At 45.4% G+C, this 57671-nt stretch carries 55 protein-coding genes, 1 tRNA gene, 1 other RNA gene and 2 pseudogenes (1 of these 59 only partly in view); 49 read left to right on the top strand and 10 right to left on the bottom strand.

The window, feature by feature from the left end; translation table 11 throughout:
• Positions 1-33 precede the first annotated feature (33 nt).
• The 4 genes and pseudogenes from GC102_RS01175 to GC102_RS40250 all read right to left on the bottom strand — a co-directional run bounded on the left by GC102_RS01175 (position 34) and on the right by GC102_RS40250 (position 2706).
• Positions 34-336 carry an MTH1187 family thiamine-binding protein gene (locus GC102_RS01175; protein WP_171687861.1) on the bottom strand — a complete coding sequence of 101 codons (303 nt, stop codon included), beginning with the start codon at positions 334-336 and terminating at the stop codon, positions 34-36.
• A 94-nt stretch (positions 337-430) separates the two neighbouring features.
• Positions 431-1848 (bottom strand): annotated as a pseudogene (locus tag GC102_RS01170) (GMC oxidoreductase).
• Positions 1845-2441: a gluconate 2-dehydrogenase subunit 3 family protein gene (locus GC102_RS01165; protein WP_171687860.1), complete on the bottom strand. Its 597-nt coding sequence runs from the start codon at positions 2439-2441 to the stop codon at positions 1845-1847. Before GC102_RS01165 ends, GC102_RS01170 begins: the two are co-directional and overlap by 4 nt.
• A gap of 139 nt (positions 2442-2580) precedes the next feature.
• The gene (locus GC102_RS40250) at positions 2581-2706 is read right to left on the bottom strand and encodes a hypothetical protein (protein ID WP_312883137.1); all 126 of its coding nucleotides are present in this window, start codon (positions 2704-2706) and stop codon (positions 2581-2583) included.
• Between the two features lie 63 nt (positions 2707-2769).
• On the opposite strand from GC102_RS40250, the gene GC102_RS01155 reads away from it, so the two are divergent.
• From GC102_RS01155 to GC102_RS01040, 24 genes are all read left to right on the top strand, one after another.
• On the top strand, positions 2770-2958 hold the full coding sequence (locus GC102_RS01155) for an NlpC/P60 family protein (protein WP_171687859.1): 189 nt from the start codon (positions 2770-2772) through the stop codon (positions 2956-2958).
• 130 nt (positions 2959-3088) lie between these two features.
• Positions 3089-4204 carry a PucR family transcriptional regulator gene (locus GC102_RS01150; protein ID WP_171687858.1) on the top strand — a complete coding sequence of 372 codons (1116 nt, stop codon included), beginning with the start codon at positions 3089-3091 and terminating at the stop codon, positions 4202-4204.
• Between the two features lie 111 nt (positions 4205-4315).
• Positions 4316-5446 carry an ABC transporter ATP-binding protein gene (locus tag GC102_RS01145; RefSeq protein ID WP_171641331.1) on the top strand — a complete coding sequence of 377 codons (1131 nt, stop codon included), beginning with the start codon at positions 4316-4318 and terminating at the stop codon, positions 5444-5446.
• 174 nt (positions 5447-5620) lie between these two features.
• Entirely contained in the window at positions 5621-6562 is a 942-nt protein-coding gene (gene hprK, locus GC102_RS01140) for an HPr(Ser) kinase/phosphatase (RefSeq protein ID WP_171687857.1), read from the top strand.
• A gap of 41 nt (positions 6563-6603) precedes the next feature.
• A complete protein-coding gene (lgt, locus tag GC102_RS01135; RefSeq protein WP_171687856.1) occupies positions 6604-7578 on the top strand; it encodes a prolipoprotein diacylglyceryl transferase in 975 nt (324 codons plus the stop codon).
• Positions 7556-8215, top strand: a complete 660-nt coding sequence (ppaX, locus tag GC102_RS01130) for a pyrophosphatase PpaX (RefSeq protein WP_171687855.1) — start codon at positions 7556-7558, stop codon at positions 8213-8215. The genes lgt and ppaX overlap by 23 nt, the downstream gene beginning before the upstream one ends.
• Positions 8212-8706 (top strand): acyltransferase, encoded by a 495-nt coding sequence (locus tag GC102_RS01125; protein WP_171687854.1) that lies wholly within the window; start codon positions 8212-8214, stop codon positions 8704-8706. The genes ppaX and GC102_RS01125 overlap by 4 nt, the downstream gene beginning before the upstream one ends.
• A 208-nt stretch (positions 8707-8914) precedes the next feature.
• Positions 8915-10135 (top strand): ATP phosphoribosyltransferase regulatory subunit, encoded by a 1221-nt coding sequence (locus tag GC102_RS01120; RefSeq protein ID WP_171687853.1) that lies wholly within the window; start codon positions 8915-8917, stop codon positions 10133-10135.
• A gap of 312 nt (positions 10136-10447) precedes the next feature.
• Positions 10448-11083, top strand: a complete 636-nt coding sequence (gene hisG, locus GC102_RS01115) for an ATP phosphoribosyltransferase (RefSeq protein WP_057302649.1) — start codon at positions 10448-10450, stop codon at positions 11081-11083.
• 291 nt (positions 11084-11374) lie between these two features.
• On the top strand, positions 11375-12661 hold the full coding sequence (gene hisD, locus GC102_RS01110) for a histidinol dehydrogenase (protein WP_057302630.1): 1287 nt from the start codon (positions 11375-11377) through the stop codon (positions 12659-12661).
• Positions 12661-13269, top strand: coding sequence for an imidazoleglycerol-phosphate dehydratase HisB (gene hisB / locus GC102_RS01105; RefSeq protein ID WP_171687852.1), 609 nt, complete (start codon positions 12661-12663; stop codon positions 13267-13269). The genes hisD and hisB overlap by 1 nt, the downstream gene beginning before the upstream one ends.
• A 2-nt stretch (positions 13270-13271) precedes the next feature.
• Entirely contained in the window at positions 13272-13877 is a 606-nt protein-coding gene (gene hisH, locus GC102_RS01100; protein ID WP_171687851.1) for an imidazole glycerol phosphate synthase subunit HisH, read from the top strand.
• 287 nt (positions 13878-14164) lie between these two features.
• The gene (gene hisF / locus GC102_RS01095; RefSeq protein ID WP_171687850.1) at positions 14165-14923 is read left to right on the top strand and encodes an imidazole glycerol phosphate synthase subunit HisF; all 759 of its coding nucleotides are present in this window, start codon (positions 14165-14167) and stop codon (positions 14921-14923) included.
• Positions 14920-15582 (top strand): bifunctional phosphoribosyl-AMP cyclohydrolase/phosphoribosyl-ATP diphosphatase HisIE, encoded by a 663-nt coding sequence (gene hisIE, locus GC102_RS01090; RefSeq protein WP_171687849.1) that lies wholly within the window; start codon positions 14920-14922, stop codon positions 15580-15582. The genes hisF and hisIE overlap by 4 nt, the downstream gene beginning before the upstream one ends.
• 26 nt (positions 15583-15608) lie before the next feature.
• Positions 15609-16415, top strand: coding sequence for a histidinol-phosphatase HisJ (hisJ, locus tag GC102_RS01085; protein ID WP_171687848.1), 807 nt, complete (start codon positions 15609-15611; stop codon positions 16413-16415).
• 75 nt (positions 16416-16490) lie between these two features.
• A complete protein-coding gene (locus GC102_RS01080; protein WP_057302624.1) occupies positions 16491-17441 on the top strand; it encodes a ribose-phosphate diphosphokinase in 951 nt (316 codons plus the stop codon).
• Positions 17442-17738: 297 nt separating this feature from the next.
• The gene (locus GC102_RS01075) at positions 17739-19475 is read left to right on the top strand and encodes a tetratricopeptide repeat protein (protein ID WP_171687847.1); all 1737 of its coding nucleotides are present in this window, start codon (positions 17739-17741) and stop codon (positions 19473-19475) included.
• A 180-nt stretch (positions 19476-19655) separates the two neighbouring features.
• Complete coding sequence (gene trxB, locus GC102_RS01070; RefSeq protein WP_029195990.1) at positions 19656-20603, top strand: thioredoxin-disulfide reductase; 948 nt, start codon at positions 19656-19658, stop codon at positions 20601-20603.
• Between the two features lie 316 nt (positions 20604-20919).
• Complete coding sequence (locus tag GC102_RS01065; RefSeq protein WP_171687846.1) at positions 20920-21867, top strand: ROK family glucokinase; 948 nt, start codon at positions 20920-20922, stop codon at positions 21865-21867.
• 76 nt (positions 21868-21943) lie between these two features.
• Positions 21944-22831 carry an RNase adapter RapZ gene (gene rapZ, locus GC102_RS01060; RefSeq protein WP_171641358.1) on the top strand — a complete coding sequence of 296 codons (888 nt, stop codon included), beginning with the start codon at positions 21944-21946 and terminating at the stop codon, positions 22829-22831.
• A gap of 31 nt (positions 22832-22862) precedes the next feature.
• A complete protein-coding gene (gene mgfK / locus GC102_RS01055) occupies positions 22863-23846 on the top strand; it encodes a gluconeogenesis morphogenetic factor MgfK (protein ID WP_057302620.1) in 984 nt (327 codons plus the stop codon).
• 5 nt (positions 23847-23851) lie between these two features.
• The gene (gene whiA, locus GC102_RS01050) at positions 23852-24784 is read left to right on the top strand and encodes a DNA-binding protein WhiA (RefSeq protein WP_029195994.1); all 933 of its coding nucleotides are present in this window, start codon (positions 23852-23854) and stop codon (positions 24782-24784) included.
• Positions 24785-24932: 148 nt separating this feature from the next.
• Positions 24933-25202: an HPr family phosphocarrier protein gene (locus GC102_RS01045; RefSeq protein WP_028555561.1), complete on the top strand. Its 270-nt coding sequence runs from the start codon at positions 24933-24935 to the stop codon at positions 25200-25202.
• Between the two features lie 212 nt (positions 25203-25414).
• Complete coding sequence (locus tag GC102_RS01040; RefSeq protein ID WP_246320676.1) at positions 25415-27184, top strand: stalk domain-containing protein; 1770 nt, start codon at positions 25415-25417, stop codon at positions 27182-27184.
• A gap of 964 nt (positions 27185-28148) precedes the next feature.
• Here GC102_RS01040 and clpP read toward each other — a convergent pair.
• Together clpP and GC102_RS01030 are read right to left on the bottom strand one after the other, a co-directional pair.
• Positions 28149-28730: an ATP-dependent Clp endopeptidase proteolytic subunit ClpP gene (clpP, locus tag GC102_RS01035; RefSeq protein WP_171687845.1), complete on the bottom strand. Its 582-nt coding sequence runs from the start codon at positions 28728-28730 to the stop codon at positions 28149-28151.
• A gap of 231 nt (positions 28731-28961) precedes the next feature.
• A tRNA-Arg gene (locus GC102_RS01030) sits at positions 28962-29033 on the bottom strand.
• Between the two features lie 304 nt (positions 29034-29337).
• On the opposite strand from GC102_RS01030, the gene GC102_RS01025 reads away from it, so the two are divergent.
• The 17 genes from GC102_RS01025 (at position 29338) to GC102_RS00945 (ending at position 46089) form a co-directional block, all read left to right on the top strand.
• Positions 29338-30360, top strand: a complete 1023-nt coding sequence (locus GC102_RS01025; protein ID WP_171687844.1) for a sugar-binding transcriptional regulator — start codon at positions 29338-29340, stop codon at positions 30358-30360.
• A gap of 87 nt (positions 30361-30447) precedes the next feature.
• The gene (gene gap, locus GC102_RS01020) at positions 30448-31455 is read left to right on the top strand and encodes a type I glyceraldehyde-3-phosphate dehydrogenase (protein ID WP_171687843.1); all 1008 of its coding nucleotides are present in this window, start codon (positions 30448-30450) and stop codon (positions 31453-31455) included.
• 121 nt (positions 31456-31576) lie between these two features.
• A complete protein-coding gene (locus GC102_RS01015; protein WP_171687842.1) occupies positions 31577-32758 on the top strand; it encodes a phosphoglycerate kinase in 1182 nt (393 codons plus the stop codon).
• Between the two features lie 69 nt (positions 32759-32827).
• Complete coding sequence (gene tpiA / locus GC102_RS01010; protein ID WP_171687841.1) at positions 32828-33580, top strand: triose-phosphate isomerase; 753 nt, start codon at positions 32828-32830, stop codon at positions 33578-33580.
• Between the two features lies 1 nt (position 33581).
• Complete coding sequence (gpmI, locus tag GC102_RS01005) at positions 33582-35120, top strand: 2,3-bisphosphoglycerate-independent phosphoglycerate mutase (RefSeq protein WP_171687840.1); 1539 nt, start codon at positions 33582-33584, stop codon at positions 35118-35120.
• 34 nt (positions 35121-35154) lie between these two features.
• Positions 35155-36447 (top strand): phosphopyruvate hydratase, encoded by a 1293-nt coding sequence (eno, locus tag GC102_RS01000; RefSeq protein WP_171641369.1) that lies wholly within the window; start codon positions 35155-35157, stop codon positions 36445-36447.
• A 24-nt stretch (positions 36448-36471) separates the two neighbouring features.
• Positions 36472-37182, top strand: a complete 711-nt coding sequence (locus GC102_RS00995; protein ID WP_171687839.1) for a M50 family metallopeptidase — start codon at positions 36472-36474, stop codon at positions 37180-37182.
• 107 nt (positions 37183-37289) lie between these two features.
• A complete protein-coding gene (gene secG, locus GC102_RS00990) occupies positions 37290-37526 on the top strand; it encodes a preprotein translocase subunit SecG (protein WP_171687838.1) in 237 nt (78 codons plus the stop codon).
• Between the two features lie 76 nt (positions 37527-37602).
• Entirely contained in the window at positions 37603-38406 is an 804-nt protein-coding gene (locus GC102_RS00985) for an alpha/beta hydrolase (RefSeq protein ID WP_171687837.1), read from the top strand.
• A gap of 36 nt (positions 38407-38442) precedes the next feature.
• The gene (gene rnr / locus GC102_RS00980) at positions 38443-41346 is read left to right on the top strand and encodes a ribonuclease R (RefSeq protein WP_171687836.1); all 2904 of its coding nucleotides are present in this window, start codon (positions 38443-38445) and stop codon (positions 41344-41346) included.
• A gap of 95 nt (positions 41347-41441) precedes the next feature.
• Positions 41442-41924 carry an SsrA-binding protein SmpB gene (gene smpB, locus GC102_RS00975; RefSeq protein ID WP_047679001.1) on the top strand — a complete coding sequence of 161 codons (483 nt, stop codon included), beginning with the start codon at positions 41442-41444 and terminating at the stop codon, positions 41922-41924.
• A 173-nt stretch (positions 41925-42097) separates the two neighbouring features.
• Positions 42098-42462: a transfer-messenger RNA gene (gene ssrA, locus GC102_RS00970) on the top strand.
• 404 nt (positions 42463-42866) lie between these two features.
• Complete coding sequence (locus tag GC102_RS00965; RefSeq protein ID WP_171687835.1) at positions 42867-43124, top strand: hypothetical protein; 258 nt, start codon at positions 42867-42869, stop codon at positions 43122-43124.
• Positions 43121-43516: a retropepsin-like aspartic protease gene (locus GC102_RS00960; protein ID WP_171687834.1), complete on the top strand. Its 396-nt coding sequence runs from the start codon at positions 43121-43123 to the stop codon at positions 43514-43516. Before GC102_RS00965 ends, GC102_RS00960 begins: the two co-directional genes overlap by 4 nt.
• Before the next feature lie 292 nt (positions 43517-43808).
• Positions 43809-44588, top strand: coding sequence for an amino acid ABC transporter substrate-binding protein (locus GC102_RS00955; protein WP_171687833.1), 780 nt, complete (start codon positions 43809-43811; stop codon positions 44586-44588).
• Between the two features lie 74 nt (positions 44589-44662).
• Positions 44663-45322 carry an amino acid ABC transporter permease gene (locus tag GC102_RS00950; RefSeq protein ID WP_171687832.1) on the top strand — a complete coding sequence of 220 codons (660 nt, stop codon included), beginning with the start codon at positions 44663-44665 and terminating at the stop codon, positions 45320-45322.
• Positions 45323-45336: 14 nt separating this feature from the next.
• Positions 45337-46089 carry an amino acid ABC transporter ATP-binding protein gene (locus tag GC102_RS00945; RefSeq protein WP_312883135.1) on the top strand — a complete coding sequence of 251 codons (753 nt, stop codon included), beginning with the start codon at positions 45337-45339 and terminating at the stop codon, positions 46087-46089.
• A gap of 157 nt (positions 46090-46246) precedes the next feature.
• Here GC102_RS00945 and GC102_RS00940 read toward each other — a convergent pair whose 3' ends face one another.
• Entirely contained in the window at positions 46247-47398 is a 1152-nt protein-coding gene (locus GC102_RS00940; RefSeq protein WP_171687831.1) for a glycosyltransferase family 2 protein, read from the bottom strand.
• Positions 47399-47666: 268 nt separating this feature from the next.
• Here GC102_RS00940 and GC102_RS00935 point away from each other — a divergent pair, with 268 nt between their 5' ends.
• The 6 genes and pseudogenes from GC102_RS00935 (at position 47667) to GC102_RS00910 (ending at position 53571) form a co-directional block, all read left to right on the top strand.
• Positions 47667-49373 (top strand): SWIM zinc finger family protein, encoded by a 1707-nt coding sequence (locus GC102_RS00935; RefSeq protein ID WP_171687830.1) that lies wholly within the window; start codon positions 47667-47669, stop codon positions 49371-49373.
• A complete protein-coding gene (locus GC102_RS00930; RefSeq protein ID WP_171687829.1) occupies positions 49370-49723 on the top strand; it encodes a hypothetical protein in 354 nt (117 codons plus the stop codon). Before GC102_RS00935 ends, GC102_RS00930 begins: the two co-directional genes overlap by 4 nt.
• A gap of 151 nt (positions 49724-49874) precedes the next feature.
• Positions 49875-50519 carry a GGDEF domain-containing protein gene (locus GC102_RS00925; RefSeq protein WP_171687828.1) on the top strand — a complete coding sequence of 215 codons (645 nt, stop codon included), beginning with the start codon at positions 49875-49877 and terminating at the stop codon, positions 50517-50519.
• A gap of 50 nt (positions 50520-50569) precedes the next feature.
• Positions 50570-50932, top strand: a pseudogene (locus GC102_RS00920) (PCYCGC motif-containing (lipo)protein); the annotation flags it as partial.
• A gap of 109 nt (positions 50933-51041) precedes the next feature.
• Entirely contained in the window at positions 51042-51392 is a 351-nt protein-coding gene (locus GC102_RS00915; RefSeq protein WP_171687826.1) for an ArsR/SmtB family transcription factor, read from the top strand.
• Between the two features lie 13 nt (positions 51393-51405).
• Positions 51406-53571, top strand: coding sequence for a heavy metal translocating P-type ATPase (locus tag GC102_RS00910; protein ID WP_171687825.1), 2166 nt, complete (start codon positions 51406-51408; stop codon positions 53569-53571).
• Positions 53572-53818: 247 nt separating this feature from the next.
• Here the strand turns inward: GC102_RS00910 and GC102_RS00905 are convergent, their stop codons facing one another.
• The gene (locus tag GC102_RS00905) at positions 53819-54895 is read right to left on the bottom strand and encodes a permease (protein ID WP_171687824.1); all 1077 of its coding nucleotides are present in this window, start codon (positions 54893-54895) and stop codon (positions 53819-53821) included.
• A 139-nt stretch (positions 54896-55034) separates the two neighbouring features.
• A complete protein-coding gene (locus GC102_RS00900; RefSeq protein ID WP_171687823.1) occupies positions 55035-55424 on the bottom strand; it encodes a carboxymuconolactone decarboxylase family protein in 390 nt (129 codons plus the stop codon).
• A gap of 264 nt (positions 55425-55688) precedes the next feature.
• Between GC102_RS00900 and GC102_RS00895 the strand changes: the two genes are divergently transcribed.
• The gene (locus tag GC102_RS00895) at positions 55689-56213 is read left to right on the top strand and encodes a GNAT family N-acetyltransferase (RefSeq protein WP_171687822.1); all 525 of its coding nucleotides are present in this window, start codon (positions 55689-55691) and stop codon (positions 56211-56213) included.
• Between the two features lie 22 nt (positions 56214-56235).
• On the opposite strand, the gene GC102_RS00890 is transcribed toward GC102_RS00895, so the two are convergent.
• Positions 56236-56409 carry a hypothetical protein gene (locus GC102_RS00890; RefSeq protein WP_171687821.1) on the bottom strand — a complete coding sequence of 58 codons (174 nt, stop codon included), beginning with the start codon at positions 56407-56409 and terminating at the stop codon, positions 56236-56238.
• Positions 56410-56735: 326 nt separating this feature from the next.
• Between GC102_RS00890 and GC102_RS00885 the strand changes: the two genes are divergently transcribed.
• Positions 56736-57671, top strand: partial view of a putative glycoside hydrolase gene (locus GC102_RS00885; RefSeq protein ID WP_171687820.1) — the 5' end (the start) only. Its footprint extends 1056 nt past the window's final position; 936 of the gene's 1992 nt are visible here — the first part of the coding sequence; it begins with the start codon at positions 56736-56738; the stop codon falls past the right edge of the window.

Raw genomic sequence — 57671 nt, 5'->3', positions numbered from 1 at the left:
AGAAAAAGCATCCATAAGCAGGATGCTTTTTTTCTATTTCAACTTATCTGCAACGGACTTCATTTTTTGCTTCATAGAGGCAGGTTTATCACGTCGATCGTCGATCTTAATAGATGTCGAGACTCGCTCTGCACCATTCGTAAAAGGGACTTCGTGGACGGCTCGAATGACTTCCAGCAGTCGATCCAAGGGACCCTCTAGAATGGTACCCATAGGCGTCATTTCAAAAGCGATATCGGAATGTTTCTCTAGTTCTTTGTGCAGATCTGCTACATAACCGCTAAGGCTGGTGGTGGCTGTTCCTATAGGGATAATGGTGAATTCTGCGATAGCCATGGAGGTCACTTCTCCTTTCATCTTGTAAAGCTCTTCTCCATTGTAGATGAGTGACTGCAGGCAATGCAATTCACCGTGAAGCTAACTCCGCCAATTAAGAACTGGCAAGGTCAATAATATAATCGGCTGTTCTTGCTGCAAGCGCCATGACGGTGTTGGTTGGATTCCCTCCGCTGGAGGTTACGAAGAGACTCGCATCGCAAATAAACAAGTTCGGGATGTCGTGGCTTTGACCGTAAGAATTGACGACGGAAGTAGCTGGGTCATTCCCCATGCGGCAGCCGCCCATGAGATGCTGTGTATCGGATACCACGTAGGCAACCTCGCCTCCTGCCGCTTTGAGGATAAGTTTCATATTTTCTACAGCGTGATCGATTAATTTAAGATCGTTATCTCCATAATTGAAGGTAAGGGAGGCACGAGGCATTCCGTTTTCATCTTTTTCAGGGGATAGGGAGATATGGTTGTCCCATTGTGGAAGTACTTCACCAACCATGGTTAAACGTCCATAGTAATTGTAATCAAGCATGAGTTGCCTAAGCTGCGACCCCCAGATGGGCTCGTGAGATGCTTTGCTGATCCCCTGAGCCATATCTATAGGTCTCGAGCCGTGAGAGTGAATGGTATAGCCACGAGCGAAGCCTCTGCGCGGATCGGTTTCATAGAAATCTTGTGTGGAGGCTAACACAGGTGTGCCTTTATACAAACGAACCTCTTGCTCAAATTTGGCGTAAACATCATTACTGCTATGCGTCATAATCGCACGGCCTTAGCCAGACCGTCAGGAAATCGAGGAGTAGCTGAGTGAAGCAACAGGCGAGGGGACCGAATTTCGGCCCCAGCTTGAACGGCTTTAGGGATATGAACGATCAAAGTACTAAACTTGGCATTCGGCATACAGCCTTGGGTACAGAAGCCGCGATTGGTGCAGGGAGGACGGCCTTCAAAAGGAGCAGATAGAATAGCAAGCGGTGTAACCGCGGGTTGAATGCCAAGTGCTTCGCAGCCTTTTTGAAATAAAAAAGCATTAGGACTGAGGGGGTCACGCTCTGGATAAGGGTAAGGTCCATTGAAATTTCCCCAGGGGAAATGCTTCGGTCCGGAAACCGCAATTTCTTTTTCGATTTTGGTATAGTAAGGCTCAAGATCTTTGTAATGAATGGGCCAATTTTCACCAACGCGGTCAATGGACTTTGTTTTGAAATCTGATTCATGGAAGCGCAAAAAAACACCGGTAAAGTTCTGCGTCCCGCCGCCTATTCACTTACCCGAATTGTGGCTCCCCATTTCAAATGGTTTCGTCCCATCGACGATACGTGTATCTTCCCAAGCTAAACTCCGCATGCTCAGCTCGTCACTAACGAAATCCTTCTGAGGATCCCGCCAAGGGCCAGCATCGAGCACAACAACACTCAGGCCAGCTTCACTCAACTCTTTGGCCATCACACCGCCTGCTGCACCTGCACCTACAATTACGATATCGACAGCGTCATGTTCATGTCTCCACTTCATGGCTTTCTCACTGCCTCCCAAGGATCAAGTTGGCCAGGTTCTGATCTTACATATCCGCGAGGATAGGCAGGGCCGCCAAAACCGATCTCCGACCAAACTAAAGGATGTGAGTAGTAAGCCTCTACACTTAACAGAAGGAGTTTATGAAACAGTGCTTTTTGTGGAATGTCATCCCAAGCTTCAGTGGGGGGGTAGCTGGCATCGCTGATTTGGAGCATGATTTGCTTTTGGGCAGCTTCGTCTAATTGGAAGAAAGGTCGGCTATCGGCTATCCATCCAGCCTCGTCAATAGCTTTAAGTCCCTGACGCAGGAGGTTTTGAATGGGAGGAACATTGACCTTGCGTTGTCCTTCCCCTTTATTTTCTGCCAACGTTTGATCGATATGAGTAAGGATCGTTTGAATAATATCTCCTCTATGATCATCCATGAGCAAAGCGCACCAAGCCCGTAATGTTTCCGTTTCTACCGGAGTTAGAAAATGGTAAGAATGTTCTCGCACCAGCCGGGAGGTTACTATGGACCGTGTATGGGAATCCCATTCCTTTTGCTCATCCATGACGTTGTAGGTCGGATAATAACTATGATTCTTCATGGTAAATCAACCTCCATAGATAGCAGTAAGACCAAAAATGCTAATGACTGAAAATAGTAAAGGCATCATCACCGGCGGACCCGTATGAAAATTTCGCAATGCTAAGCCTCCTACCCGTAAGAGCCAGAATAACGGGGCCCTACATAAATTTGTTATGAAAGTTTTGTCGATAATGCGATAAGGTCACCTGAACCCATATGAAGAAATAGGTTACTCCAACCAAGAAAATGATGACACGATCTAACGACCACTGGCTCCAAACCATTTGTCTGAACCTCCTATAGGATGAAATCACCCTAGTACAATTATTTCCAAATTACCAAAAATTATGAGTTGGTTTTATTTAGCCATATTTACCATGCTTCTGGATTCCGGCAAAAATATCGGACATGTCGGTATCTATGTGGGAAACGGGAATATGATCCATACGTACGGTGAAGGTGGCGTGAAGTTCACTTCCATCAATAAAGAATGGTGGGTAGATCATTATGTAACGGCTCGTCGAGTGTTAAACTAAATCACCAAACTAAACAGATCCCTTTTGCAGCAGCTGCAGGAGGGGTCTTTCGCATTCACATGAGGGGGGGCACATATGTTACAATAGGAAGATAGATATAGAAGATATATGGGAGTAAGGAGAGAGGCAGATGGATTGGGAGCGTGTAAAAGAGCGTTTGGAAGCGGTTTTACAATCGCCAATGCAGATTAGCTTGATACCCGAGGCAGATTGGGAGCATTTGGCGGAAGAGCAGGCAGAGAATCTTGAGAGCTTTAGTCGAAGTGTTGTGCGTGGTCAGGATGTGCTTTTCTATTTATCCAAAGAACATAAAGATATTCGCATTCTGCAGGTTTCCGAAGCCAAACTAACATCTTCAGAGCGCAAGCTTGTGGAGTTAACGGTAGAGTCTAAGATGACACTAGAAAAGAAGCAGTGGGGAGTCTTTTTATCTGAAGATGAAAGAAAGGCGCACCAATTAAGAGATTGGTTGCTGCAGCAGATGGAACGCGGTTCAACCCATGCTGAGCTGCCGGATGCGCTTGCTTCACAATCTTCTCTGTATTCAACGAAAATCCCGTTGTTGTTATATGGGGACTATTCTCAAAATCAACGCGTTTCCTATGCGGAACTGAAAAAATTGTTGGAGTCTTTCTTTGAATCGGAGATTATCCTGATTCCTTTACTAGATAAAGAGTGGCTGATCCTAGCACCCGAAGGACTGCTAACCAGTGGTAGCGAAGAGCGAGAAGGGGATGAGGAAGAAAGCGTAGAGCAGATACTCGACGCTCTCGGCTCAGGGCTGTATGAAATGCTTGCTAATGAGTGGGTTGGCGAATGCCACCTAGCCATTGATTATCCGGTAAAGCCTTCGAAATCGCTGTTTGCCACGATTCTCAAGTTGAGGGAGACCATCATGTTAGGGCGTTCCTTTCATGTAGGCAGCTTTATTCATCTTCGTTGGGAGCTTCGATTGGAGAAGCTGCTGCACTTGATTGATGAAGAGGAAAAGGCAGAATTCCTAGAGCAGGTCCTTCGCGGCATAGACCATGTGCTGGATGCAGAGACGGTAATCACTCTGGAACATTTCTTCACACTAGACTGCAACGTTAGTGAAACGGCGAAGAAGTTATATATACATCGCAATACCTTGCTATATCGTTTGGACAAGTTTAAAAATGAGACCGGGCTCGATGTGAGAACGTTCAATCATGCGGTATTAGTGAGACTTGCATTACTATTGTACAAAGTAACGAAAAGAAAGTGATTTTTTTGTAGGGATTGTGCATAGTCAGTCCGGACTTCGTAAGGTAAGATGAGTATATTGAAAAGTTGATCAGCAAGCATATGATCGATAAATCGTAGGGGGAATGAAACCATGGCAGGCGTACGTTTAAATCATATCGTGAAAAGATATTCTGGTGCAGAAGAATCCACAGTTAAAGATTTCCATCTTGAAGTTGAAGATAAAGAGTTCGTCGTATTGGTTGGAGCATCCGGTTGCGGAAAATCCACAACTCTTCGTATGATCGCAGGATTAGAGGAAATTACTGAAGGTGAACTTTACATCGGCGACCGCCTTGTAAATGATGTAGCTCCAAAAGACCGCGATATCGCGATGGTTTTCCAATCTTACGCCCTTTACCCACATATGACTGTATATCAAAACATGGCATTCGGCTTGAAACTTCGTAAATTCAAGAAAGCAGATATCGATGCTCGCGTTCGTGAAGCAGCGAAAATCTTGGATATTGTTCATTTGCTTGATCGCAAACCAAAAGCTCTTTCCGGTGGTCAACGTCAACGTGTTGCCTTGGGTCGTGCGATTGTTCGTGAGCCACAAGTATTCTTAATGGATGAGCCGCTTTCCAACTTGGATGCGAAACTTCGTGTACAAATGCGTGCGGAAATCACAAAATTAACAAAACGTCTTGGTGTTACAACGATCTACGTAACGCATGACCAAATCGAAGCAATGACAATGGGCGATCGCATCGTTGTTATGGATAAAGGTATCATTCAACAAGCAGCTACACCTGAAGAAATCTACAACTTCCCTGTTAACATCTTCGTTGCGGGCTTCATCGGATCCCCATCCATGAACTTCATGACAGGTACATTAACACAAGAAGGCAGCGGTATTTTCTTCAAAGCAGGTACTGTAAACGTAGAAGTTCCAGCTGGTAAAGCACAAGTACTGAAAGACAAAGGTTTCGTAGGTAAAGAAGTGATTCTGGGTGTTCGTCCAGAAGATATCCACGAAGAGCCTGTATTCTTGGAAGCATCCCCGAACACAGTATTCAACGTTAACGTTGAGTTGACTGAGAACTTGGGTCACGAAATGTACTTGTACCTGAATGGTATCGGCGCTAACACAGTAATCGCACGTGTTGACGGTCGCTCAGGAATCAAAGAAGGCACAAATGTTAAATTGGCTCTAGACATGAACAAAGTTCATTTCTTCGATAAAGATACAACATTGTCCATCTTGGTTAACCCTAATCTATAAGTTTGAAGAGAAAGGCCAGCCGTTATCGGCTGGCTTTTTTGTCTGTTCATATAATTTCACGAACACTTTAGTTGATTTCAACTAACTATTCCATTACGATGAAACTATTGGAAAGAATGAATAATAGCAGATGAAGCACGTTTTGCACAGGCAAAACTCGGAGGAGACAGGACGATGGCCAAAAAAGTGAAGGTTTCCGAATTGGTAGAACAACTCCATATGGAGGTTCTTGCAGGTGAGTCTGGACTGAAACGTCCCATAACAACCGGTGATCTGTACCGCCCGGGTCTCGAGATGGCCGGATATTTTAATTACCATCCAAGAGAACGTATCCAGATGTTAGGGAAGACGGAAGTCACCTTCATGGAAATGTTAACGACGGGTGTCAGGCGGAATCGGGTAGAGCAGTTATGCTCGCCAGAGGAAACACCTTGTATCATCGTGACAAGAGGATTAGATGTTCCTATTGAATTACTGGAAGAAGCGACAAAGCGTGATCTCCCCGTACTTCGAAGCCAAATGTCTACGACGATTTTTGCAAGTCGTTTAACAGGGTTTCTAGAGAATAAATTAGCTCCAAGTACGACAATCCATGGTGTACTTGTCGATGTATACGGAATTGGTATGCTCATTACAGGGAGCAGCGGCATCGGGAAAAGTGAAACAGCGCTTGAGCTTGTAAAAAGAGGCCATCGGCTTATTGCGGATGACGCAGTAGAAATTCGTCAAAATGGCGATAAAGTGCTCACAGGAAATGCTCCTGAGCTTATTCGTCATTTGCTTGAAATTCGCGGTGTGGGTATCATTAATGTAATGACTTTATTCGGAGCTGGTGCCATACGTAATGTGAAGAAAATTTCGGTTGTTGTCAAATTGGAAAATTGGCAGCAGGACAAGCAGTATGACCGATTGGGTCTGGATGAGGAATTGACACGCATCATTGATACGGATCTACCGCTCGTCACGATTCCTGTTCGACCAGGACGAAACTTAGCGGTTATCGTGGAAGTGGCCGCGATGAACTATCGTTTAAAACGAATGGGATATAACGCGGCACTTCAGTTTACGAATAAACTGACGGAGTCGCTGAACGAAGATTTTGAGGATTTCGATTGATCAATCAGCAACTTATATATTGATTAAGAAGGAGTGAAACTATGCTCGAAAGTGTTGCGTTTTCCTTAGGACCGATACAAGTCCGGTGGTATGGGATTATTTTAGGTACAGCCGCGTTAATTGGTTTATTATTGGCAATCCGAGAAGGGAAGCGGTTCCGAATCGTTCCTGACTTTTTCATGGATTTATTGTTAATTGGGGTACCTTCAGCGATTGTTGGCGCTAGACTTTACTATGTAGCTTTCCAGTGGTCCGATTATAAGAATAATTTAGCTGAAATTTTTATGATATGGCACGGTGGTATTGCCATTTATGGAGCGCTAATTGGTGCGATTATAGGTACTTTTTTCTACGTAAGAGCCAAAGGGTACTCATTCTTGAGAATCGCAGACATTTGTGCACCAGGTTTAATTGTGGGACAAGCGATAGGACGTTGGGGCAACTTTATGAATCAGGAAGCCCACGGAGGCCCTGTTACGGAGTCATTCTTACGTGACTCTTTGCATTTACCTAATTTTATCGTGAATCAAATGAACATTGAGGGTACTTTTTATCACCCGGCATTTCTGTATGAATCCGTCTGGAATATCTTAGGGCTGCTGGTTCTACTCTGGCTTCGTCGCAGGCCTTTCCTTCGAGCAGGGGAACTATTTTTCAGTTATTTTATCTGGTATTCCATTGGTCGTTTCTTTATCGAAGGTGTGCGTACAGATAGTCTTGATTTCACTGGGCCCACGTGGCTTGCGTCGCTCTTGAATGCACTGTGGTCACCAATGACAGCTGTATTTGAACCTGGCGTACTTACATATGGTGGGAATGTGAGATTCTCGCAGCTGTTAGCGCTTCTGATCGTGATTGGGATGGTTATTGTTATTATCGTGAGAAGGAAAAAGGGATACGCGGATGTGCGCTATGCGGATCCGATTGTTTCCACGAAAGCTGAAGAGAAAAACAAAGTAATGAAAGATCAAGAAGTAGATAAAGGAGCAGACTATGATTCAAACCGTACTGTTTGATCTAGATGGAACGATTGTTGATACGAACGAGCTTATTGTGCAATCTTTTTTGCATAGTTTGGAAGGCGAGACGGCAGAGCCTGTCAGTCGGGAACTAATCATTCCGAATATGGGGCGTCCGCTTGTGGAACAAATGGAATTTTTTACAGGCAAGAAAGAGGTTGAAGAGATCATTAAGAAGTACCGGACCTTCAACTTATCCAAGCATGATGAGCTGGTCAAAGAGTTCCCGAATGTACATACGGCGATGGCAAAGCTCCATGCAAACGGGATTAAAATCGGTATCGTTACGAGCAAGATTCGGCAAACCACTCTGATGGGCTTAAAGCTTTGTGGACTGGATTCTTTCGTTAGTACCATTGTGACCGTTGAAGATGTGAAGGAGCCAAAACCGCATCCGGAAGGCATAATTGCAGCGCTTAAGGTGTTAGGAAGTACTGCGGACCAAGCGGTGATGGTTGGAGATAGCCATTATGACATTGAGGCAGCCCAAAATGCGGGCGTCATATCTGTTGGCGTATCCTGGTCGTGGAAAGGGCGCTCCTACTTAGAGCAGTATAACCCTGATCATTTGATCGACGATATGCTTGACCTGCTTCCTATTGTGGGGCTGACGTCGGATGTGGATGCTGTTTGAGAAAAACGGATAAGTATCCGGTAGATGGACCTAATGCTTTATGGCAAATCTATCATACCGTTAGCAAATGGAAGGCGATGCGGAATTTCGTATTCATTCAAATAACGCGGTACTCGCCTTCGCTGCGTATGAAAAATTGGATCTACCGACACGTATTGGGGATGAAGGTTGGTGAGCATACCGCTTTTGCTTTGATGGTGATGGTGGATGTCTTTTTTCCAGAGAAGATTTATGTTGGGAGCAATACGATTATTGGGTATAACACGACAATATTGGCCCATGAATATTTAACCAATGAGTATAGACTCGGGGATGTAAGTATTGGATCGCATGTGATGGTAGGTGCCAATACGACGATCCTACCGGGTGTGACGATTGGAGACTATGCCATTATTGGAGCGGGTTCGGTTGTGCACAAGGATGTAGCACCGTATAGCTTTGTGGCAGGGAATCCACTTCAGACGATTCGTGAAAGAATGAATGAGAAATGAGAGTTGTATGCTATTGAGCCGTACAGCTCTTTTTTTTGCGTATGAATGAGGAGATATCAAGAGCGGATAATCAGGGGAAAGACGATTGACGGTCCTAAGCTTACGTGATAAAATAGCCGTACATTCTTTATTTTGGTAGTATGGTAGCACGTTACTGTGTTAAAGTGAATAAAAAGGAAATTGAATTCCTACATGTTGAGGTGAGACGGTGTCAAAGCCAAAAGTATTTGAAAAACCGTTAGGGGTTAAAGATTACTTGCCCGAAGCGGTTACGAAATTGCGAAATATTGAATTCCGTGTATTGGCCTGTATGGAACGCTGGGGTTATAACCAGATTATTACGCCTACACTCGAATATTACGATACCGTTGGTGTTGCAAGCTCCACAGAAGATAAGAAGCTGTTCAAGCTGCTCGACCGTAAGGGAAAGACGCTTGTTTTGCGGTCTGAATTGACAGCGCCAATAGCGCGTGTAGCTTCTTCCTTGCTCAAAGAACATGCGTTCCCATTGCGCTTATCTTATCATTCAAATGTTTTTCGTTCGATTGAAGAGGAAGCTGGACGGGATTCAGAGTTTTTCCAGACTGGTGTTGAACTTATTGGAGATGCTTCATCTGAAGCGGATGCTGAGGTTGTAGCGTTAGCAATTGCTTCGTTGCAAGCGGCTGGCGTAGGCGCGTTCAAGATTGCGCTCGGTCATGTAGGCTTCTTGAACGGTTTGTTCCAGGAAACGCTAGAAGGACGCAGTGATGCTCAGCTTGCGCTGAAAGAGCATTTGCTCAGTCGTGATTATGTGGGGTACCGCGAAGCCATTAAGTCTTTGGCTCTTACACCTGATGTCGAGCGTGAGCTTATTGGCGTGCTGAGACTAAGAGGCGGAGATGAAATTTGCGAGCAAGCTCGTATGGTATCACAGCATCCTATCGCGATGGATGCGATTCGTCATTTATGCGAAGTATGGGATGTATTGAAAGCCTATGGGGTTAGTGAGCATGTTGTGATTGATTTAACGATGATTGGAGATTTCTCCTACTATACAGGCATGACGTTTGAGGGCTATGCGTCCGATTTAGGCTTCCCGGTCTGCAGTGGAGGCAGATATGATAATCTGCTGAGTCAGTTTGGACGTCCGGCTCCGGCGACGGGGTTTGCGCTTAAGACGAACAGAATCCTAGAGGTTACAGGCAAAGAAAGCGTGGAGCAGCCAGGCCGTGTGCTGATTGCCTACGATGCTGAGCATCGTGAAGAAGCGCTGCAACTGGCGAAGGTTATGCGCAGCAGTGATGATGAGGTTATCATTATCACACAGTTGGTGAGCGAGTATGAAGCTTGGTCGAACGAGTTGTTGAACAAGGGAGACGGCCAGTACGAGCTTGGTGGAACGGTTTATAGTGATGTTATTACGATGATTGAAAGAGCGGCGGTTTGATTCGGAGCAAGTGAAAGAACAAGTGCGAGAGCAAGAGTAAGTGTAAGTGCAAGTGCTAGTGCAAGTGCTAGTGCTAGTGCTAGTCCAAGAACAAGGCAAGAACAAGAACAAGAACAAGAGCAAGAACAAGTGTAAGAGAAAGATCAAGTGCAAGTGCAAGAACAAGAACAAGAACAAGTACAAGAACAAGTGCAAGAGCAAAAACAAGTATAAGATCCACAAGTGCAGTAGAAAATGCAGTTGCAAAAGCGAAATCAAATGAATGAGTTCGTCTCGCTCCGTTGGTTGGAAGTTTTGAAGGAGGTTGGTACGGTGGATGATATTCTCAAAGTAGCGATGCCGAAAGGCCGTATATATAAACAAGCAGCGAAGCTTTTTCATAAAGCGGGTTTGCCGATTCCGGAGGACCTGGAAGAAGGACGCCGGTTAATAATTCCGGTTCATGAAGCAAGAATGGAATTCATTTTGGCCAAACCGGTGGATGTTCCTACCTATGTCGAATATGGCGTAGCGGATATCGGGGTTGTCGGTAAGGATGTCCTGATGGAAGAGAACCGCAACGTGTACGAGCTGCTGGATCTGGGCATAGCACGCTGCCGAATGTCGGTTATTGGACTGCCGGATTGGAAGCAAGAGATTAATCCACGCGTCGCGACGAAGTATCCGAACGTCGCTTCTCAGTATTTTCGCGAGCGAGGGCAGCAGGTTGAAGTTATTAAGCTAAACGGCTCTATCGAGCTTGCGCCGCTGATTGGTCTTGCTGACCGGATCGTGGATATGGTCGAAACGGGAGAGACGCTTCGGGAGAACGGACTTGTGGAGCAAGAGGAGATTTTTCAGATTACGAGCCGCTTAATTGCGAATCGGGTAAGTTACCGCATGAAGAATGATTCTATTCAGCGGTTATGTGATATGCTCCAGGCTGTTTTGCCTGTGATTAAGGCGTAGAGCGAACTTTAGAGGAACGACGATCCTCTATTTGAGCGAAAACGTTAAGAAATTCAAATTAGAGGAACGAGAGTACTCTATTTGAGCGAAATTAGGGTTTGAAGAGGCAGAAACAACGAAATAAGGGATCCTCGTTCCCCGAATTCATGAAATAGGTTGTTTTCCAGCAAATAACGTATCCACGTTCCCCTCATGGAGGACCTGTTATCGTAAAGCGCGGAAATGGAGCAAATAAGTAGGTATGGTGCAATCGATGTAGATAAGTAACAAGATCAAGAGAGGATGATGAAGATGCGGATACTTCCCGCCTCGGAATTTCAATTGAACCGCGAGGTCGAATACGGCTCACCCGAGCAAAATGAGACCGTCCGCCGCATCATCGATGAGGTGCGGCAGGACGGAGATGCCGCGCTGCGACGCATGGCGCAGCAGTTCGACCGCGTCACCGTCGCTGAGCTTCGCGTCAGTGACGAGGAGATCCAAGCGGCGTACGCGCAGGTCGACGCCGAGTTCCTGGCGGCGCTGCGACAAGCCGCTGCCAACATTCGTGCGTTTCATGAGAAGCAGAAACGCACATCATGGATGGACCTGCAGGCAAACGGCAGCCTGCTGGGCCAAATCATCCGACCGCTGAAGCGGGTCGGATTGTACGTGCCCGGAGGGAAGGCGGCTTACCCTTCCTCCGTGCTCATGAACGCCATCCCCGCGATCGTCGCGGGGGTGCCGGAGATCGCGATGGTGACGCCTCCGGCCACCGCAGGGGAAGAGGGCATCAACCCGCATATCCTCGTGGCAGCAGCCGAAGCGGGTGTGAAAGAGATCTACCGCGTAGGCGGGGCGCAGGCGGTAGCCGCGCTGGCCTACGGCACGGAATCGATCCCGCCGGTCGATAAAATCGTCGGGCCCGGCAACATTTACGTCGCGCTGGCGAAGCGCTTTGTGTTCGGCGTCGTCGATATCGACATGATCGCCGGACCAACGGACATTGTCGTGCTTGCTGATGAGTACGCGGATCCTGAATACGTCGCGGCTGATTTGCTGGCGCAGGCCGAGCATGACGAGATGTCACCGTCGATTCTGGTGACACCATCAAGGGAGCTTGCCGAAGCGGTTCGGCAAGAGCTGTGGCGGCAGCTGGATGTGCTGCCGAAGAAAGCGATCGCCTCTGTATCCACAGCAACCAAAGGAGCTATACTCCTTGTGGATAACTTGGACGAGGGCGTTGACGTTGTCAATCGCTTGGCGCCAGAGCATTGCGAGCTGCTGGTACAGGAGCCTTTTAACCTGCTGCCTCGCATTGAGAATGCTGGAGCTATTTTCCTCGGCGCCTACAGCACGGAACCCGTCGGTGATTATTTCGCTGGACCTAACCATGTGCTGCCGACGAATGGCACAGCCCGTTTTTCATCGCCACTGAATGTGGACGATTTCCTAAAAAAATCAAGCGTTATTCACTATAGCAAGGAAGCACTGATCGCAAACGGTGAAATGATTATGACGCTGGCCCGTAACGAAGGGTTGGAAGGTCATGCAAGAGCAGTAGAGATCCGACTCAAGAAGGAAGGGAAGTTGAAATAATGGCTGAACAAGATAAAGGGATCACTCGCTCAGCGCGTGTAGCCCGCAAAACGAATGAGACTGACATTGCCCTCGCGTTTCAAGTAGATGGAACAGGGGTATCTGAGATCCAAACCGATGTTCCTTTCTTGAATCATATGCTTGATTTGTTCACGAAACACGGACAGTTCGATCTGAATGTCGTTGCTAAAGGCGATATTGAAATCGATGATCATCATACGGTTGAAGATATCGGTATTTGTTTAGGCCAAACCCTTCATGAAGCACTAGGCGATAAAAAAGGGATTAAACGTTATGCCAGCGTGTTCGTTCCTATGGATGAAGCCCTTGCTCAAGTGGTTATCGACATTAGCAACCGACCGCATTTCGAATATCGTGCGCAGTATCCTTCACAAACTGTGGGCAGTTTCGATACGCAGCTTGTTCAAGAGTTTCTTTGGAAATTTGCTCTGGAAGCTCGTATCACGCTGCATGTTATCGTGCATTACGGACAAAACACGCATCACATGATTGAAGCTGTGTTTAAAGCATTAGGCCGAGCGCTAGATGAAGCGACATCGATTGATCCTCGTGTGCAGGGGGTTCCTTCGACGAAGGGAGTGCTGTAAGAATGATCGCCATTATTGATTATGGAATGGGTAATTTGCACAGCGTAAGCAAGGCTGTCGAGCGTCTAGGTTACGAAGCTGTTGTAACAGGGGATGCTGAGCAGATCCTTGCAGCTGAGGGCGCCATCCTACCTGGTGTAGGCGCATTCGGGGATGCGATGGAGCAGCTGCGCGAGTCGGGACTGAATGATGTCGTCATCCGTTATGCGGAATCGGGTAAGCCTCTTTTGGGGATTTGCCTTGGCATGCAGTTGTTGTTCGCCAGCAGCGAGGAGCATGGGGATCATGAGGGGCTTGCCCTTTTGCCTGGCTCGGTCGTTCGCTTTCGCGGAGACTACAAGGTGCCGCATATGGGTTGGAATCGATTAGTCTACAAGCAAAATGCGAGTCCGATTTTCCAAGGTATCGAAGAAGGGCACGTGTACTTCGTTCACTCCTATCATGCGAAGCCGGAGCGTGAAAGCGACCTGTTGGCGGTAACGGATTACCATCAGCCAGTAACGGCTATTGTAGGCAGAGATAACGTATATGGCATGCAGTTTCACCCCGAAAAAAGCGGGGATATCGGCATGCAGCTGCTCAATAATTTCCTCGCTATGTGTAAATAAGCAAATAATAGTCTTTATCGACTCTTATTTTGTGCGCTCGGGCGGTTCTGATACAGATAGAAGCTTCTAGGGACTCTTATTCGGTATGAAAAGTTTGAAAAGACTTGATTTCGGAGGAAATAGAAGTCTGCAAAGACTCTTATTTGGAGTCATTTAGCCAGTTTTCCAGAAATAGAAGCTCTTAGAGACTCTTATTCGATGCAAAGCCATGGAGCTTTATTGTGGAGGAAGAGCACTCCAGCTGTTTTGCATAAATAGAAGTTTAGCTTAGGAAGGAGGTGCCCATCATGTTAGCCAAAAGAATTATACCTTGCCTAGACGTCAAGGATGGCAGGGTGGTCAAGGGCGTTAATTTCGTTAATTTGCGTGATGCAGGCGATCCGGTGGAGCTGGCAGCGATTTATGATAGAGAGGGCGCAGATGAGCTAGTGTTCCTCGATATTTCGGCATCGGTGGAAGGACGGGCGACGATGGTGGAGGTTGTTCGTCAAACGGCAGGGGAGATAACGATCCCTTTCACCGTTGGCGGCGGCATCTCCAGTGTGGATGACATGAAACGCCTGCTTCGCGCCGGAGCGGATAAGATCGGTATCAACACTGCGGCAGTTCGCAATCCTCAGCTCGTTTCGGATGGAGCGCGGAAGTTCGGTTCCCAGTGTATTGTCGTTGCCATTGATGCGAAGTTTAATGCAGAGTGGGGCGAGTGGGAAGTGTTCACGCATGGCGGACGTAACGCTACGGGTATCAAAACGTTGGAGTGGGCGAAGCGTATGGAAGAGCTTGGCGCAGGAGAAATCTTGCTTACCAGCATGGATGCAGACGGGACGAAGGACGGCTTTGATTTGAAGCTAACGCGTGCTGTGTCCGAGCTGCTCACGATTCCCGTCATTGCTTCCGGTGGAGCGGGCAAAGCGGAGCATTTCTACGATGTATTTACCGAAGGCAAAGCCGATGCAGGGCTGGCGGCAACCATTTTTCACTACAAAGAGTTAACGATTCAAGGGGTCAAAGACGACCTTAAAGGTAAAGGGGTTGAAATCCGATGACATTTTCAATAGATCAGATTACTTATGATGCACAGGGTCTTGTACCTGCCATCGTGCAGGACGCAGTCAGCAAAGAAGTGCTCATGCTTGCTTACATGAATAGCGAGTCATTGCAGCGTACGATACAAACGGGTGATACTTGGTTCTGGAGTCGTTCCCGTCAAGAGTTGTGGAACAAGGGGGCAACTTCCGGTCACACGCAAAAGGTAAAATCACTGCGCTACGACTGCGATGCAGACACGCTTCTGGTTCTAGTAGAACAAGTAGGACCTGCTTGCCACAATGGAACTTACACGTGCTTCACAGCTAACATTCCTCTGGGAGATGAAGGTTCTGCGGAAGAAGCCGCACCTGCTGCCTCTGCTGGTGATCGTTTCGCGATCCTTGGCGAGTTGGAGGCTGTTATTGCTTCGCGTGACGCTGAGCGTCCTGAGGGCGCTTATACAACGTATCTTTTCGAAAAAGGTGTCGATAAGATTCTCAAAAAAGTCGGCGAAGAAACGGCCGAAGTGATTATCGCAGCCAAAAACAAAGATAACGATGAGCTTCGCTATGAAGCGAGTGATCTTATTTTTCACTTAATGGTCCTTTTACGTAATAATAAGTTGCCTTTGGATGATATTATGAAAGAGCTGGCCAATCGGCACGTCAAAAAATAAATAAAACGACCTGGAGTGAATTCACGATGTTGATTGATTATCATACACATCATGTGCGCTGCGGTCACGCCTCTGGGGAACTGGAGGAATACGTCAAACGCGGCATCGAGATCGGGCTCACACAGTTGGGGCTTTCGGATCATATGCCGCTTTTGCATGTGGACCCTGCGACTTATTGGCCGGAAATGGCCATGCAGATGGAAGAACTGCCTCGCTATGTCGAGGAGTGTCTGCATCTTAAAGAGAAGTACAAAGATCAGATTGATATCCGTGTAGGGCTAGAAGGCGATTATATCGAAGGCTATGAGACGGAGATTGCCGCAATCATCAATGCGTACCCATGGGATTATGTTATCGGTTCTGTCCATTTCCTCGGCGAGTGGGATATTTCTGATTTTAGACAGCTTGCGGGTTGGGATGGCAAGGATATTTATGCCGTTTATACCCAATACTACGAGGCAGTGAAGAAAGCAGTCCGAACCGGACTGTATGACTATATCGGTCATATAGATATGATTAAACGATTTGGTTACGTCCCGGATCGTGATACATGGGAGCTTGAGAAGGCGGCACTGGACACTGTGAAAGAATGTGGGCTTGCCATCGAGCTGAATGCTTCGGGCTTGCGCCATCCGTGTAAAGAGATGTTCCCGAGCCGCCGAATGCTGGAATATTGTCATAAGGTGGGAATTCCTTTGACGCTAGGTTCGGATGCGCACCAGCCGGATCGGTTGTCCCAATATTTGGACGAAGCTAGGGAACTCTTGAAATCCGTTGGATTTAACGAAATAGCCACATTTTCTGCCCGAAAACGACATCTTGTGACTTTTTAATTTCGACATGTTTCATGTATAATGAGTAGGAACTGTATAATCTATTTAATGAACCTTCGGAGGTAACCATTAACCATGCATAGCGACAATGTTAAAATCTTTTCCGGATCTTCGAATCCGAAGCTTGCGGAACGTATTTGTAAAGAGCTCGGCCAGCCGCTTGGACAAATTAAGCTTTCCCGTTTTAAAAGCGGAGAAATTTACTGTCTTTACGAAGAAACGATTCGTAACTGTGACGTATTCCTGGTACAAACTTTTTCCCATCCGATTAATGAGCACATGATGGAACTTCTGGTCATGATGGATGCGGCGAAAAGAGCTTCTGCAAGAACGATCAACCTTGTCATCCCTTACTATGGTTACTCTCGTCAAGAACGTAAAGCTGCTCCGCGTGAGCCGATTTCTGCTAAATTAGTGGCTGACTTGTTCAGTGCAGCAGGTGCAACTCGTGTTGTAACGATTGACCTTCATGCACCTGCGATTCAAGGCTTCTTCAATATTCCGGTGGATCATCTGACGGCTCTTGATCTTATCAGTGATTGCATCAAGAAGAAAAATTTACCTAACCCGATCATCGTATCTCCGGATGCGGGACGTGCGACAACCGCTGAGAAAATGGCGAACATTCTCGATGCGCCATTCGCGATGATGATTAAAAAACGCCCTGAACACAATGAGTCTGTGATTACCCACGTCATTGGTGATGTTGTAGGACGTACTCCGATCATTATCGAGGATCTAATCGATACCGGTACGACGATTGTCAACGTTGTTGAGAGTCTGAAAGAAAGAGGAGCGCATGACGTATATATTTGTGCGACACATCCTGTATTCTCCGGACCTGCCCTGCAGCGTTTAGATCACCCTAGCATTAAGGAAGTCATCATTACGGACTCCATTGCGATTCCGGAAGGACATTCCGATAAATTCAATGTGCTTTCAGTAGCTCCGCTGTTGTCTGACGCGATTCGCATTATCAACGAAGGCGGATCCCTATCCTCCCTATTCAAATACGGCGGCGTTTAAGCGGAAGCTTAAAAATCGCCTTTGAAAACGAGGATTAAGCAAGGAAGTGGATTCGGCGTCGAATCTTGAACGAAATCCGGGAACTGTGGTACTCACGTAGGCTTACCTACGCTCCGTTCCTCGTTCCTCGGATTTCGTTCAACCTTCTCGGTTTTGAAAGCCGACTTTTAAAGCCCGATTGGACAAGGGGCAAGGAAAATAATTCAAGACCAGATCTTACCTTCGGATTATGTTTTTGGCTTCCAAGCGATCTATGGTATAATTTGAGTGTAATCAAATTGCCGGAGGTGTCTTGCTATGGAAAAGATTAAGCGTGTGTCCGAAGCGCCAAAGCCTAAAGTTATCTCAATTAACATGGATGCCGCATTCTTTTTCGAGAGAGCGGTTCAATCTTTGGATCGGTTTCATTATGATAAGGCATTGAAATATTTCCGGCGAGCTGCAGAGTATGAGCAGGATAACCCTGTGAATCACTGCAATCTCGCAGGAGTTCTCTCCGAAATGGGCAATTATGACGAGTCGAACCAAATTCTGCAGCATGTCCTTGATACGATCGATCCCGAGATGACGGAATGTCACTTTTATATGGCAAACAACTATGCCAACATGGAAAATTTCGAGCAGGCCGAACAAGCGTTAGTTCGATATTTGGAGACTGACCCAACAGGTCAATTCATGGATGAGTCCGAAGAAATGATGGAAATGCTGAGCTACGAGCTTGAACGTCCCGCCCCTCTCACTAGCATTAAGAGTCGAGAAGGGCTCTTCGAGCATGATAAAGCCCGTGCGCTTCTCGAAGAGGGTAAATTCGCTGAAGCTGTGAGGCAGTTAGAAAAATTGGTGAAGAATCAGCCAGATTTCACAGCTGCCCGCAACAATCTGGCCCTTGCATATTACTATATGGGTCAGTTTGAGAAGGCAATGGAAACGATTCGTGCGGTGCTTGATATCGATGCCGGAAATCTGCATGCGCTATGTAATATGGCCATTTTCCATCAGCATTTCGGTAACAAGGAGGAGTTAGCTGAGCTAACATCTCTATTGTGCAAGACGTTTCCTTTTCAGCAGGATCATGTGTTCAAGCTTGCAACAACGATGGGCATCCTTTCTGAGCATGAGAAGGCATATCACTTGTTTAAGCGCCTGCTTAAAGCAGGAGACGGTGCAGCAGACCCTTGCCTTTATCATTACGCAGCGGTAGCAGCCAGCCATATCGGTCGTTTCGGCGAAGCTTACCGTTATTGGAAGCAAGCCGAGAAGCTTGATCCAGGCGCCGAAATCTCCAAGTTTTACTTGGAACAGCTGCGCTCACGCGAGAAGGTCGAAGGGCCGCTAACATGGAGCTATCACTACCATTTGCCTTTCGAAGAGCAGTTTAGGGTATTGGAGAAATCCACGCAAGGGATCCCAGACCAATTGAAGAAAGATCCGCTAGTGCGTTCCTCCTTCTTCTGGGCTTTGCGCCATGGTGATATCGAGACAAAGCTGCAGGTGATCCAAGCGTTCGGCTTAATTGCTGATAATGAAGTGAGAGATGCTTTGCAGGATTTCATCCTAGATCGTCAAGAGGATGACTATTTGAAACGAGTCGCTATTTTCGTACTTCGCAGTATGGGGATCCGAGAATCACTCCCCGCCTATCTTGAGAACCAAGAGATTACGGTAGAGGCCTCTCCTTACTCGCCGCATTTGCCTATTTGGGATGCCAAATGGCAGAGTGTGATGGAAACGGCGCTGTCCCATATGCACAAGCGCTACGATATGGTTCAACAGTATGATTTGGAAATCTTATGGGTTGAATTTCTGACGAAGATCTACCCGGGTGTGCCTAAGATTCATAAATCCGAGGGCTGGGCGGCAGCGTTAGAATATTTGATCGCCAAAATGCATCGTCGAGCTATTTCCTATCAGGAAGTATCTACACGCTATGGCGTTACAGTCTCTACAGTAAGCCGCAATGTAAAGTTGATTGATGACACGTGCGGTTTACGTGAGAAAATGGATGCTATTTTCAATAAATTCACAAGTATTTGATAGCCAGTCTTTTGCCTTGTCGAAAGACCTGGCTTTCATACATAAATAAAGCGGCGGTTTCGACTGCTCGCATGGAAGCACAATAAAGCGAAGCATACGAAGGCTGTCTTGCTGAAGCAAAACGCAGGCGATGCTTACGTAGATAGCTTTCCTGAGGAAAGCACCTAGGAGGGAAACCATATGTACAAATCAGTCGTTGTAGGAACAGGACCATCCGGTCTAACAGCAGCCATTTATTTAGCGCGCGCCAACCTTAGTCCACTCGTTATCGAAGGGCCAGAGCCAGGCGGACAGCTTACCACTACTACCGAAGTAGAGAACTTCCCCGGCTTTCCTGAAGGGATTATGGGTCCTGAGTTAATGGAGAATATGCGTAAGCAAGCAGAACGTTTCGGCGCCGAATTCAAAACCGGTTGGGTGAACTCTGTTGAGCTGACGAATCGTCCATTTAAACTGCAAGTTGAAGGTCTTGGCGAGATCGAGACAGAAACACTGATTATCTCCACGGGTGCTTCTGCCAGATTGCTGGGAATTACCAATGAGAGAGAAAACATCGGACGCGGCGTAAGTACTTGCGCAACATGTGATGGATTCTTCTTCCGCGGCAAAAAGATTGTTGTCGTTGGTGGCGGTGACTCAGCCATGGAAGAGGCGAATTTCCTTACTCGCTTTGCTTCGGAAGTTCGCTTAGTCCACCGTCGCGATGAGCTTCGCGCTTCGAAGATTATGCAGGACCGTGCTCGCGGCAACGAAAAAGTGAAATGGGCATTGAATAATACGCCGCTTGAAGTTATTGCTGGTGAAAAAGGTGTAACAGGCCTGAAGGTCAAAAATAACGAAACCGGTGAAGATGAAATCATCGAAACGGATGGTATCTTTGTAGCTATTGGCCATACACCGAATACGAAATTCTTAGGTGGACAAATCGATACGGATGAGCACGGCTATATTATTGTGAAGCCGGGAACGACGGAGACGAATATCCCTGGTGTATTTGCTTGTGGTGACGTGCAAGACACGAAGTATCGCCAAGCGATTACAGCGGCAGGAAGTGGATGCGCAGCAGCCTTGGAAGCTGAAAAGTTCCTAGAAGGCAACATCGTTCACGATTGGAGCCAGTCGCTGTAAGTGGTCTGGAGTCTTTACAGCAAACGTGGAGGGCTAATCTCTCCACGTTTTCTCATTTCTTTGGGAGCTGTTGAATCTTGACCAGTTTACAGGCTTGACTTATAGTTGGAACAGGAGCATAAGTAAACCCCACAAAGTGACGCATAGCCTTCGAAGCATATTCCATCCGCATCGAGCTTTGCTCGATCGGCGTTTAAACTTACCGCTAATTGCGGTCATACATCATGAATTGCTTCGATAAGAGTTTATACATTACTTTGCTGGGACCCCGGAAAATATCCGAAAATTATATGAATATTCATGAGGTGACCTTGCAATGTCAGATCAGATTTATATCGGTGTAGATTTAGGCGGTACGAATATCAAGGTGGGTATCTGCGATGAGCAGGGGAAGCTGCTGCAAACGTTTGAAGGCCCTACAGGCGCGGAGAATGGTTCTGATTTTGTAATTGAGCGAATTGCGCAGTATGTACGCCAAATTGTCGAAGAGTCTCCGTTTGAATGGGAGCAAGTGGCTGGTATTGGCGCAGGTTTAGCCGGATTCATGGATATTCCGGAAGGCTTCGTCAAATTCTCTCCAAATTTGCAATGGCACAATGTCCCTGCGAAGAAAATGTTAGAAGGATTTCTTGGTAAAACGGTTAAGATTGACAACGATGCCAATGTAGCTGCTTTAGGCGAAGCTTGGGCAGGCAGCGGAGCAGGAATTCCGAATGTGGTTTGCTATACGCTTGGAACAGGTGTTGGCGGCGGGATTATTATTAACGGGAAAATTTATCAAGGTTCCTCGGGTATGGCTGGAGAGCTTGGTCATATGTCCGTTGTGCCAGACATTGAAGCGATTCAGTGTGGATGTGGACAAATGGGTTGTCTAGAAACAGTTTCGTCGGCGACAGGCATCGTTCGTATGGCCAATGAAGCGGTTGAACGCGGCGAGAAAACGTCATTAGCTCTCCATGAGAAGATTGAAGCGAAGCATGTCTTTGATGCAGCCAAGAGCGGAGATGAAGTATCCCTACGCATCGTGAACCGTGCTGCATACTATATTGGACGTTCGATGGCTGCGATGGCTGTTATTATTAACCCGAAACGTTTCATACTCGGTGGTGGTGTTTCTAAAGCAGGAGAAATTTTATTCCAACCGATTCGTGAAACCTTTAAGAAATACACGCCAGAGACAGCCTCAGAAGGGGTTGAGATCGTTGCTGCAACACTTGGTAACGACGCGGGCATCGTGGGCGCTGCTGGTTTGAATTTAAGATAGACGTAAAACGTACTGTTCGTATGGTTAGCAGATCTGAGCTGTCCTGCGAGAAGCACTCCAAAGGAAGGTGTCATTCATGGAAGAAAACCACCCCTTAGCGAAACTGGTCATAATTACAGGAATGTCAGGTGCAGGTAAGACGATTGCCGTACAGAGTCTAGAGGATCTAGGATTCTTCTGCGTCGATAATTTACCTCCTGTGCTGATTCCTAAATTTGCTGAGTTGATCGAGCAGTCGATGGGGAAAATCGGCAAAGTGGCACTGGTGATTGATTTGCGAGGGCGTGAATTTTTCACTGCACTTCAGGAGTCGCTTCGTTATATTCAAGAGAATTACACGCTTAGTTATGAAATTCTATTCCTAGATGCTACCGATGCGACGCTAGTACAGCGTTATAAGGAAAGTCGCCGCCGTCACCCGCTAGCTCCTGATGGAGCGCCGCTTGAAGGTATTGGTCTTGAGCGTAAACTGCTGGAAGAGCTGAAAGGCTTAGCCACACAAGTTATTGACACAAGCACGCTTAAGCCGGTGCAGCTCAAAGAAAGAATTATTTCCCGGTTTACCAATTTGGAAACAAACCGCATATCTATAAATGTAATCTCCTTCGGATTTAAGTATGGTGTCCCAATTGATGCTGATTTAATCTTCGATGTTCGCTTCCTTCCGAATCCACACTATGTGGAACAGCTTCGTCCACAAACAGGTCAAGATCCCGATGTGTATGACTACGTGATGAAGTGGAGCGAAACGCAAGAGTTCCTGAATAAGCTGCTCGATATGCTGAATTTCTTAATGCCTCAATATAAGAAAGAAGGCAAGAGTCAGGTTGTTGTAGGCATAGGTTGCACTGGAGGTAAACATCGATCCGTCGCCATCACGGAATATCTCGGTAAAGTGATGGGGAACAGCGAAACCGAAACCGTGCGTTTGAGTCATCGAGACGCCGAGCGGGACCGTGTATAAGCAGTCCTACGATTAAGAGGGTGAAAGAAGTATGGAACATGTTGAATTACAACGCAAGCCCAGAATAGTCGTTATTGGCGGTGGAACAGGTCTTTCGGTTATGCTTAGAGGATTGAAGGAGAAGCCGGTTGATATTACAGCCATTGTGACGGTAGCGGATGATGGAGGAAGTTCTGGTATTCTCCGGAATGAATTGCAGATGCCGCCTCCAGGTGACATTCGCAGCGTGTTAACGGCCCTTGCTGATGTCGAGCCCTTGCTGTCGCTTATTTTGCAATATAGATTTCAAGTGGGTACAGGTTTAGCTGGACACAGTCTGGGAAATCTAATACTAGCAGCTCTTACGGATATTACAGGTGACTTTGTCACTGCGGTTCAAGAGATGAATCGAGTATTTGCTGTTCGAGGTCGGGTTCTTCCTGCATCGAATCAAGCCATCGTGTTGAAAGCGATCATGGAAGATGGTACCTTAGTCGTAGGCGAGTCCAAGATTCCAAAAGCGGATGGACGCATCAAACGTGTATTCATAGAGCCGGCTAACGTGACACCGCTAGCTGAAGCCGTTCAAGCTATACGCGAAGCAGATGCTATATTATGCGGTCCCGGTAGTTTATATACCAGCTTGCTGCCAAATCTGCTTGTCCCTGGGATCGCGGAAGAAATTGTGAAATCGAATGCTGTAAAGTTGTTCATCTGCAATGTGATGACACAGCCAGGCGAAACCGACGACTACTCGGTCAGCGATCATCTGGATGCCATTTATGATCACCTGGGCCAACACTTGTTTGACTATGTGATTGTGAATAATGGGGAAATCCCTCCGCAAGTTCAGGCGAGATATGCGGAAAAGGGTTCGAAAGCGGTTCATTTGGACCTAGAAGAAGTCACGAAGAGAGGGTATCGGATTATTGCTGATCGACTCGTGCTATTTCGTACCTACCTTCGTCATGATGCAGAGAAATTGAGTGACCATATTTATCAGCTCGTCGAAAGCTGGATGTTAAGGAAGAAGTGAGTCCCTTGTCCTTTGCGGCAACAACCAAAAAAGAATTGACGTTAATTACAGATGCGGAAGCATGTTGTGAAAAAGCGGAACTGTCGGCTTTGATTCGAATGAATGGATCTGTGCAGTTAACCAGCCAACGCGTCGTACTTGATATTTCAACCGAAAATGCAGCTATTGCTAGACGGATATACACGCTCATCAAAAAGACGTACAAATTGCACACCGAGCTGCTCGTGCGTAAAAAAATGCGTTTGAAGAAGAATAACGTGTACATTGTTAGAGTTCCTGGCCAGGTCCAGGAGCTGCTCAGTGATCTGAAAATTGTTTCCGAAGGGTTCATCTTCACCACAGGAATTAACAAAGAGATCATTCGAGGCAACTGCTGCAAACGGGCCTATCTTCGTGGGGCATTCATGGCTGGAGGCTCGGTGAATAACCCCGAGGGTTCTTCTTATCATCTCGAGATTGCCTCGATTTACGAGGAGCATTGCAAAGCGTTATCGCAGCTTGCGAACAAATTCGACTTGAATGCCCGCTGCATCGAACGCAAAAAAGGGTTCGTCTTGTATATCAAGGAAGGCGAGAAGATTATCGAGTTTCTAAGTATCATTGGCGCACATCAAGCACTTCTGCGCTTTGAGGATGTCCGGATCATGAAGGATATGCGTAACTCGGTTAATCGTATTGTCAATTGTGAAACAGCGAACCTCAACAAGACGATTGGTGCAGCTGTTAGACAGATCGAAAATATCCGTCTCCTGCAAAGGGAGGTCGGACTCGATAGCTTGCCTGAGAAGCTAAGAGAGGTTGCCGAGATTAGACTTCAGCATCCCGATCTGAATCTCAAGGAGGTTGGCGACATGCTTAAGGGCAGTGTAAGCAAATCTGGCGTCAATCATCGTCTGCGAAAAATCGACGAATTGGCTGAAAAACAGCGGAATTCGTAGATAAGAAGGCCCTGTACAGCGCATCTATAAGTTTTTCTCATTTTTTCTAGTGTACTTCAGGGAAAAATGCTATAATGTTAAAACATAGGGTTTAGCACTGTTATCAATAGTAATTCATATAAGCTCCATATTAGGGGGAATTAGTTCCATGTCCAGACGTCCAGTCGTTGTGAAGTTGAGAACAGGACTTCATGCCAGACCTGCGGCATTGTTTGTTCAAGAGGCGAATAAATTTTCATCTGAGATCTTTGTTGAGAAAGATGAAAAGAAAGTGAATGCGAAAAGCATCATGGGAATTATGAGTCTTGCGATCAGTACAGGAACCGAAGTCTTCATAAGTGCAGAAGGTTCGGATGCCGAGCAGGCTGTAAACGCTTTAGTCACATTAGTTAGCAAGGAAGAATTGGAAAACCAATAATCCTTCAAAAGCTTCCTTTCGAGGAGGCTTTTTTGCGAGTGAAGTGGCCATACAGTACAGCGAATTTTTATAAGTGTCAAATTTGTTAACAATTAGGGAAATTAGCAACCTTTTTCTCTTGTCGACGTCTAATGTACGTGGCTGGCGGAGGAAAGGGCTATTTGCCGTTTCTGCCGTGCTGCATTCAAATGTTAAAGGAGCCAGAGAAAAGAATGAAATTGAATTCGCTAAAAAAAGAGGTTACCCTCCTGCTTGCGCTGATCGTGTTTCTTGCTAGTACAATCGCAGCACCAGCAGCTCACGCGGTATCGACAAGCTCGTCCTTCATTTTACTTTATATCGATAAGTCAGAAGCGTTCGTGAACGAGGAGCAAATCCATTTGGAGTCTCCGTCTACGATAATTAATGGCAGTACATTCGTCCCTGCTAAGTTCCTTGGGGATACGATGGGTTTCAAGGTGGAATGGAATGATGCATCACGGACCATTCAGATGACTCCTCCGGGCTATGACATCGTTCTCGATGCCGATCATAAAACTGTGACGACCAATGGGGTAGACACGCCTTTCAACACGGTTGCTGCGATCGTAAATGGGAAGCTTTTGGTGAAGCTAACTTGGTTAGCGGACTATATGGGCGCGAAGTACAAATATAACAACGAACTCCGTCGAGTGGAAATCGTACACTTTAAGTCGCCTGAGGGTATCTACATTGACCAGGATAGCAACTCCAGACCTGTAGCTAAGTTTGCAACAGCGAAGCCTACATACCGTCTTGGAGAGCCTGTGAAGTATCTCGATCTTAGCTATGATCCCGATGCGGAAGGTATTGCATCCTATGATTGGGCGGGCAATCAGGAAGCCTTTTTCAAACCAGGTAAATATCCGGTTACTTTGACGGTTAAAGATGGTCACGGACATGTAAGTAAATTGTTCAAAAGCTTTGTAACAGTAGTTAATGAGCCTTATTTGACTGAAATGGAATACCCGATATATACGAAGCCAGTTGGTGGTTTCATCAAGTCGGACTGGGGTACGATTTGGGCTCATTTCAATGAGATGCCTCTTTTGCCTAAAAAAGTAACAGAGGTTCCAGGACGTACGCTTCTAGTGAGCGACAGTCCGGAAGAGTTTACAGAGAGTGGTATTCTGTACCGTGATAATATCAATGGCAAAGCGCGATTGTATGCCGATCACATCAATGGTACGAAACAGAAGATGACCATGGCGATATTCGCAACGAATAACTCGGATAAACCGGTTAAGATCAAGACAACGAATAAAGGCGAGGTATATCCTTCAGTTTATGCGAATTTGATCGGTAGCGAAGCGTCCGTAGACTTCCTTTTAGGCAATGTGTACACAGACGAACTGACAGTTCCTCCTCATGAGACTTACGTATATGCGAAGCTTCCGGATTTCTATCCGGGGCAGGGTGTGAACTTATTTTACGATGTGGAAACAGATGGTGAGCTGCAAATCTCGTTCGGTGTGACGGATCGCATGCTGACGCCAACGATTGCACAAGAACTTCCGTTATTGGGCTTCACGGGCCATGTACGCGGGACGTTCCCAATATCAGAGATTAAATGGGATATAGACGCCACAAGTTTCGCGAAAACATCGGTACTAACGATTGGAGATAATAAGACGGATCCGTTCGTTAAAGGGTATGACGTGATGCGCAAGCAGAATGTGGAGAACGGCGGTAATTATGGCGTAGTTTATAAAATCCATGCGGATAAGCCGCGTAAAATGGCTGTTATGATTATGGCCAAAGGCGGCGTGTTCAAAGGACCGTTCAAAATAAACGGTGAGATCATTCCGGTACCATATTCCGGTGTCATTACGGCATTTGATGGAATGGAAGTGCTGGCTCGTACGACAGGTACGGAAGACGCGCTGGATATCGAGTTCACGCCTCCAGCAGGCTCGGCATTCCCGATTGACCTGATTTTCTATCCATTGGATGAGAAGAAGTAAGATGAAAAGATAAGAGCCTTTGGAGATCCTAGTGATGCGTACAGCATAACACTGGGATCTCAGGAGGCTCTTTTTTTGTGAACTTGTGGCAGTGGTAAGAGATGAGGAATAAGCTCGGAAATCGACTGATTCGCATGTGAAGTGAGCTGAGAGGATGTTTTTCATTGTTAAGTGGAGGGGGAAGTGAGAAAGTAGCACTTTAACGATGAAAAGCCTGCTTAAGTAAGAGTAATCGGGGTTGATTCGCATGTGAAGTGAGCTGAGAGGATGTTTTTCATTGTTAAGTGGAGGAGAAAGAGGGAGAGTAGTACTTTAACGATGAAAAACATTCTTAAGTAAGCAGGATCTGAGCTGTTTCGCATGTGAAGTGAGCTGAGAGGATGTTTTTCATTGTTAAGTGGAGGGGAAAGTGAGAATGGAGCACTTTAACGATGAAAAACCTGCTTAAGTAAGAGGAATCGGGGTTGATTCGCATGTGGTGTGAGCTGAGAGGATGTTATTCATCGTTAAGTGGAGTGGAAAGAGAGAATGGTGCACTTTAACGATGAAAAACATTCTTATGTAAGCAGGATAAGGGCTATTTCGCTCAGAAATCGGACTTATTGCTGGATGTAGGCTGAGATAGGCTGAGATAGGCACAGAAATCGATCCTATAGCAACCACAAACCACGATGAGGCTGGCTGAGAAGTCGATTTTGGAGCTTACGGCGGCAGCGAGAAGTGATGTGTGGGGATAAGCGCGAAAATCGAGAGCTTATTGCTGGGTGCAGACTGAGTTAGGCTCAAAAACCGCGCCTAAAGTATCCCCAAGCCACGTTGAAGCTAGGTTATGTGGTCTGAGAAGTCGGTTTCGGAGCTTACGGCGACGGTGAGAAGAAGGGGTTTGTGGGAAGATCCCAATAAAAAAACCAGCCGCACGGCCGCTCGTTGAGCAGTCACTGCAAGCTGGTTTTTATTTTACAAATTAGACGCGCTCGATGACTTTATCGATGAGTCCGTATGCGGCCGCTTCCGCAGCGCTCATGAAGTTGTCGCGGTCTGTGTCTTTTTCGATGCGCTCGAAAGTTTGACCCGTGCGCTCAGCTAGGATTTTGTTAAGGTTGTCTCTCATTTTCAAAATACGCTTAGCGCGGATTTCGATGTCTGAGGCTTGACCTTCAGCACCACCAAGCGGTTGGTGAATCATGACTTCGCTGTTAGGCAAAGCGTAACGTTTGCCTTTGGCGCCTGCTGTGAGGAGGAATGCCCCCATTGAAGCAGCCATACCAACGCAGATCGTGGATACGTCTGGCTTAATGAATTGCATCGTGTCAAAGATGGCCATACCGGCTGTAATGGAACCGCCAGGGCTGTTGATGTAAAGCGAGATATCTTTATCAGGATCTTGTGCGGCCAAGAAAAGTAGCTGAGCAATGATGGAATTAGCCACAACATCGTTGACACCCGTGCCTAAGAAAATAATGCGGTCCTTCAGCAAGCGAGAGTAGATGTCATACCCTCTTTCACCGCGCGCGTCCTGTTCGACGACCATAGGAATAAAACTCATGAGAATGACCTCCTTGGGGTGGGTACATGGTTTAAAAGATTGATGCCTGGAGTCAATGTCATCATAGAATAATGAAATTGATCTCTTTTGTACATACTGTTTACAGTATCTACAAGTATGATAACGAAAAAACCTCTGAAGGTCAAGAAAGGTCAAACTAACAACAAAAAAAATCAGCAAGGATGCTGATTTTGGTCATTCTGGTGCTGATTCTGCTGTAATTCTTATGAACGCGCCCGAAAGGAATCGAACCTTTATCTCAGGCTTCGGAGGCCTACGTCATATCCATTGGACCACGGGCGCATAAAAAGTTAAAAAGTGAAGCAAGGGTTATTATATGTCAGACGCTCAGAAAAAGCAAGACAGTAAGCCCTTTCAGCCCATATTGGTGAAAAATGTTTGAACAAATGTTGAATCTGGAAAGATTATTGGTTATAATGAAAATGTAAGATATCAGAAAGCATTCACGCCGAACAATCTTCAGTGAATTCATCTTTCTGATGTGGGAATTGTGTAAGGAACTTTTTTTTCGCCCGGGTGGGACGCAAAATGTATACCCGGGACATAAAACGTCCATCGACGGATCGGGAGCGTTATAAGTCGTCATATGAGAGAAATACTTGACATTCAGAAACAGCTCTTGCCGGATCTCATGGACATCATGAAGAAGCGGTACTCGATTCTACATCATATCTTAGTCTCCGGTGTTGTCGGACGTAGAACGTTAGCCTCTTCGCTCGAAATGACTGAACGCGTGCTGCGCGGGGAAGTTGATTTCCTTAAGGAGCTTGGACTTCTCGAATCGGATGCCACAGGGATGAAGATTAGTGAATCCGGCCGCCAATTGCTTGAAGACATGCAGCCCATCATTAAGATGGCTTTTGGATTGACGGACTTAGAGGAAAGCATTGCTAAGTCGTATAGCATCTCGCAAGTGATTGTTGTCCCAGGAGACTCCGACACTTCGGTATTTACGAAGAAGGAGCTAGGACGTGCAGGTGCAGCAGCACTCCGCAAGTACGTGTCCAAAGATGATGTCATTGCTGTAACCGGTGGATCTACGATGGCGCAGATTGCGAATAACCTAGCGACATCCTCTTCCATGAAAGGCAGCTGGTTCGTACCGGCTCGCGGTGGACTTGGAGAAAGTGTGGATATGCAGGCGAACACCATTGCTTCTATTATGGCCAAGAAAACAGGCGGCAAATACCGATTGCTGCATGTACCGGATCATCTCGGGGAGGAAGCGTACCAATCGCTGATCCAAGATCCGCAAATTCAAGAAGTTGTTGACGCTGTTCGCAGTTGTCGCATCGTTGTACACGGTATCGGAGATGCTATGGTCATGGCACGCAGACGTAAGGTCGACGCCGAGACGACACGCAGTCTGGAAGCCGAGGGTGCTCTCGCAGAGGCGTTAGGATACTATTTTGACCGCCAAGGAAATGTGGTTCACAAGATGCCAACCGTAGGGCTTCGTCTGGAGGATCTTCAGCGTATTGAAGTCGTTATTGGTGTAGCCGGCGGGAAGAGTAAAGGGGAAGCGATCGCTTCCGTACTTCGTCATGGACAGGAAGATGTCCTTGTGACCGATGAGGCAGCAGCTTTAGAAATTATGAAGCATGTTTAATAAAGACGAAAGACATCATAACGTATGCCTTTATCAGCTGCGTTTTGAAATATAATATTATTTATTTAATCTTAGGAGGAATTGGCTATGACAACAAAAGTAGGTATTAACGGTTTCGGACGTATTGGTCGTAACGTATTCCGCGCAGCATTGAACAACGCAGATGTACAAATCGTAGCAGTAAACGATTTGACAGACGTTAAAACTTTGGCTCACTTGCTCAAATATGACACTACTCACGGTAAACTAGACGCTACAGTTGAAGCTGGTGAAGGCGAATTGATCGTTAACGGTCGTTCCATCAAGGTTTTTGCTGAGCGTGACCCTGGGAACCTGCCTTGGGCTTCTGTAGGCGCTGAAATCGTAATCGAATCCACTGGTATTTTCACTGCAAAAGAAAAAGCAGCTCTTCACTTGAAAGGTGGAGCTAAGAAAGTTATCATTTCCGCTCCTGCTTCCGACGAAGATATCACAATCGTACTTGGTGTTAACGAAGACAAATACGATCCAGCTGCACACACAATCATCTCCAACGCTTCATGTACGACGAACTGTCTAGCTCCTTTCGCGAAAGTTATCAACGATAGCTTCGGAATCGTAAAAGGTATGATGACAACTGTTCACTCGTACACAAATGACCAATCCGTTCTTGACGTTCCACATAAAGACCTTCGTCGTGCTCGTGCTGCAGCTGAGAACATCATTCCTTCCAGCACTGGCGCAGCAAAAGCAATCGGTCTAGTTCTTCCTGAGCTTAAAGGCAAATTGAACGGTATGGCTATGCGTGTTCCAACACCTAACGTATCCGTAACGGATTTGGTTGTTGAGCTTAAAGTTAACGTAACTGTTGACGAAGTAAACGCAGCTTTGAAAGCAGCTTCCGAAGGCCCACTTAAAGGCATTCTGAACTACACAGAAGATGCACTTGTATCCAGCGACTTCAATGGTGACCCAGCTTCCTCCACAATCGACGCTCTTTCCACAATGGTAGTTGGCGACAACATGCTGAAAGTGGTTTCCTGGTACGATAACGAGTGGGGCTACTCCAACCGTGTTGTTGATTTAGTAGCTTTCATCGCTAAAAAAGGTCTATAATTTACTAATCACAGATTTCAAAACACATGAAGGGGAGAAGAGATTCTCCTCTTTATGTGCGATTTTCCCATATAAAAGGTTGACCGGAAGTATACCATACACGTTCAGGAGGCTTTGACCTATGAGTAAGAAAAGTGTTCGCGATGTTGAAGTAGCTGGTAAAAGAGTATTTGTTCGCGTTGATTTCAACGTACCTGTAGAGAATGGTCAAATCACCGATGATACACGAATCAGAGAAACACTGCCTACGATTAAATTTTTAGTCGAAAAAGGCGCGAAAGTCATTCTTGCAAGTCACTTCGGACGTCCAAAAGGGCAAGTCGTTGAAGAACTGCGTTTAACACCTGTAGCTGCAAAATTGGCTGAATTGCTCGGTCAATCCGTGATTAAAGCGGATGTATCGGTTGGCGAAATCGTGAAAGCGCAAGTGGATGCTCTTCAAAATGGTGACGTTCTCTTGCTTGAAAACGTTCGTTTCAATGAAGGCGAAGAGAAGAATGATCCTGAACTCTCAAAAGCATTTGCTGAGCTTGCAGACCTGTTCGTGAACGATGCATTTGGTGCAGCACACCGTGCGCACGCTTCGACGGAAGGTATCGCACACTTCATTCCAGCGGTTTCCGGCTTATTGATGGAGAAAGAACTTGATGTTCTAGGCAAAGCATTGAACAACCCAGAGCGTCCTTTCACAGCTATCGTTGGCGGATCCAAAGTGAAAGACAAAATCGCTGTCATTGAGAACCTCCTGAACATTGCAGATAACGTCCTTATTGGCGGGGGTCTGTCCTATACATTCCTGAAAGCACAAGGTCACGAAATCGGTAAATCCCTTGTGGATAACGAGAAACTCGACCTAGCGCTTAGCTTTATTGAAAAAGCGAAAGAAAAAGGCGTTAACTTCTTGATTCCTGTGGATATCGTTGTTGCTGATAAATTCGGCGCAGATGCGAACACGCAAATCGTTGGCGTTGACGGCATTCCTGCGGACTGGGAAGGCATTGACATCGGACCGAAAACGCGTGAGCTCTATGCAGACGTAATCGCGAAATCCAAGCTGGTTGTTTGGAACGGACCGATGGGCGTATTCGAAATCGAGCCTTTCTCCCATGGTACACGTGCTGTAGCACAAGCTTGTGCAACTACCGAGGGTTACACAGTTATCGGCGGTGGCGATTCCGCTGCAGCAACTGAGAAATTCCACTTAGCTGATCAAATGAACCATATGTCCACAGGCGGCGGAGCTTCCTTGGAGTTTATGGAAGGTAAAGCATTGCCAGGCGTAGTAGCCTTGAACGATAAATAATGATTTTCACACAGTGAATGCTTACGATGCCAGTTATTCTGGCGAATAACTTTAAGGAGAACCTATCCCATGAGTAGAAAACCGATTATCGCGGGTAACTGGAAAATGTTTAAAACCGTTTCCGAAGCAATTAGCTTCGTGAATGAAATCAAAGGCAGCACTGTAGAAGGCGTTGAGAGCGTAATTTGCTCCCCATTCACGAATCTGCCTGCTTTGGTTGAAGCTGCGAAAGGCACTGATGTTCATGTAGGCGCACAAAACCTGCATTTTGAAGATAACGGTGCTTTCACAGGTGAAATCAGCGGTGTAATGCTGAAAGATCTTGGCGTTGAGTATGTGATCATTGGTCACTCCGAACGTAGAGCATACTTCGCTGAGACGGACGAAATCGTGAACAAGAAAGTCGTTGCAGCTTTCAAACACGGCTTGAAGCCAATCCTTTGCGTAGGCGAGAAGTTGGAAGAACGCGAAGCGGGTCAAACGAAAGATGTTTGTAAAGTGCAAACAGAAGCAGCCTTTGCTGGTCTTAGCGCAGAGCAAGCTGCACAAGTTGTTATCGCTTATGAGCCAATCTGGGCGATCGGCACAGGTAAATCTTCCACTGCTGAAGATGCACAAGACGTGATCGGTTACATCCGTACATTGGTGAGCGGCCTTTATGGCGCATCCGTTGCAGATGCAGTTCGCATCCAATACGGCGGCAGCGTGAAGCCAAACAACATTGCTGAGTACATGGCACAGCCTGACATTGATGGCGCACTTGTAGGCGGAGCGAGTTTAGAGCCAGCTTCCTACATCCAGCTCGTCCAGGGGGCGAAGTAACATGTCGAGACCGAAACCGGTAGCACTCATCATTCTCGATGGCTTCGGACTCCGCTCAGAAGAGCAGGGGAATGCGGTTGCTCATGCTAAAAAGCCTAACTACGACCGTTACTGGTCGAGTTATCCACATACAACCCTTACCGCTTGCGGTGAGGCCGTAGGTTTGCCAGAAGGCCAGATGGGGAATTCTGAAGTAGGACACCTGAACATCGGCGCAGGCCGTATCGTTTATCAGGATCTGACGCGGATTTCTAAATCGATTCGTGATGGTGAATTTTATGATAATGAAACGATTCTAGGCGCATTTCGTCATGCAAAAACAAACGGAAAGAAGCTGCACCTCTACGGGTTGCTCTCCGATGGCGGCGTACATAGTCACATTCAGCATTTGTTTGCTTTGCTGGACTTGGCTAAAAAAGAACAATTTGATGATGTGTACATCCACGCTTTCCTTGATGGCCGCGACGTGGCTCCAGATTCTGCAAAGAGTTATATGGCCAGCCTGCAGCACAAAATCATGGAAGTCGGCGTAGGGCATATTGCGACCGTTCAAGGCCGCTATTATGCGATGGATCGCGATAAACGTTGGGAGCGGACGGAGAAATCCTACCGTGCCATGGTTTATGGCGAGGGCCCGGCTTACACAGATCCAATGAAAGCTATTGTTGAATCCTATGAGAAATCGATCTTCGACGAGTTCGTTATGCCAACGGTTATCGTTGGTGATGATGGCAAACCGGTAGGTCTTGTAGAATCAGGGGATGCGGTTATCTTCTTTAACTTCCGCCCTGACCGTGCGATTCAGCTTTCGCAAGTGTTCACGAATGAAGATTTCCGCGGTTTTGACCGTGGTCCTAAAGTAGCTAGGAACCTGTACTACGTTTGTCTGACACTGTTCAGTGAATCCGTAGACGGTTTCGTAGCCTATAAGCCTAAGGATCTCGACAATACCCTCGGTGAGGTGCTGGCTCAGAATGGTTTGAAGCAGCTTCGCGCAGCGGAAACAGAGAAATATCCACATGTGACGTTCTTCTTCAGTGGTGGTCGGGATGCTGAACTGCCGGGTGAAACCCGTCTTCTTATTCCTTCGCCGAAAGTAGCTACGTACGATTTGCAACCAGAAATGAGTGCATATGAGTTGGCAGCTGCTGTGGTTAAGGAAGTGGAAGCTGAGCGCCATGATGTGATCATTCTCAACTTCGCTAACCCTGACATGGTAGGTCACTCCGGTTTGCTGGAGCCTACTGTGAAAGCAATCGAAGCAACAGATGATTGTCTAGGTCAAGTTGTAGAAGCGATCCTCGCCAAAGGCGGCGTGGTGTGCATTACAGCAGATCATGGGAATGCAGATGTTGTTACGAATGCAGATGGATCACGCAACACAGCACATACAACGAATCCTGTGCCTTTTATTGTTACGAGCAAATCTGTTACACTAAGAGACGGCGGAATTTTGGCAGATATTGCTCCAACGATGCTAGACTTCTTAGAGGTTACACAACCGGAACAGATGACCGGGACAACCATCATAAAGCGGTAATTCAAACATAATATTAAAGGAGTGTTTTCTAACAATGACGATTATTTCTGATGTTTATGCACGCGAAGTATTGGATTCCCGCGGTAACCCAACAGTAGAGGTAGAAGTATATCTAGAGTCCGGCGCTTTCGGCCGCGCTATCGTTCCTTCAGGCGCTTCCACAGGCGCATACGAGGCTGTTGAGCTTCGTGATGGCGACAAAGGTCGTTACCTTGGTAAAGGCGTTCTGAAAGCCGTTGAGAACGTGAATGAAATCATCGCTCCTGAAATCATCGGTCTAGACGCACTTGATCAAGTTGGCATCGACCACAAAATGATCGAGCTTGACGGTACTCCTAACAAAGCGAAATTAGGTGCTAACGCAATCCTAGCTGTTTCCATGGCAGTAGCTCGCGCAGCAGCAGACGCTTTGGATGTTCCACTTTACGTATACCTTGGCGGATTCAATGCTAAGACGCTTCCAGTTCCTATGATGAACATCATCAACGGTGGGGCACATGCCGATAACAACGTTGACGTTCAAGAGTTCATGGTTCTGCCAGTAGGCGCGCCTACTTTCAAAGAAGCTCTTCGCATTGGCGCAGAGATTTTCCATAGCTTGAAATCCGTATTGAAAGAAAAAGGCCTTAACACAGCTGTTGGCGACGAAGGCGGATTCGCTCCTAACTTCACTTCCAACGAAGAAGCTATCACAACGATCCTTACAGCAATCGAAAACGCTGGTTACAAACCAGGTGTTGACGTATTCTTGGGTATGGACGTTGCTTCCACAGAATTCTTCAAAGATGGTAAATACCACCTTGAGGGCGAAGGCAAATCCTTCACATCCGCTGAGTGGGTTGACTTCCTTGCTGCATGGGTTGATAAATACCCAATTATCACTGTTGAAGACGGTTGTTCCGAAGACGATTGGGAAGGTTGGAAATTGCTTACTGAGAAATTGGGTAACAAAGTTCAACTGGTTGGTGACGATCTGTTCGTTACGAACACTGAGCGTCTTTCCAGAGGGATCGAAGAAAACATCGGTAACTCCATCTTGGTTAAAGTTAACCAAATCGGTACGCTTACTGAGACTTTTGATGCAATCGAAATGGCAAAACGCGCTGGTTACACAGCAGTAATCTCCCACCGTTCCGGTGAGAGCGAAGACAGCACAATTGCTGACATTGCTGTTGCTACCAACGCTGGTCAAATCAAAACAGGTGCTCCGTCCCGTACGGACCGTGTAGCGAAATACAACCAACTTCTTCGCATCGAAGACGAGTTGTTCACTGTAGCTCAATACGCTGGTAAAAAAGCATTCTACAACTTGAGAAACTTTAAATAATTAAATACCTTGGGGGTCTGCTGTGTGAGCAATTGGGTGAAAACTATTTTATTTCTGATAGGTTCCGCGTTGCTCACGCACTGGATCCCTTCTTCTTTTTTTCGCAACATAGACACGATGGTTCATGAGTTTGGGCATGCTGTGGTGACCTTGGCGCTATCGGGGAAAGTGATGTACATTGAGCTCTATCAGGATCATAGTGGGGTGACTTATTCTTCAATTACGAAGCAATGGGCGATTATTCCGGTAGCCTTAGCGGGTTATATAACGGCATCACTCTTTGCGTGGTTCCTGTTCTCGGCTTATTCGAAGGGCAAGCAGCGTTTAGGTTTGCAGGTTATGATTGTGCTGTCCGCTCTCTCGTTAATATTGTTTGTGCGGAATGGTTTCGGAATCATGTTCTTAGTTGGTTTTATTGCGCTGACAATAATTGTTCTGGCACTTACGCCAAAGTGGTTGCGTGATTTCTACTACTTACTGCTCGCTTTCTTATGCTTAGAAGAGTCTGTGTTTGGCCCGTTCTCCTTGGTCATCTATGCATGGGGGAATGCGCGACAAGCGGGTGATGCCACCAATTTGGCATTGCATACCGGTATCCCGGCTATAGTGTGGGCCACCCTATTTACGCTTTTTGCATTGTGGTGTGCGAAACAGGCCGTGCAAGCTTTTCTAGGACGTAACAAGCGTGCTAGGAGCTCTAGCCGACAATCACCAACACCGTCCTATCGTGATTAGAAGGGGAACCATTAAGGTGTCTCTTTGTTGTATTCTAGGACGAACTGTGTTAAAATACTCATGCTAGTTGTATAAGGCAAAGAACAGGCAATTGGGGTGCTAATAACATGGTAATCTTTATGAAAATTTTGTTAATCATAGCTTCGGTTGGATTAATTTTGATTGTACTTTTACAAAAAGGGAAAAGCGCAGGTTTGTCTGGTGCCATTTCCGGTGGTGCAGAACACTTATTTGGTAAGCAAAAAGCACGCGGTATGGAACTATTTTTGTCCCGTTTCACGATGGGGCTTGCTGCTGCATTTTTCATTCTTTCCATTGTCGTAGCATACGTAGTGAAGGCCTAACACACATAAAACGATAACAGCAGGGGAAATCTACTCCTGCTGTTTTTTCATTTTAAACGGGTGTTAGGAGTAGGAGATGGTTACCATCGAGAGCAGAATTTACAAGTCGACAGAACCATTCTTTTGGTCAGGAAGTGGAGATAATCAAGAGACAGGCATACTGATGATCCATGGATTCACGGGGTCGCCCTCGGAGTTTAGACGGATTGGGTATGTGCTCAGAGATGAAGGCTATACCATCCAAGCTGTAAAGCTTCCAGGACATGGTACCTCACCCGAAGAAATGATACGAACCGGATGGACGGATTGGTATGGGCATGTGCTGGAGAGTTATGACGAGCTTGCAGCTAAATGCAAAAGCGTTGTTGTTATGGGACATTCAATGGGCGGACTGCTCGCCTTGAAGCTGGCTGTGGAACGTCGTGCGGCTGGTGTTATTTCGCTGGCTACGCCTATTTTTCTAACGTCAAGGAAGTCGGCGCTGGCCGTACTGCTGCAATATTTTATCAAATATGTGGCCAAGAAACCCAAACAAATCTCCACGTTATTAGATGAGTCATGTGCATATACCAAAACGCCGATTCGTTGCGTAGTAAGCCTGCGTAAGCTATTAAAGCAAGTGAAAAGCTTGCTGCCACAAGTCGAAGTACCGATATGGATCGGTCAAGGAAGCAAGGATGGCGTGGTCCATCAGGAAAGCGCAGCGTTTTTACATAAACGCATTAGTTCCCAAGTGAAAGAACTTCGTTATTACCCAGAGTCATCCCACGGAATGCTGCTGGATCAAGAGAGAGAGCTTATCTATGCCGATATCACTGCGTTTATCCTTTCCCTGAACGTGGCATACTATGGAGTAAAGGAAACGAGTACGGCGAACTAGAAAGCTAGGCTCAACAACAACAAGAAGGTGAAGAGTATGATTACAGATAAAGAAATCATAAGTTTGATGCAAGAAGAGGCTTATAAGCCTATGTCCTATAAAGAACTTGAGAAGCATTTTGGAATTGAAAGTGCGAATGAGTTTAAGGATTTTATTAAATTGTTAAATCAGTTAGAGGAAAGTGGTCACATTGTTAGAGGGGGAAATGACCGTTACGGCGTTCCTGAACGAATGAATTTGGTGCGAGGTAAGCTGCAAGCTCATGCCAAAGGCTTCGGTTTCTTAATTCCAGATGATCGGGACCACCCGGACGTATATATTAATGCACATGATCTAAATACCGCGATGAATGGCGACATTGTCTTCGTAAAGGTGACCGCGAGGAGTCAGGGCGGAGGCCGTCTGGAAGGCGAAGTCGTGCGAGTTATTACGCGTGCGAATACGCAAATTGTTGGTGTTTTTCAGAGTCAGGAGACGTTTGGGTTCGTGATTGCGGATGATAAGCGTGTGTCTCGGGATATTTTCATCCCTCAGCATGCCTTCATGGGAGCTGTTACGGGGCAAAAAGTCGTTGTCAAGATTGTTAACTATCCAGAGGGCCGTTCTGCGGCTGAAGGGGAAGTTATCGAGATCCTTGGTCACAAAGATGATCCAGGCGTTGATATTTTGGCCATTGTACGTAAACACCAACTACCAGAGACTTTCCAAGAGAACGTGCTGGCGGAGGCAGATGCCGCACCAGATTCCATTACGGAAGAAGAAATTATTGGTCAAGGACGCCGCGATCTTCGTTCGAAGCGTATTGTAACCATTGATGGTGAAGATGCGAAAGACTTGGATGACGCGGTAAATGTGGAGCTTTTGGAAAACGGGAATCTTCGTTTGGGCGTGCATATTGCCGATGTGAGCTATTATGTGCGGGAAGGTACTGCGCTGGATATTGAAGCTTATAATCGCGGCTGCTCCGTGTATTTGACTGATCGTGTTATTCCAATGCTGCCTCATAGATTGTCTAACGGGATATGCTCGCTAAACCCTCGTGTAGATCGTTTAACCATGTCTTGCGAGATGGAGTTCGATGAGGATTTAAAACTGGTGAACCACGAAATTTTCACGAGTGTTATTAAAACTAGCGAACGCATGACGTATACGAATGTGCGTAAGCTTCTGACGGGTGAAGCCGAGCCGGAAATTGTCGAGAAATATGACTACTTGATGGAAGATTTCAAACGAATGGAAGAGCTGGCTGCAAGGCTGCGTTCCAGACGGATGAAGCGCGGGGCGATTGATTTTGACTTTGAAGAGTCTAAAATTATCGTCGATTCCGAAGGCAAACCTACGGATATTGTGAAAAGAGAACGTTCCGTCGCCGAAATGATGATCGAAGAGTTCATGTTAGCTGCCAATGAAACGGTTGCTGAGCATTTTTCATGGATGAAAGTTCCTTTCTTATACCGTGTTCATGAAGACCCTGATGCTGAAAAGTTGATGAATTTCATGGAGTTTGTGACGAATTTCGGTTACTCGGTTAAAGGAAAAGGGAATTCCGTACATCCACGGGCTTTGCAGGCGCTTTTGGAAGAGATTAAAGGGACTCCCGAAGAGACGGTTCTTAGTAAAATTATGCTTCGCTCCATGAAACAAGCTCGCTATGATGCGCAGAGTTTGGGGCATTTTGGTTTGGCGGCGGAATTTTATTCACACTTTACATCGCCAATTCGCCGTTACCCCGATTTAATTATTCATCGGGTGATTCGCGAAGTGCTGGAAAGCGGCGGTACATTATCCGATAAGCGTCATGAATATTTGTCTTCGCGAATGAGTGATATTGCGCAGCAATCCTCGGAACGTGAGCGGGTTGCCGTTGATGCTGAACGTGAGACGGAAGCACTGAAGAAAGCTCAATACATGCTGGATAAAGTCGGCGAGGAATTCGAAGGTATTATCTCCAGCGTTACCGGTTTCGGTATGTTCGTGGAGCTCGACAATACGGTTGAAGGCTTGATTCGTCTTAGCGATTTGACCGACGATTATTACAATTTCCATGAGAGACAGTTTGCTCTCATAGGTGAACGTACATCCAAGATTTATCGAATCGGCGATGAGATCAAGATTCGCGTTGCTCGTGTCAATATGGATGAGCATACGATTGATTTTGAACTGCTCGATATGAAGCCTCGTAAAGAGGGCGGGTTTAGTCGCGGCGGAGGAGGTTCAAACCGCGGTGGAAAACCTCCATTTAAAGGTGCAGCTGGTTTTAAAGGTTTCCGCGGGGGATCCGATAAAGGCAAACCTGAAAAAGGTAAAGGCGGATTTGCCGCTAAGGGCAAAGGCGGCTACGCGAAGGCTCAGGGCTCCGGTGCTGCAGGTGGAGAGCGCAAGGAAAGAGCAGGAGGAACGGCTGAAGGCAAGGAACGAGCTGGTCAAGGCAAGGAAAGAGCTGAAGGTCAAGGGCGTGGAGCGGGACGTGCTGCAGGTGGCGCAGCTCGTAGAATAGAAGCCGCAGGACGTGCCGAAGGCGGAGCGGGGCAAGGGCGCGGTGAAGGCTCTGGACGCGCAGAGGGCGGTGCAGCAGGCGGAGCAGGACAAGGCAAATCCCGGCGCGGTAAGGCAGGGAGCACGCCGTGGAGCGAGAAGCGCGGCAAAGGTGGAGCTGGCCGCGGCAAAGCGGGCGGTCCTAAGCTGAGCGAAGGCGGCAGCTTGAGCGCAAGGCTTGAATCTGTCGGCGCAGGGCGGACAGAGAGCGGTGCTGTTCGCGGCGAAAGCAAGCGCGGCCGCGGTGTGATTGCGCTTGGGGGCGAAGCCCAAGCGGGTGGCGGTTCGCCTGCTGCTGAGCGCAGCACAGGCGGCAGTGATTGGGCGAGCGGCGTGAACGCGCTCGCCAAGGGTGGTCGTCGTCGGAGTGACGACGGCGATGGTAGCAAGAAGCGGCGGAGATAACGCCGCTTCTTGCTTTTCCGCCTTGATCTTGCTACAATAGGATGCACATTGTAGCAGTATTTACCTGCATTGAACGTGCGGGAGGAGGATCTCACGTGGCAACGAAAAAGGCAGATGGCAAACTACTCGCCCAGAACAAAAAGGCTTCACATGATTACTTTATTGAAGAAACGTATGAATGCGGTCTTGTCCTGACCGGCACGGAGATCAAATCCTTACGGGCAGGTAAAGCAAACATAGGCGATAGCTTTTCGACTATTCGCAATGGCGAAGCATTTGTACACAACATGCACATTAGTCCTTTCGATCAAGGCAACCGAAGCAATCCGGAAGATCCAACACGGACGCGGAAGCTGCTCTTAAAAAAGGCGCAGATTGCCAAGATGCTAGGGCAGGCGAAGCAGGAAGGTTATACCCTCGTCCCATTGAAGGTGTATATCCGAAATGGTTACGCCAAGCTTTTGGTTGGCATAGGCAAAGGGAAGAAGCAGTTCGACAAGCGTGAATCCGCAGCGAAAAAGGATGCACAGCGAGACATTCAACGTGCTCTGCGTGAGAAGCAGAAGATTGCCAGATAGGTGGCAAGCCCATACTGGAAGGCAACACCTCAACTTCCATGAACCTAGTCGTTCATTTTTCGTGAGCATGTGTTATACTAATTTAGCAGCAAAGATTTGAAAGCAATTTGGCTCAAATGATTATCCTGCTTTTCTTTTACCTTCACCGTCTATGACGGCAACGAAGGCAATCCGGGGGTGTTCTTGGATTCGACGGGGATAGTTTGGGCACGGGTTGCGGGTAGTGGGGCCGCGTCCACTATAAAACGCTAAAGCCTATTAAATGGCAAAACACAAAACAACTACGCTTTAGCAGCTTAATAACCTGTTAGCGTGCTCCTCCTCAGCATCGCCCATGTGACTGGGATAGGGGCTCAACTATAGTGGGATACGACGTTTGGTCTCCGCCTGGGGTCGGACGTAGGAAGACAATCAGGCTGACCCAACGCATAGCCGGTTACGGGGCGCTGCTCGGGTGACATCAAAACTGTGACTACACCCGTAGATGCCTGTGTGGCGATATTTTCGGACAGGGGTTCGACTCCCCTCACCTCCATACAATGAAGAAGCACCCGAGAGGGTGCTTTTTTCATTTGTAGGGGATTCGGAAGGAGAACCCCTCGAGGGTTCAGTCCGCGCGGACTGAAGCGTAGCGGAAGGAGCACGGCATTGAAATGTACTACTAGGGTAGTCATCGGTGAATTCGCTTCGGAGCAAGTTTAATGGATATTTCAATACTCCCCTCACCTCCATACAATGAAAGAAGCACCCGATGAGGGTGCTTCTTTCATTTGTATGGGTTTCGGGAGAGAACCCCTCGAGGGTTCAGTTCGCGCGGACTGTAGCTAAAGCGGAGGGAGCGGATCCCTTTTCCCGTAAGGTTTTAAGTCCGATTTGGATGCTTATCTAATCGGGTTTTATTTATGATATAATTAGTGTAAGGATATTAATGGAGGTGATGAGATGCGTTGGGAAGAAGTGCAGGAGAGGTTCCCTAATGAATGGGTTGTACTTGAAGCGACGAAGGCACATTCTGAAAAGGGCAGTCGTTATATTGAAGAAGTTGTGGTTATTGACAAGTTTGATAACTCATCGGCAGCAATGCGTCGATATAGCGAATTGCACAAGCAAGATCCTCAACGTGAGTACTGTTTTTTTCATACGTCTCGTTCCACTTTAGTAGCCCGTGAAAGATACGTTGGAGTACGAGGACCTAGATGAATTATCATATACAATATGGTCTCCCTTTTGTGACTGTTATAATTCAATTTCGCGGACAGAGACTTATACTTGAAAAAGTTCTGTTGGATACGGGATCTGCGGGAACAATTTTCAATACTGATGTGGTTGGAGCAATTGGAGTAATCCCTGAATCCGAAGATGTAGTTGATACTATTCGAGGTGTCGGCGGAGTTGAATACGTGTATACAAAGAATTTTGATGCTATTTATCTTGATAGCGTTTGTTTAAATAATTTTCAAGTTGAGGCCGGCAATATGGATTATGGAATGGAAATTGACGGAATTATTGGATTTGATTTTATCCAAGCTGCAAAGCTAATCATAGACACGATCAGAATGCAAGTCTATTCAGTTGACCATGTGAATAACTAGTAGCCATCTTCCTAAACATCCTAAGCATCGCACGGTGTCGAATTGTGGATTTGCCAAGCCACGGCTCACCTCCATACAAAATGAAGAAGCACCCGATGGGGGTGCTTTTTTCGTTTGTATGGGTTTCGGGAGGAGAACCCCTCGAGGGTTCGCCCGCAGGGACTGAGGTGCGGAAGAACATCTGCCAATAACTGTATCGACATTTTCTGAGAAAATATGATATCATGTAGTTCTTGATAAAGTGGTAACGTGCTAAAGTCTTTGATACAAATGTTAAAGGTGGAGTTGGAATATGAAAAGATTGGCAACGATGGCATTAGTAATCACGGCGGCAATTTCTCTAATTACAGGATGTTCGAGTTCAAAAGGTAACGCAGGTGACTCGAAAAAGGTAGTGATCGGCATTGATGATAAATTTGCGCCGATGGGATTCCGAGATGAGAAGAATGAGATCGTCGGTTTTGATATCGATTATGCGAAAGCAGCTGTTGAAAAAATGGGTACAACTGCAGTTTTTCAACCGATTGACTGGACAACCAAAGAATCAGAGCTGAACAGCGGCAGGATTGATCTCATTTGGAACGGATATACGATTACGGACGAGCGAAAAGGCAAAGTTCTTTTTACCAAACCTTATTTGAAGAATGCGCAGGTGGCTGTCACGCTGGCTAAATCCAATTTCGCCAAGCTGGATGATCTGACTGGTAAAGTTGTAGGGCTTCAATCCCTCTCTTCGGCAGCAGACGCATTGAACGGGAGTCCGTTAAAATCCAAAGTCAAGACCGTTACGGAGTATGCCGATAATGTTCTAGCGCTAAACGATTTGAAGATTGGCCGCATCGATGCGGTGATCATTGATGAAGTTGTCATTAAGTACTACATGTCCAAAGAAAAGGGAAGCTTCAAGCTGCTCGGTGAATCGCTAGCTCCTGAAGAATACGGGATTGGCGTGAAGAAAGGCAACGAGGCTCTGCTTCAAAAGCTGCAAAAAGCGCTTGACGAGATGAACCAAGACGGCACCGCAGCTAAAATTTCGCAAAAGTGGTTTGGTGAAGATAAAGTATTGAAGTAAACGTAATCGAAGAAGTTAAGGCAAAATCGGATTTCTTTTGGAAATCCCGTTTTTGTTTTTGGAGGTATTTTTTGATGTCAGCTGATTATTTCACTTCGATGGTCATCCCTATGCTGGAAGGGGCCCAAATGACGGTCCTTTTGTTTTTAATTGCCATTGTGGTGTCCATCCCTTTAGGTTTTGTCCTTACATTGGCGGTGAAAAGCAGTAACCGATCGATTGCGGGGCTCGCTAATACGTATATTTATATCATGCGCGGAACGCCGCTCTTGCTGCAATTGCTCGTGATTTGCTTCGGACTTCCCATGCTGCCGGGTGTCGGACAATATCTGGTGCTGGACCGATTTACCGCTGCCTGTTTAGGTTTTATTCTGAACTATGCGGCTTATTTTGCTGAAATTTTTAGAGGCGGTTTACTTGCGATTGATAAAGGCCAATATGAGGCTTCGCAGGTGCTAGGTTTTAGCAAGTGGCAGACCATGCTGCGAATCATACTGCCTCAAATGTTTCGAGTCGTCTTGCCTGCAGTTTCCAATGAGTCGATTACGCTGATTAAAGATACCGCGCTGCTTTATGCTGTTGCAGTTCCGGAATTGCTTCATTTTGCCCAGACGGCGGTCAATCGTGACTTCTCCATCATGCCTTTCTTTATCGCGGGCATTATTTATTTGGTCATGACACTTCTGCTAACTGTGTTTTTTAAATGGCTGGAGCGAAGATTTAAATTTGAATAAAAGGGATGGCGCGTGTGGCAATCATTGAAGTAGCTAACCTCAGTAAGTCATATGGCGAGTTGAACGTGTTGAAACAAATGACGTTTCAAGTGGAAAAGAAAGATGTTGTTGCAGTCATTGGTCCCTCGGGTTCCGGCAAAAGTACGATGCTCCGAAGTCTTATTCATCTTGAGCAGATCAATAGCGGCACGATTCACATAGTAGATGAGGTTTTGGTCAAAGATGGGATCTATGCCAAGCCCTCTGAAATCAAACGGATCACCTCCAAGATGGGGATGGTGTTCCAACACTTTAATTTGTATCCTCATCTTACAGTGAGAGAAAATTTGGAGCTCGCTCCGCGAATCGTTAAAGGTGAGCCGATGACCGGATTTCGAAAACGCAGCTTGGAATTGTTGGAAAAGGTTGGACTCTCCGAGAAGGCATTGGATTATCCAGCTAAGCTTTCAGGGGGCCAGAAGCAGAGGGTCGCGATTGCCCGAGCATTAATGATGAACCCCGAAATCCTGTTGTTCGATGAACCTACCTCCGCCCTCGACCCTGAGTTGACGGGAGAGGTGATGCAGGTGATGAAGAACCTCGCAGAGGAACACATGACGATGATCGTTGTGACCCATGAAATGGGTTTCGCCAGAGAAGTAGCGAATCGGGTTATGTTTATGGACAAAGGAGAAATCGTTGAATCCGGCCACCCACAGCAGCTTTTTACAAATCCGAAGTTTGATCGGACGAAAGCTTTCTTGAATGTTGGTTTGGCACAGCAGTGATGGGGGAAAAGGTTTAACGATTGAAGAAGCACCCGATGAGGGTGCTTTTTTCATTTTCAACATGCGTGGCTACTTGCGAGGGAATAGATATGGGGCCAATCCCATTGCAATTACTTGACCACTCATAATCATGCATACACCGGGAAACCGAGTAATGTTACTTTACCAGCTTTTCAGACTTCAGCAGCATTTCTCGTAAAACGGTAGCGACTCGACTTTTGCTGTTCTTTGCTTTCTTTTTTATCCATCGTAATGATTTTTTGTGTGCATGGGTATTATTTTGTTGAAAGAACTGCTTGGCTGAAATTTGTAGTGTTTTCTTTAACAACAGTGCTGACGAACGTGTTAACTTAGATCGGATTCCCCTGCGCAATACCCTTAGCGTATTTTTGTAAGCCTCGAAATCCTCAGATGGAGGTACTAGAGCGAATAAATTTAACGAGGGGTCATTGAATCCGTAGGTTTCAAACATGATTCTCAAATTTTCATTATTTATAATATTCCCTCTCAAGTGGTTTGGATGTTCCTGGTGATATCCGACAACCTCTTTGATGCAATAAAAAGGGATCTTCAATTGATGCAGCCTGTAACCAAGGTCCCAGTCTTCGAGTCCATAGAGTACAAACCGTTCATTGAATCCTCCAATACGAGTCAATTGGCTGCGTTTGATCGACACACAACGAGTAACTAGTAACATCCAAGGAGCTACATCCGTTTTGGCAAATTGCTTTTTGACATTTGGGGGTACTCTTGTGGGGATAACAACTTTTGACAAGGCACCCGTTTGATGAAGGATATCTTCTGGCGTTATTAGCGGAATAATTTCATTCGCTGCTTCAAAGTCCGCATTCCATAAGTTGGATTGTGTAACTCTGTTGCGAAAATGTTCTTTTTCCTCAAGGGAAAAATCAGGGTAATAATGGGTATAAGCATCATCCCACGAGTGAGGAATGCCTGAAAGCACGGCCCTGGGATATTTGCGGTGATAACGGCTCACAATTCTAATGAATTCAGGTAAAACCAAAAAGTCAGCATCACAGAAGATGATATATAACCCTTTCGCATGGCGCAGCCCCAAGTTTCTAATGGCAGATCGACCGCGTTGTTCCTGATGGGTAACATAGATAAGGGGGTAGGATGCTTGGAAGCCTTCGACCATTGCTTTCGTTCCATCTGTAGAACCGTCATCAGCTACAATCACTTCGAATTGATGCTTCGGATAAGTTTGTGTTTCAAATGAAACGAGCGTGAGCAAAAGCTGCTGGGCTCTATTAAAGGTTGGAATGATGATACTGTAGCGGATAGCCAATGTGATCTCCCCCCGACCATTTTTTTAGAAAACCCTTAAATTAGAAGATAAAATAATAACAATATATTCAATGAGTTTAGCATGGTATAGTCTAACATCCTTTAGGGTTCGAAAAAGGTTTGGGCTTATTAGGGATGTATCTTTATTGTGATTTGAGAAAAGCAATAGTAGGCAAGAAGAGACAAATTTGAGAAAATGAAAACATGAACGGCTCAAATCATTTAACATTCAAGATACATCATATAGTTAAGAAAGCAGGGATACATAGATGAAATTGAAAGAAATTGAGAATAGCATAGATCCTATCATTCTTGAGCGCGGGGAAGGGTATCGAGAGAACGGTCATATTCTATCCATTGAAGAGGTGGGGCCAGGATTGTACCGAGCTGAAGTTGAGGGGAATGAGCTTTACGATGTGGAGGTTCATCTTGGCTCCCGCGGTGAAGTGGTATATACAGCGTGCGACTGTCCTTACGACATGGGGGCAATATGTAAGCATGTGGCTGCTGCGCTTTTGGAAATTAGAGACGAGCTATCTCATAGTAAAACAGCTTCGGATCCTTCTAAATCTAAGACCTCAGGTAAAGTAAGTTTATCTGACGAACTGTCTAAGCTTAGTAAAGAGGAGCTGGTTGCGTTACTTGTCCATTTTTCGAAAGAGATTAAGGAAGTAGACCATTTGCTTACTCTGAAATTTCATGACTCCAGCAGTGACGAGGGGTTAGCCCAATATAACAAAATGATTCAATCCTATGTGAAGCGGAACTCCGATCGACATGGTTTTGTGCCTTATCGCAATGTGTCCTATGCTGTAGCAGGTGCTGAACTGGTTATGGAAAAAGCCGAGGAAGAATTGGAAAAAGGCCAGCACTTGTCTGCTGTTAAAATAAGCTTTTGCATTTTGCATGAGATGGGGGAATTGCTTCAGTCGTGTGATGATTCTGATGGCATTGTAGGTGGGATGATTCAGCAGTGTTTGGATTTAGTTCATGATGCAGCTTGTGATCTCGAAAGCAATTTCGAAATAGATAGACCTGCCATGTTGCAGCTGCTTCTCAAGGAGGCGTTTCATCCGAACCTCGAAGGATGGAGTGAGTGGCAATTATCTCTTTTAGAAAGTGGTGCATGTTTGATAAAGAATGATAAGGAGAGGACAGAGTGGGAGCAGCAAGTAGTGAAATTAGAAGAGAAGGAGAAACGAAATTCCTCATATGGATTGTATTTTGCCGAAAATATTGCTAGGCTCCGGTATCAAATGATTCAGAAGTTTGATGGTGATGAACAAGCAATGAAGTTTTTACAAGATCATCTCGAATTTACCGCTTTTCGTAAAATGGCGATTGTTACTGCTATGGAACATCAGCAATATGATAAGGCTTTGCAGTTAGCCGAGGAAGGCGAGCGTCATGATACAAGTAAAGGCTATCCGGGTCTGGTTGATCAGTGGAAAAGATATCGCTATGAAATATATCAGCTTACACACCAAGTTGAACATCAAAAAAAGCTGGCGGAGGAATTCCTAGTATCGGGTGAGTATTCCTACTATGCGCAATTAAAAGAATTATTTAGCAAGGATGAATGGTCATCTGTTTATGAGAGGATTTTAAGAAATCTGGAAAATAATCAGAGAGGAAATTGGCGTGTAAATTCCTTATACACCCAATTACTTATAGAAGAGAAAGAGACACTGAGACTGCTGAATTATGTCCAAACGCATAAAAGTTATGTAGTGGACTTCTATAAGCATCTGGTAGGTGAGCATGCAGAAGAAGTTTTTGGATTGTTTGTCGAACACATTGTGGAGGAAGCAGCTCGAGCAACAAATCGAAAAGCGTATCAGAAGGTGTGTCAAATTATCCGTCAACTGATCAAAGCCAATGGATCGGCTCAAGCGGAAAAGTTAATACAACAGTTTCGTCTTGTTTATCCGAATAGACCTGCTTTCATGGATGAACTGCAGCAGATTAAATCATGAAATTACCAAGAATGAAGCAAAAAAGTGATCATAAAATTCAGATGCTTAAACTTGTAGAGGAATGGCGATTCCGAAGGGTTCCCTACCTCGAGAGGGTCCTTAACGGGAATTTCGGTCAATTCAGCTTCATCATGAAAGAATTCCGGAAAACGGCAAGGGATTTGAACCTTAAGGAATCATATACCGCCTATATGTCCTGGGGAAAAGGGGCGAAAAGTCAACTGCGTTTCTCGAAATCAGGTGACTACCAAGTTGAACGACACTATTCCACCCATTATGTAAAGCCGCCTAACCCGGAACAAGCCCAACTTCAACCGCTCCAGGTGAATTTGGAATATGAATGGAATTAGTTTGGTTATATTCATTGAGATTAGTAGAGAACCAAATATTGCTTGAAATGCATAGAACAAGTGTGTCACTATAGAAGCTATAAAGGCTAGCAAAATTGGTTGTCGTGAAACGAACCTGATTTTAGACACATTTGAATAATGGTGATTTAGGATGAAATATTCAGGAAGAATCGTTATTATATCGGTCGTTTTAATATTAATAGTAGCCATAAGAATGTATGGTACTCTTTACTATAACTATCCCTCTCTTCAGTTTCCCATAATTGGTATTTTTATTGTGTTTGCAAGCTGGTTGCTAGGAACACAGTATGATAAATTGAAGTTCCTTTCGGAAAAAGATAGTCTGACCACACTGTATAACAGGAGATTCATATTGGAAACCTTTCCTAGGCTCATCGCTTCGGTGGATCGAAAACAGGAAAAGTTGATTTTATATTTTATTGACGTGGATAACTTTAAAATAATCAACGACACCCATGGGCATAAAATCGGTGATCAGGTACTGCAAAGGATTGCAAACGTACTAATACTCCATTCAGAAAAAAGGGATTTAACTGCTCGTTGGGCAGGAGATGAATTTTTGATTCTTTCCACTTTTTCTGATGCTTGCCAAAGGGCGATGATGATTAATCGTATTCAGAACGAACTAAAGTTAGCCTCTAAAGAGTTCAATTTAGATATTTCCGTTTCTATTGGAACGGCTTCGTATCCCGATGAGGCGCAAACATTAGATGATTTACTTCATGCGGCAGATCAAGATATGTATTCTTTGAAATCCGATAGAAAATTATCATAGCAAAAGAGACACACACTGTGTAAGTGTCTCTTTTGCTATGTGCTTATTTACAGAAAACGGAATCAGTTAATGTGTTGCCATCTTTCTTGAAAGGACAAGCAGAACAAATCAGATTGGTGTACGAAGCATCGGGAAAGGCGACTGAAATATTAAAGTGGATGCCATGTTATTGTGGATGCGGTGAAAGTGCTGGGCATACCAGCAATATGAACTGTTTTGTAAAAGAAGTTCATGCAGATGGCTCGGTAATATGGGATGACCATGGTACCCGCTGCGGAGTTTGCTTACAAATTGCTGTGGAGTCAATAAAAATGAAGCAAGAGGGAAAATCTTTAAAACAAATTCGTGATAGTATTGATAACACTTATAAAAAGGGTTATGCAAATCCAACAAAAACCCCAATGCCTGTTTAATACCGAAGCCCCATCAAAATGTGATGGGGTTTGAATTTGACACATATATTAGGGGAGGCTAATATGATAATTATATTAGTGATTGTTAATTCGTTTGGAGGTAGTCTCAATGAATCAAAAACAATTTGATCAATTAGATGTTAAAGCCAAATTCATTCGTGGCTTTAGTGATAAGACGCGGCTTCAAATACTGGCATGTATTAAAGATAAAGAAAAACCTGTATCCCAAATCGTTGACGAAATTCAGGGGAATCAATCGAACATTTCCCAGCACCTCGCGTGTTTGAAGGGCTGCGGAATTATTGTTGGAAGGCAAGAGGGCAAATATGTGTATTACAGTTTAAGAAATGAACAAATCATACAGCTATTAAACATAATGGATGATGTTTTCAACCAAGTCGAGGAGGAAGTAGCTGCATGTGAACAAAATGACCAATTGGATTGTTGCTCCAAAATATAAAGGAGGGACCCCAATGAATGAAGATATAGAGAATAAGGATTCTTGCTGTTCGGATAAAAGTTGCGAGTCAAATAAAGAACCGAAATTTAGCCGAAAATCGGATTTTCTGATCGGCGGTATGGATTGCAGTTCCTGCGCTTTAACCATAGAAAATCATATGAAAACTCTTCCCTCGATCAAAAGTGTAAGTGTCAATTTCTCAACTGGAAAAATGATTGCTGAATACGACAACTCAGTTGAAGAAATTATCAAAGAAGTGTCTAAATCCGGTTATAAAGCTACGCTAGTTTCGAGCAAAAGGAAAAGCGCTCAGAAAAAAGACAACTCAGGTACAAACCTAATCATTTTGTCAGGTGTTCTACTTCTTTTTGGTTTTCTAGGCTCCTACACGAATGTATCGCCAAACTTTACTATTCTACTTTACGCAATATCGATTATTATAGGTGGTTATAAGCCAGCTAGAAGCACTTATTATGCAGTGAAAAGCCGTTCACTGGATATGAATGTACTCATGACTGCAGCTGTTCTTGGTGCGGTGGCAATTGGTGAGTGGTTAGAAGGTGCTACGGTTGTTTGGTTGTTTGCGTTAGGCAATGTCCTTCAAACGAAGTCTATTGAAAAGACCCGAAATTCGATTCGAGGCCTAATTGACCTGGCACCTCCCGAAGCGTTCGTGAAAAACGGTCAGGAGCTTGTCAGAAAGCCTGTAGAGGAGATTTCAGTTGGGGATGTCATTGTTGTTAAACCAGGGGATAAAATCCCTTTAGACGGTCTTGTTATTGGTGGGGAATCGAGTGTAAATCAAGCGCCAATTACAGGAGAATCCATTCCTGTTGATAAGCATCCCGGAGATGGCGTATATGCAGGGACAATTAATGAACAAGGATCTTTGGAGATTGAGGTAACCAAACTGGTTGACGATACGACCATCTCCAAAATCATTCACCTTGTCGAAGAAGCCCAAGAACAGAAGGCTCCTACTGAAGCTTTTGTAGACAAATTTGCTCGTATCTATACGCCAATTGTATTTGTTCTTGCTCTCGTTGTGATGGTTCTTCCTCCACTTGCCGGTATTGGAAGTTGGGGGGGATGGTTCTATAAAGGATTAGAATTGTTGGTGGTTGCATGTCCTTGTGCCTTAGTTATTTCAACTCCTGTGGCGATTGTTTCAGCAATAGGAAATGCAGCCAAGAATGGGGTTCTTATCAAAGGTGGGGCCTATTTAGAAATAGCGGGAAGGATTTCAATGATTGCTTTTGATAAAACAGGTACTTTAACGGAGGGAAAACCAAAGGTAGCACAAGTTGTTTTAACAGGATCATCAGAAGAAGAGTTGCTGGCTATTGCACAAACACTAGAAGAATACTCCACACACCCTATCGCAAAAGCAGTGGCCCAGTACGCCAAAGATAAAGACGTCCCTGTCAGTCACGGCGATAAGTTCAGAAATATCGTTGGTAAAGGTGTCAGCGCAATTATTGGCGATAGCGAGTACTTTGCAGGAAACCTTAAATTGTTCGAGGAGCTAAACACTTCTCTAGGAGAACTTGGATCACGAATCCTATCCCTTCAACAAGAAGGAAATACAATCGTTATTGTAGGAACAAAAGAGAAAATACTAGGTGTCATAGCTGTTGCGGATGCTATTCGTGATACTTCCGTAAAAGCTCTTAAAGGGCTTCAAGCCGCCAACGTCAATCAAGTTGTGATGTTAACAGGCGATAATGAAGGTACAGCTAAGAAAGTTGCTACTATAACTGGGGTAAACCGATATTTTGCAGAGCTTTTACCCGAAGATAAAGTGAAAACTATTAAACAACTTCAAGAAGAAGGCAATCTTGTGGCGATGGTTGGAGACGGCATAAATGACGCTCCTGCACTTGCAACTGCCAATCTAGGTATTGCTATGGGCGGGGCAGGAACGGATATGGTAATGGAAACCGCAGACATCGTGTTGATGGCTGACAATCTTGAAAAACTACCTCATACTGTTAAATTGAGCCGTAAGGCAATACGAATAATCAAACAAAACATTTGGTTTTCACTCATCGTTAAGGGTCTTGCATTGATGTTGATTTTCCCTGATTTACTCACCCTCTGGATTGCTGTAATTAGTGACACAGGCGCAGCTTTAATTGTAATTTTAAATAGTATGAGATTACTGAAAGTTAAGGGGTGAGACAAAGGATAACCTCCTTCGTTTTTTCCATGAATTAGAATTGAAATCGAAAATGAGGATTGATCTTTTTGGGATTGCCTTGGCAATACAGAAGAGGTTCTGCCTTAATTGGTGGCGTTGGAGTTGATGCAGAGCATATAGCCGAGAGTATAACTAAAAGCAAATATTTTATTGGTATATCATAATATAAAAAGCTTCATCTAGCAGTCTCTGCTAGATGAAGCTTTTTGTTATTTTAACGGTATGTTTAAAGAATAATAACACCGACTATGCCGCTTAATAAACCAAGCCCAACTACTGAAACAGTAACAAACAGAATGACTTTCTTAGGAAATGATTTCGATATCATTAGCAGAGAAGGCAAACTGACGGAAGGCAACGTAAGCAATAATGCGGCTGCGGGTCCTGTCCCAAGGCCAAAAGACATTAAAGATTGAATAATCGGTATCTCTGCCGCTGTAGGGATAACGAACAGCATGCCTGCAATAGCAAAACCAATAATAAGAAGAATACTATTTCCTGCAGTTTCCCCAACCGCAGGAAATAACCAAGCTCTGCTTGCTCCTAACAAAAGTACCGCGATGATGTAAGCTGGAACAATATGAAGAATCATCGACCACATACTTTTGAACCATCTTTGTATGAATGAGCCGGCTTTTTCTTCTGTTACTTCCTCTGTTTTAACCGTTAGATTCTCTGGAAGTTTCGTTTTTCCAGCAAAAAGGTTGGCGTAATAGCTTACTCCAAAGGTTAATATTAAACCAAATATCAACCGAATTAAGGTGAACTTCCAAGACAAAACAAAGGTCATAAACACCAAGGTTGCTGGGTTAATGGTCGGGTTTCCAAGCCAGAAAGCAAGGCTTGCGCCAACGGATACATTCTTTTTACGTAACCCTACTGCAAGAGGCGCTGCGCAGCATGTGCACATCATACCAGGTAGGGAGGAAAATCCCCCGATTAAAGTACTTCTGAAAGAAGTTTTACCAAGCACCCTCAGAAGCCATGTAGACGGTAGAAGTACCTGTAACAATGAACCAAGGACAATGCCTAGCAGCGCTGCCTTCCAAACTGATTTGTAGTAGGTCAGTGCATAATCCCATGCGGCTTGCCAAGAAGGGGCAGGGGCTGTAGGATTTTTACCAGAAATTATGGACGACCCTATAGAATGTTTAGTTGCAGCATCGAATGCTTTATGATAGTAAGGCCACCATTTCACATACGTTAAACCAACAATAGCGATTATTAAAAAAACGACAACATATAGTACAACCCTTTTGTTAATTGGATCTATATGAGGTGAGGTATTACTGGTATGTGTCATTATATTCTCCAAACATTAGGTTTTGACAAGCTAAATAGGTTTTCATTATACCATAGAAGAGGATGAAGATACCTTTTTTCTGCTGGTTAAAGGAAGGAAGCCCTGTGCACAAATTACTCAGGGCTTTTGTATCACTTCATTAACAGAAGCAATCAGGAACTAAGGACTGCTGGTCTGTTGTTTGTCCGGATAACTGTTCTGGATTATCCTCGAATGCTATTAAGGCATGTGTCGCATGGCTGAGAATAGCCCCCGCTCGCGTAGAAGCAGCAATTAAAATTGCCTCTAAGATTTCTTCTTTCGTGCCACCTAGCTCTTTGCACTTTTTTACATGTACATCAATACAGTAGGGACAACCCGTCACGTGGGCAACGGCCACAGCAATTAGTTCTTTCATCTTTAAAGGTATGGCATCTGTAGAATGAAAGACGTCCCTTTCGAAGGACAAAAAAGAAGCGGCAGTTTGTGGGGCGAGCTTCATAAGCTCAGGAATTCGTTTTAGATTCGACCGGTCGTAATAATGATTCATTGTTAACCTCCCATAAAAATTTGATGGATCTATTATTAATTTATAGGGATTCGAATCGATTTTCAGTGACTTAATCACAAATACTAGTCCTTTAATACACGGGTGATGGTCTGAGCATGTATAAAGAAAATGTGTGCCATCTAATCAGATTTCAAAATAATTATCTGTTATAATGATGCAATATGTATCAAATGGTGGATGGAATTCATGTATATGACTGCGATCTGGGGAGAAATTTAGTCTAAAAGTCAGGAGTTGAATCGAATGAACAAAGTCCGACTAATTAAACCTTCTATGGAATTCCGTGATCAGTATTTATCGTTCTATCAAGATTGGATCAGCAGTGGTGAAGATATCGTGCCTTGGGTTGTTGAAAAAGATCCCAGCGATTTCCATGCAATGCTAGAATTTCTCTATTCGGAAGACAGCGAAGAGAAATTAGTCACTTCTAATTGGGTTCCCCATTCAACCTACTGGTTATTAAATGATGAGAACTTTCTAGTGGGGGCTGTAAACATTCGTCACCGATTGAACCAAAAGCTTCTAAATTGCGGTGGTCATATTGGCTATGGAATAAGGCCCTCCTTTAGACGAAGAGGGTATGCGAGTGCCTTGCTATATCAGACATTACAAATAGTGAAAGAGATGGGCTTGGATAAAGTACTAGTGGTATGCGATAAAGGCAACGTTGGTTCTGAGAAGACGATTCTCAAGCAGGGTGGCACCTTTGAATCAGAGTTTATCGAAGATGATGGAAATATGGTTAGGAGATTCTGGATTACGTTATGAGGGAAAACCGGCACTTGAAATGCTAGGGATTGGCTATGATTTTACCATTTTGCCACTCAAATTCATATTCAAATTGTTCGGTTGAGCTATAAAGTTCTGGTGAGTACGGACGCACAATATGATTCTCAGTTGCACTGGCACTTAAAGCAGATAGGAATAACATACAGGCAAATACAAGAATTATTTTTGCTGTCATATTTCGATGCCTCCGCCACAATAAGATAACTCAATTGTAGGGTTCATATGTAATTGGAGTATTATCACTAAGTAAATAATTTGTTTACAAAAAGGGAGGGGTCATGGATTTGTACAGCCACGGTTCACCCCCACACAAAATGAAGAAGCACCCGACGAGGGTGCTTTCTTTCATTTTATGAGACGCCCCTCCATATTTCAACCCTCTCAACTCCTTCATATCTCTACCGATTGAGGAAATTAAGAGACTCGTCATATCCCGGTATGATATAGTTACAAAATTAGGATGATTATGGAAATATTATCGAGGATAACGGAGTGGTTGATATGAGAATAAAGTCATTAACGATTTTATATTTTCTGATTACATTAGCATGTTGTGCGATTGCACTTAGTGCTTGCGAACAAACGCATTCCAATGGCGTAGCTAACGAGAAGTCAACGGAGACAAAATTAGACCTATGGACTCCAACCCATGTGGATGCCTCACAGATTCCCTTAACTTTTACTTATACCTCTAATAAGACAGCAAGTTATGTTGTCGATTTACTGATTAAACCGGAAGGTTCAACTGAATATCGTAAAGCAACATTAGATGGAAATTCTTCTTTTGAAAGCAAAGAAGGAGAAAGTGAGTTCACAGTTTCATGGGATAAGGAAAAAGATTCTATTCAAGCAAATCTTTCAGTTGACCTCCGTTTAACAACCACTGATAAAGATGGGCATACAACGAGTTCTGATCTTAATCGATTACGCTTTGAATCGCGGGAGACCATTCGTAATCACGTTCAGGATTATTTGATCTATTATGGCAAATGGACTGATTCGTTAATTGATCAAGCAAGGCAGAAGTATCGATTGGTTATTATAGATACACGCAGCGGCATTTCACCTAAGCAAATAGCCAAGATTCGTGCGGGAAAGGACCCGCATGATGCTTCGGATGATGTTCTCGTCTTAGCTTATGTTTCAATAGGAGAAGATCTTCGGACGGCGGGAATGAGCCCGGATGACATGAAAAAGGATGCGAGATTCGTACTGGATGGATCCGGTCCCTCTACGGATCCGCGAGCAGGAGCCCCTTTCCCCAAAGGTAGCGACGTTCCAAAGGATCTTGATCTGAAGGGGAAAGCGAGCAATGGAGGGTTTGCTCCCTTTTATCTGAATGATAATTTCGTGACTTTCGGTACGATCGGGAAGGCGGGAACGCCAGATTTTAATACGAATTTCAAGGCTGCATTTGTAAATCCCGGTCACCCTGAA

The organism is Paenibacillus germinis (genome assembly GCF_013141785.1).
Lineage (GTDB): Bacteria > Bacillota > Bacilli > Paenibacillales > NBRC-103111 > Paenibacillus_E > Paenibacillus_E phytorum.
Note: the sequence above shows the minus strand (reverse complement) of the source record. Positions and strands in the feature narration are given on the sequence as shown.

Excerpts from the sequence above, each read along its gene's own strand:
- GC102_RS01015 (WP_171687842.1), top strand. The coding sequence starts at position 31,577 with ATGAGTAAGAAAAGTGTTCGCGATGTTGAAGTAGCTGGTAAAAGAGTA.
- GC102_RS00910 (WP_171687825.1), top strand. The coding sequence starts at position 51,406 with ATGAATGAAGATATAGAGAATAAGGATTCTTGCTGTTCGGATAAAAGT.
- GC102_RS00925 (WP_171687828.1), top strand. The coding sequence starts at position 49,875 with ATGAAATATTCAGGAAGAATCGTTATTATATCGGTCGTTTTAATATTA.
- GC102_RS00965 (WP_171687835.1), top strand. The coding sequence starts at position 42,867 with ATGCGTTGGGAAGAAGTGCAGGAGAGGTTCCCTAATGAATGGGTTGTA.
- GC102_RS00930 (WP_171687829.1), top strand. The coding sequence starts at position 49,370 with ATGAAATTACCAAGAATGAAGCAAAAAAGTGATCATAAAATTCAGATG.
- hisIE (WP_171687849.1), top strand. The coding sequence starts at position 14,920 with ATGACATTTTCAATAGATCAGATTACTTATGATGCACAGGGTCTTGTA.
- secG (WP_171687838.1), top strand. The coding sequence starts at position 37,290 with ATGGTAATCTTTATGAAAATTTTGTTAATCATAGCTTCGGTTGGATTA.
- GC102_RS01145 (WP_171641331.1), top strand. The coding sequence starts at position 4,316 with ATGGCAGGCGTACGTTTAAATCATATCGTGAAAAGATATTCTGGTGCA.
- GC102_RS01080 (WP_057302624.1), top strand. The coding sequence starts at position 16,491 with ATGCATAGCGACAATGTTAAAATCTTTTCCGGATCTTCGAATCCGAAG.
- GC102_RS00900 (WP_171687823.1), bottom strand. The coding sequence starts at position 55,424 with ATGAATCATTATTACGACCGGTCGAATCTAAAACGAATTCCTGAGCTT.
- GC102_RS00960 (WP_171687834.1), top strand. The coding sequence starts at position 43,121 with ATGAATTATCATATACAATATGGTCTCCCTTTTGTGACTGTTATAATT.
- clpP (WP_171687845.1), bottom strand. The coding sequence starts at position 28,730 with ATGAGTTTTATTCCTATGGTCGTCGAACAGGACGCGCGCGGTGAAAGA.
- mgfK (WP_057302620.1), top strand. The coding sequence starts at position 22,863 with ATGGAACATGTTGAATTACAACGCAAGCCCAGAATAGTCGTTATTGGC.
- GC102_RS01155 (WP_171687859.1), top strand. The coding sequence starts at position 2,770 with ATGAGTTGGTTTTATTTAGCCATATTTACCATGCTTCTGGATTCCGGC.
- GC102_RS00950 (WP_171687832.1), top strand. The coding sequence starts at position 44,663 with ATGTCAGCTGATTATTTCACTTCGATGGTCATCCCTATGCTGGAAGGG.
- hprK (WP_171687857.1), top strand. The coding sequence starts at position 5,621 with ATGGCCAAAAAAGTGAAGGTTTCCGAATTGGTAGAACAACTCCATATG.
- tpiA (WP_171687841.1), top strand. The coding sequence starts at position 32,828 with ATGAGTAGAAAACCGATTATCGCGGGTAACTGGAAAATGTTTAAAACC.
- GC102_RS00985 (WP_171687837.1), top strand. The coding sequence starts at position 37,603 with ATGGTTACCATCGAGAGCAGAATTTACAAGTCGACAGAACCATTCTTT.
- GC102_RS40250 (WP_312883137.1), bottom strand. The coding sequence starts at position 2,706 with ATGGTTTGGAGCCAGTGGTCGTTAGATCGTGTCATCATTTTCTTGGTT.
- GC102_RS01025 (WP_171687844.1), top strand. The coding sequence starts at position 29,338 with ATGAGAGAAATACTTGACATTCAGAAACAGCTCTTGCCGGATCTCATG.
- gpmI (WP_171687840.1), top strand. The coding sequence starts at position 33,582 with ATGTCGAGACCGAAACCGGTAGCACTCATCATTCTCGATGGCTTCGGA.
- GC102_RS01045 (WP_028555561.1), top strand. The coding sequence starts at position 24,933 with ATGTCCAGACGTCCAGTCGTTGTGAAGTTGAGAACAGGACTTCATGCC.
- GC102_RS01040 (WP_246320676.1), top strand. The coding sequence starts at position 25,415 with ATGAAATTGAATTCGCTAAAAAAAGAGGTTACCCTCCTGCTTGCGCTG.
- GC102_RS00915 (WP_171687826.1), top strand. The coding sequence starts at position 51,042 with ATGAATCAAAAACAATTTGATCAATTAGATGTTAAAGCCAAATTCATT.
- GC102_RS00890 (WP_171687821.1), bottom strand. The coding sequence starts at position 56,409 with ATGACAGCAAAAATAATTCTTGTATTTGCCTGTATGTTATTCCTATCT.
- rnr (WP_171687836.1), top strand. The coding sequence starts at position 38,443 with ATGATTACAGATAAAGAAATCATAAGTTTGATGCAAGAAGAGGCTTAT.
- eno (WP_171641369.1), top strand. The coding sequence starts at position 35,155 with ATGACGATTATTTCTGATGTTTATGCACGCGAAGTATTGGATTCCCGC.
- GC102_RS01065 (WP_171687846.1), top strand. The coding sequence starts at position 20,920 with ATGTCAGATCAGATTTATATCGGTGTAGATTTAGGCGGTACGAATATC.
- ppaX (WP_171687855.1), top strand. The coding sequence starts at position 7,556 with ATGATTCAAACCGTACTGTTTGATCTAGATGGAACGATTGTTGATACG.
- hisB (WP_171687852.1), top strand. The coding sequence starts at position 12,661 with ATGGCTGAACAAGATAAAGGGATCACTCGCTCAGCGCGTGTAGCCCGC.
- trxB (WP_029195990.1), top strand. The coding sequence starts at position 19,656 with ATGTACAAATCAGTCGTTGTAGGAACAGGACCATCCGGTCTAACAGCA.
- GC102_RS00935 (WP_171687830.1), top strand. The coding sequence starts at position 47,667 with ATGAAATTGAAAGAAATTGAGAATAGCATAGATCCTATCATTCTTGAG.
- rapZ (WP_171641358.1), top strand. The coding sequence starts at position 21,944 with ATGGAAGAAAACCACCCCTTAGCGAAACTGGTCATAATTACAGGAATG.
- GC102_RS01175 (WP_171687861.1), bottom strand. The coding sequence starts at position 336 with ATGGCTATCGCAGAATTCACCATTATCCCTATAGGAACAGCCACCACC.
- GC102_RS00955 (WP_171687833.1), top strand. The coding sequence starts at position 43,809 with ATGAAAAGATTGGCAACGATGGCATTAGTAATCACGGCGGCAATTTCT.
- GC102_RS01165 (WP_171687860.1), bottom strand. The coding sequence starts at position 2,441 with ATGAAGAATCATAGTTATTATCCGACCTACAACGTCATGGATGAGCAA.
- GC102_RS00895 (WP_171687822.1), top strand. The coding sequence starts at position 55,689 with ATGAACAAAGTCCGACTAATTAAACCTTCTATGGAATTCCGTGATCAG.
- GC102_RS00905 (WP_171687824.1), bottom strand. The coding sequence starts at position 54,895 with ATGACACATACCAGTAATACCTCACCTCATATAGATCCAATTAACAAA.
- lgt (WP_171687856.1), top strand. The coding sequence starts at position 6,604 with ATGCTCGAAAGTGTTGCGTTTTCCTTAGGACCGATACAAGTCCGGTGG.
- GC102_RS01150 (WP_171687858.1), top strand. The coding sequence starts at position 3,089 with ATGGATTGGGAGCGTGTAAAAGAGCGTTTGGAAGCGGTTTTACAATCG.
- hisJ (WP_171687848.1), top strand. The coding sequence starts at position 15,609 with ATGTTGATTGATTATCATACACATCATGTGCGCTGCGGTCACGCCTCT.
- hisH (WP_171687851.1), top strand. The coding sequence starts at position 13,272 with ATGATCGCCATTATTGATTATGGAATGGGTAATTTGCACAGCGTAAGC.
- hisD (WP_057302630.1), top strand. The coding sequence starts at position 11,375 with ATGCGGATACTTCCCGCCTCGGAATTTCAATTGAACCGCGAGGTCGAA.
- GC102_RS01075 (WP_171687847.1), top strand. The coding sequence starts at position 17,739 with ATGGAAAAGATTAAGCGTGTGTCCGAAGCGCCAAAGCCTAAAGTTATC.
- gap (WP_171687843.1), top strand. The coding sequence starts at position 30,448 with ATGACAACAAAAGTAGGTATTAACGGTTTCGGACGTATTGGTCGTAAC.
- hisF (WP_171687850.1), top strand. The coding sequence starts at position 14,165 with ATGTTAGCCAAAAGAATTATACCTTGCCTAGACGTCAAGGATGGCAGG.